Origin of the sequence: Arsukibacterium sp. UBA5043 (genome assembly GCA_002415085.1) — a bacterium.
In the GTDB taxonomy this organism is placed as follows: Bacteria; Pseudomonadota; Gammaproteobacteria; order Enterobacterales; family Alteromonadaceae; genus Alishewanella.
Genome location: DIBV01000017.1, coordinates 526175 through 583845 on the forward strand (window position 1 = coordinate 526175; position 57671 = coordinate 583845).

At 48.3% G+C, this 57671-nt stretch carries 57 protein-coding genes and 1 riboswitch (2 of these 58 running past the window's edge); of the genes, 23 read left to right on the top strand and 34 right to left on the bottom strand.

The window, feature by feature from the left end; translation table 11 throughout:
- The 3 genes from B2Q61_RS16375 to B2Q61_RS16385 all read left to right on the top strand — a co-directional run.
- Positions 1 to 458, top strand: the 3' portion of a protein-coding gene (locus B2Q61_RS16375) for a glutathione synthetase (RefSeq protein WP_290617724.1). 592 nt of this gene lie to the left of the window's left edge; only the last 458 of its 1050 coding nucleotides appear in the window; its start codon lies off the left edge, out of view; its stop codon occupies positions 456 to 458.
- 87 nt (positions 459 to 545) lie between these two features.
- Positions 546 to 728 carry a PA3496 family putative envelope integrity protein gene (locus B2Q61_RS16380; RefSeq protein WP_290617726.1) on the top strand — a complete coding sequence of 61 codons (183 nt, stop codon included), beginning with the start codon at positions 546 to 548 and terminating at the stop codon, positions 726 to 728.
- A gap of 287 nt (positions 729 to 1015) precedes the next feature.
- Positions 1016 to 3985, top strand: a complete 2970-nt coding sequence (locus B2Q61_RS16385; protein ID WP_290617728.1) for a bifunctional diguanylate cyclase/phosphodiesterase — start codon at positions 1016 to 1018, stop codon at positions 3983 to 3985.
- Positions 3986 to 4071: 86 nt separating this feature from the next.
- Here the strand turns inward: B2Q61_RS16385 and folE are convergent, their stop codons facing one another.
- Both folE and B2Q61_RS16395 read right to left on the bottom strand, forming a co-directional pair.
- A complete protein-coding gene (gene folE / locus B2Q61_RS16390) occupies positions 4072 to 4716 on the bottom strand; it encodes a GTP cyclohydrolase I FolE (protein WP_290617729.1) in 645 nt (214 codons plus the stop codon).
- A gap of 126 nt (positions 4717 to 4842) precedes the next feature.
- A complete protein-coding gene (locus B2Q61_RS16395) occupies positions 4843 to 5196 on the bottom strand; it encodes a DUF2750 domain-containing protein (protein WP_290611084.1) in 354 nt (117 codons plus the stop codon).
- Between the two features lie 157 nt (positions 5197 to 5353).
- On the opposite strand from B2Q61_RS16395, the gene ettA reads away from it, so the two are divergent.
- The 4 genes from ettA (at position 5354) to B2Q61_RS16415 (ending at position 9025) form a co-directional block, all read left to right on the top strand.
- Positions 5354 to 7015, top strand: coding sequence for an energy-dependent translational throttle protein EttA (ettA, locus tag B2Q61_RS16400; protein ID WP_290617731.1), 1662 nt, complete (start codon positions 5354 to 5356; stop codon positions 7013 to 7015).
- A gap of 110 nt (positions 7016 to 7125) precedes the next feature.
- Positions 7126 to 7809 carry a DsbA family protein gene (locus tag B2Q61_RS16405; RefSeq protein ID WP_290617733.1) on the top strand — a complete coding sequence of 228 codons (684 nt, stop codon included), beginning with the start codon at positions 7126 to 7128 and terminating at the stop codon, positions 7807 to 7809.
- Between the two features lie 127 nt (positions 7810 to 7936).
- Positions 7937 to 8311, top strand: coding sequence for a DUF6746 family protein (locus B2Q61_RS16410; RefSeq protein WP_290617735.1), 375 nt, complete (start codon positions 7937 to 7939; stop codon positions 8309 to 8311).
- A 66-nt stretch (positions 8312 to 8377) separates the two neighbouring features.
- Entirely contained in the window at positions 8378 to 9025 is a 648-nt protein-coding gene (locus B2Q61_RS16415) for an energy-coupling factor ABC transporter permease (protein ID WP_290617737.1), read from the top strand.
- 46 nt (positions 9026 to 9071) lie between these two features.
- On the opposite strand, the gene gdhA is transcribed toward B2Q61_RS16415, so the two are convergent.
- Entirely contained in the window at positions 9072 to 10424 is a 1353-nt protein-coding gene (gene gdhA / locus B2Q61_RS16420; RefSeq protein ID WP_290617739.1) for an NADP-specific glutamate dehydrogenase, read from the bottom strand.
- Between the two features lie 158 nt (positions 10425 to 10582).
- Here gdhA and B2Q61_RS16425 point away from each other — a divergent pair, with 158 nt between their 5' ends.
- Positions 10583 to 11446, top strand: a complete 864-nt coding sequence (locus B2Q61_RS16425; RefSeq protein ID WP_290617740.1) for an alpha/beta fold hydrolase — start codon at positions 10583 to 10585, stop codon at positions 11444 to 11446.
- Between the two features lie 28 nt (positions 11447 to 11474).
- Here B2Q61_RS16425 and B2Q61_RS16430 read toward each other — a convergent pair whose 3' ends face one another.
- Together B2Q61_RS16430 and B2Q61_RS16435 are read right to left on the bottom strand one after the other, a co-directional pair.
- Complete coding sequence (locus tag B2Q61_RS16430; protein WP_290617742.1) at positions 11475 to 13325, bottom strand: TonB-dependent receptor domain-containing protein; 1851 nt, start codon at positions 13323 to 13325, stop codon at positions 11475 to 11477.
- A 37-nt stretch (positions 13326 to 13362) separates the two neighbouring features.
- Positions 13363 to 13549, bottom strand: a riboswitch (cobalamin riboswitch).
- 79 nt (positions 13550 to 13628) lie between these two features.
- Positions 13629 to 14111, bottom strand: coding sequence for a YajQ family cyclic di-GMP-binding protein (locus B2Q61_RS16435; RefSeq protein WP_290617744.1), 483 nt, complete (start codon positions 14109 to 14111; stop codon positions 13629 to 13631).
- A 94-nt stretch (positions 14112 to 14205) separates the two neighbouring features.
- Between B2Q61_RS16435 and B2Q61_RS16440 the strand changes: the two genes are divergently transcribed.
- Together B2Q61_RS16440 and B2Q61_RS16445 are read left to right on the top strand one after the other, a co-directional pair.
- A complete protein-coding gene (locus B2Q61_RS16440) occupies positions 14206 to 14562 on the top strand; it encodes a VanZ family protein (protein WP_290617746.1) in 357 nt (118 codons plus the stop codon).
- A complete protein-coding gene (locus B2Q61_RS16445; protein ID WP_290617747.1) occupies positions 14529 to 15446 on the top strand; it encodes a ketopantoate reductase family protein in 918 nt (305 codons plus the stop codon). Before B2Q61_RS16440 ends, B2Q61_RS16445 begins: the two co-directional genes overlap by 34 nt.
- Here the strand turns inward: B2Q61_RS16445 and thiI are convergent.
- From thiI to pomA, 3 genes are all read right to left on the bottom strand, one after another.
- Positions 15439 to 16902, bottom strand: a complete 1464-nt coding sequence (gene thiI / locus B2Q61_RS16450) for a tRNA uracil 4-sulfurtransferase ThiI (protein WP_290617748.1) — start codon at positions 16900 to 16902, stop codon at positions 15439 to 15441. The two genes, B2Q61_RS16445 and thiI, sit on opposite strands and share 8 nt — an antisense overlap.
- Positions 16903 to 17030: 128 nt before the next feature.
- Positions 17031 to 17978: a flagellar motor protein MotB gene (locus tag B2Q61_RS16455; RefSeq protein ID WP_290617749.1), complete on the bottom strand. Its 948-nt coding sequence runs from the start codon at positions 17976 to 17978 to the stop codon at positions 17031 to 17033.
- A complete protein-coding gene (gene pomA, locus B2Q61_RS16460; protein ID WP_290617750.1) occupies positions 17975 to 18748 on the bottom strand; it encodes a flagellar motor protein PomA in 774 nt (257 codons plus the stop codon). Before pomA ends, B2Q61_RS16455 begins: the two co-directional genes overlap by 4 nt.
- Before the next feature lie 195 nt (positions 18749 to 18943).
- On the opposite strand from pomA, the gene B2Q61_RS16465 reads away from it, so the two are divergent.
- Genes B2Q61_RS16465 through dxs form a run of 3 tightly spaced genes read left to right on the top strand, consistent with a single transcriptional unit; the run spans position 18944 to position 21955 of the window.
- Positions 18944 to 19189, top strand: coding sequence for an exodeoxyribonuclease VII small subunit (locus tag B2Q61_RS16465; RefSeq protein WP_290617752.1), 246 nt, complete (start codon positions 18944 to 18946; stop codon positions 19187 to 19189).
- A gap of 1 nt (position 19190) precedes the next feature.
- A complete protein-coding gene (gene ispA, locus B2Q61_RS16470) occupies positions 19191 to 20075 on the top strand; it encodes a (2E,6E)-farnesyl diphosphate synthase (RefSeq protein WP_290617754.1) in 885 nt (294 codons plus the stop codon).
- Positions 20076 to 20089: 14 nt separating this feature from the next.
- Positions 20090 to 21955, top strand: a complete 1866-nt coding sequence (dxs, locus tag B2Q61_RS16475; RefSeq protein ID WP_290617756.1) for a 1-deoxy-D-xylulose-5-phosphate synthase — start codon at positions 20090 to 20092, stop codon at positions 21953 to 21955.
- Positions 21956 to 21978: 23 nt separating this feature from the next.
- Here the strand turns inward: dxs and B2Q61_RS16480 are convergent, their stop codons facing one another.
- The 9 genes from B2Q61_RS16480 to glyA all read right to left on the bottom strand — a co-directional run bounded on the left by B2Q61_RS16480 (position 21979) and on the right by glyA (position 31659).
- Entirely contained in the window at positions 21979 to 25104 is a 3126-nt protein-coding gene (locus B2Q61_RS16480; RefSeq protein WP_290617758.1) for a ligand-binding sensor domain-containing protein, read from the bottom strand.
- A gap of 30 nt (positions 25105 to 25134) precedes the next feature.
- Entirely contained in the window at positions 25135 to 25614 is a 480-nt protein-coding gene (locus B2Q61_RS16485; protein ID WP_290617760.1) for a phosphatidylglycerophosphatase A family protein, read from the bottom strand.
- The gene (gene thiL / locus B2Q61_RS16490; RefSeq protein ID WP_290617762.1) at positions 25611 to 26594 is read right to left on the bottom strand and encodes a thiamine-phosphate kinase; all 984 of its coding nucleotides are present in this window, start codon (positions 26592 to 26594) and stop codon (positions 25611 to 25613) included. The genes B2Q61_RS16485 and thiL overlap by 4 nt, the downstream gene beginning before the upstream one ends.
- Positions 26595 to 26608: 14 nt before the next feature.
- Positions 26609 to 27022, bottom strand: a complete 414-nt coding sequence (nusB, locus tag B2Q61_RS16495) for a transcription antitermination factor NusB (protein ID WP_019674766.1) — start codon at positions 27020 to 27022, stop codon at positions 26609 to 26611.
- Positions 27023 to 27033: 11 nt separating this feature from the next.
- Positions 27034 to 27498, bottom strand: a complete 465-nt coding sequence (gene ribE, locus B2Q61_RS16500) for a 6,7-dimethyl-8-ribityllumazine synthase (protein WP_290617764.1) — start codon at positions 27496 to 27498, stop codon at positions 27034 to 27036.
- A 77-nt stretch (positions 27499 to 27575) separates the two neighbouring features.
- Positions 27576 to 28685 (bottom strand): bifunctional 3,4-dihydroxy-2-butanone-4-phosphate synthase/GTP cyclohydrolase II, encoded by a 1110-nt coding sequence (ribBA, locus tag B2Q61_RS16505; RefSeq protein WP_290617766.1) that lies wholly within the window; start codon positions 28683 to 28685, stop codon positions 27576 to 27578.
- Between the two features lie 80 nt (positions 28686 to 28765).
- Positions 28766 to 29893, bottom strand: coding sequence for a bifunctional diaminohydroxyphosphoribosylaminopyrimidine deaminase/5-amino-6-(5-phosphoribosylamino)uracil reductase RibD (gene ribD / locus B2Q61_RS16510; RefSeq protein WP_290617768.1), 1128 nt, complete (start codon positions 29891 to 29893; stop codon positions 28766 to 28768).
- Positions 29893 to 30345: a transcriptional regulator NrdR gene (gene nrdR / locus B2Q61_RS16515; protein ID WP_290611110.1), complete on the bottom strand. Its 453-nt coding sequence runs from the start codon at positions 30343 to 30345 to the stop codon at positions 29893 to 29895. Before nrdR ends, ribD begins: the two co-directional genes overlap by 1 nt.
- Positions 30346 to 30405: 60 nt before the next feature.
- On the bottom strand, positions 30406 to 31659 hold the full coding sequence (gene glyA / locus B2Q61_RS16520; RefSeq protein WP_290617770.1) for a serine hydroxymethyltransferase: 1254 nt from the start codon (positions 31657 to 31659) through the stop codon (positions 30406 to 30408).
- A gap of 239 nt (positions 31660 to 31898) precedes the next feature.
- Between glyA and dinB the strand changes: the two genes are divergently transcribed.
- Positions 31899 to 32954: a DNA polymerase IV gene (gene dinB / locus B2Q61_RS16525; RefSeq protein ID WP_290617772.1), complete on the top strand. Its 1056-nt coding sequence runs from the start codon at positions 31899 to 31901 to the stop codon at positions 32952 to 32954.
- A gap of 85 nt (positions 32955 to 33039) precedes the next feature.
- Here dinB and B2Q61_RS16530 read toward each other — a convergent pair whose 3' ends face one another.
- A complete protein-coding gene (locus B2Q61_RS16530; RefSeq protein WP_019674773.1) occupies positions 33040 to 33252 on the bottom strand; it encodes a cold-shock protein in 213 nt (70 codons plus the stop codon).
- A 264-nt stretch (positions 33253 to 33516) separates the two neighbouring features.
- Positions 33517 to 34833, bottom strand: coding sequence for a DEAD/DEAH box helicase (locus B2Q61_RS16535; protein WP_278369294.1), 1317 nt, complete (start codon positions 34831 to 34833; stop codon positions 33517 to 33519).
- A gap of 121 nt (positions 34834 to 34954) precedes the next feature.
- On the opposite strand from B2Q61_RS16535, the gene B2Q61_RS16540 reads away from it, so the two are divergent.
- Together B2Q61_RS16540 and B2Q61_RS16545 are read left to right on the top strand one after the other, a co-directional pair.
- Positions 34955 to 35488 carry a DUF2058 domain-containing protein gene (locus B2Q61_RS16540; protein WP_290617777.1) on the top strand — a complete coding sequence of 178 codons (534 nt, stop codon included), beginning with the start codon at positions 34955 to 34957 and terminating at the stop codon, positions 35486 to 35488.
- Between the two features lie 37 nt (positions 35489 to 35525).
- Positions 35526 to 36389: a TraB/GumN family protein gene (locus B2Q61_RS16545; protein WP_290617778.1), complete on the top strand. Its 864-nt coding sequence runs from the start codon at positions 35526 to 35528 to the stop codon at positions 36387 to 36389.
- Between the two features lie 32 nt (positions 36390 to 36421).
- Here B2Q61_RS16545 and B2Q61_RS16550 read toward each other — a convergent pair whose 3' ends face one another.
- A complete protein-coding gene (locus B2Q61_RS16550) occupies positions 36422 to 37159 on the bottom strand; it encodes a methyltransferase domain-containing protein (protein WP_290617780.1) in 738 nt (245 codons plus the stop codon).
- Between the two features lie 37 nt (positions 37160 to 37196).
- Here B2Q61_RS16550 and gloB point away from each other — a divergent pair, with 37 nt between their 5' ends.
- The 3 genes from gloB to B2Q61_RS16565 are packed head-to-tail and all read left to right on the top strand — an operon-like array spanning position 37197 to position 40177.
- Positions 37197 to 37982 (top strand): hydroxyacylglutathione hydrolase, encoded by a 786-nt coding sequence (gloB, locus tag B2Q61_RS16555; RefSeq protein ID WP_290617782.1) that lies wholly within the window; start codon positions 37197 to 37199, stop codon positions 37980 to 37982.
- A 54-nt stretch (positions 37983 to 38036) separates the two neighbouring features.
- Positions 38037 to 39632 carry a lytic transglycosylase gene (locus B2Q61_RS16560; RefSeq protein WP_290617784.1) on the top strand — a complete coding sequence of 532 codons (1596 nt, stop codon included), beginning with the start codon at positions 38037 to 38039 and terminating at the stop codon, positions 39630 to 39632.
- A 53-nt stretch (positions 39633 to 39685) separates the two neighbouring features.
- Positions 39686 to 40177, top strand: a complete 492-nt coding sequence (locus B2Q61_RS16565) for a hypothetical protein (RefSeq protein ID WP_290617786.1) — start codon at positions 39686 to 39688, stop codon at positions 40175 to 40177.
- 9 nt (positions 40178 to 40186) lie between these two features.
- Here the strand turns inward: B2Q61_RS16565 and B2Q61_RS16570 are convergent, their stop codons facing one another.
- The 14 genes from B2Q61_RS16570 to pspA form a co-directional block, all read right to left on the bottom strand.
- Positions 40187 to 40435 (bottom strand): hypothetical protein, encoded by a 249-nt coding sequence (locus B2Q61_RS16570; RefSeq protein WP_290617788.1) that lies wholly within the window; start codon positions 40433 to 40435, stop codon positions 40187 to 40189.
- Positions 40436 to 40438: 3 nt separating this feature from the next.
- Complete coding sequence (gene maiA, locus B2Q61_RS16575) at positions 40439 to 41080, bottom strand: maleylacetoacetate isomerase (protein ID WP_290617789.1); 642 nt, start codon at positions 41078 to 41080, stop codon at positions 40439 to 40441.
- A gap of 147 nt (positions 41081 to 41227) precedes the next feature.
- On the bottom strand, positions 41228 to 42244 hold the full coding sequence (locus B2Q61_RS16580) for a fumarylacetoacetate hydrolase family protein (RefSeq protein ID WP_290617791.1): 1017 nt from the start codon (positions 42242 to 42244) through the stop codon (positions 41228 to 41230).
- A gap of 24 nt (positions 42245 to 42268) precedes the next feature.
- Entirely contained in the window at positions 42269 to 43402 is a 1134-nt protein-coding gene (locus B2Q61_RS16585; protein ID WP_290617793.1) for a homogentisate 1,2-dioxygenase, read from the bottom strand.
- A complete protein-coding gene (gene hppD / locus B2Q61_RS16590; protein ID WP_290617795.1) occupies positions 43395 to 44477 on the bottom strand; it encodes a 4-hydroxyphenylpyruvate dioxygenase in 1083 nt (360 codons plus the stop codon). The genes B2Q61_RS16585 and hppD overlap by 8 nt, the downstream gene beginning before the upstream one ends.
- A gap of 212 nt (positions 44478 to 44689) precedes the next feature.
- The gene (gene tyrR / locus B2Q61_RS16595) at positions 44690 to 46252 is read right to left on the bottom strand and encodes a transcriptional regulator TyrR (protein ID WP_290617797.1); all 1563 of its coding nucleotides are present in this window, start codon (positions 46250 to 46252) and stop codon (positions 44690 to 44692) included.
- A gap of 228 nt (positions 46253 to 46480) precedes the next feature.
- Complete coding sequence (locus B2Q61_RS16600; RefSeq protein ID WP_290617799.1) at positions 46481 to 46822, bottom strand: 4a-hydroxytetrahydrobiopterin dehydratase; 342 nt, start codon at positions 46820 to 46822, stop codon at positions 46481 to 46483.
- Positions 46823 to 46830: 8 nt separating this feature from the next.
- Positions 46831 to 47631: a phenylalanine 4-monooxygenase gene (phhA, locus tag B2Q61_RS16605; protein ID WP_290617801.1), complete on the bottom strand. Its 801-nt coding sequence runs from the start codon at positions 47629 to 47631 to the stop codon at positions 46831 to 46833.
- A gap of 173 nt (positions 47632 to 47804) precedes the next feature.
- Positions 47805 to 48998, bottom strand: a complete 1194-nt coding sequence (locus tag B2Q61_RS16610) for a trans-sulfuration enzyme family protein (RefSeq protein WP_290617803.1) — start codon at positions 48996 to 48998, stop codon at positions 47805 to 47807.
- A 116-nt stretch (positions 48999 to 49114) separates the two neighbouring features.
- Positions 49115 to 50125 carry a TIGR01620 family protein gene (locus B2Q61_RS16615; protein ID WP_290617805.1) on the bottom strand — a complete coding sequence of 337 codons (1011 nt, stop codon included), beginning with the start codon at positions 50123 to 50125 and terminating at the stop codon, positions 49115 to 49117.
- Positions 50122 to 51507, bottom strand: coding sequence for a YcjX family protein (locus B2Q61_RS16620; RefSeq protein WP_290617807.1), 1386 nt, complete (start codon positions 51505 to 51507; stop codon positions 50122 to 50124). The genes B2Q61_RS16615 and B2Q61_RS16620 overlap by 4 nt, the downstream gene beginning before the upstream one ends.
- A 10-nt stretch (positions 51508 to 51517) precedes the next feature.
- Positions 51518 to 51931, bottom strand: coding sequence for an envelope stress response membrane protein PspC (gene pspC, locus B2Q61_RS16625; RefSeq protein ID WP_290617809.1), 414 nt, complete (start codon positions 51929 to 51931; stop codon positions 51518 to 51520).
- A complete protein-coding gene (gene pspB / locus B2Q61_RS16630) occupies positions 51924 to 52160 on the bottom strand; it encodes an envelope stress response membrane protein PspB (protein ID WP_290611136.1) in 237 nt (78 codons plus the stop codon). Before pspB ends, pspC begins: the two co-directional genes overlap by 8 nt.
- Before the next feature lie 25 nt (positions 52161 to 52185).
- Positions 52186 to 52863, bottom strand: a complete 678-nt coding sequence (gene pspA / locus B2Q61_RS16635; protein WP_290617811.1) for a phage shock protein PspA — start codon at positions 52861 to 52863, stop codon at positions 52186 to 52188.
- A 182-nt stretch (positions 52864 to 53045) separates the two neighbouring features.
- On the opposite strand from pspA, the gene pspF reads away from it, so the two are divergent.
- The 4 genes in view from pspF to B2Q61_RS16655 are tightly spaced (at most 1 nt apart) and all read left to right on the top strand, a layout consistent with a single transcriptional unit that may run on beyond the window.
- Entirely contained in the window at positions 53046 to 54140 is a 1095-nt protein-coding gene (pspF, locus tag B2Q61_RS16640; RefSeq protein ID WP_290617813.1) for a phage shock protein operon transcriptional activator, read from the top strand.
- On the top strand, positions 54137 to 55774 hold the full coding sequence (locus B2Q61_RS16645) for an ABC transporter substrate-binding protein (protein ID WP_290617815.1): 1638 nt from the start codon (positions 54137 to 54139) through the stop codon (positions 55772 to 55774). Before pspF ends, B2Q61_RS16645 begins: the two co-directional genes overlap by 4 nt.
- The gene (locus B2Q61_RS16650) at positions 55771 to 56787 is read left to right on the top strand and encodes an ABC transporter permease (protein WP_290617817.1); all 1017 of its coding nucleotides are present in this window, start codon (positions 55771 to 55773) and stop codon (positions 56785 to 56787) included. Before B2Q61_RS16645 ends, B2Q61_RS16650 begins: the two co-directional genes overlap by 4 nt.
- Before the next feature lies 1 nt (position 56788).
- A protein-coding gene (locus tag B2Q61_RS16655; protein ID WP_290617819.1) for an ABC transporter permease subunit crosses the window boundary here: on the top strand, positions 56789 to 57671 show its 5' portion. 11 nt of this gene lie beyond the right edge of the window; the window shows 883 of its 894 coding nt (coding positions 1-883); its start codon is at positions 56789 to 56791; the stop codon falls past the right edge of the window.

Sequence of the window (57671 nt, forward strand, 5' to 3'; positions counted from 1 at the left end):
ATGGTGAGAGAGGCAACTATGTCATTTTGCAAGAATACGTAGAAGGCGCAGAGCAAGGTGATATTCGGATATTAATGCTCAATGGTAAACCCATTGGCGCCATGCGCCGCATTCCGCCGCCTGATGATGTGCGCTCGAATGTGCATGCCGGTGGCACAGTGCTAAAACATCAACTTACTGAACAAGAGAAAAAACTTTGTGCACATATCGGCCCCCGCTTAGCAAGAGACGGTTTATTTTTTGCCGGTATCGACGTTATTAACGGCAAGCTAATTGAAGTTAATGTGATGAGCCCCGGTGGGATTGCCCGGATTAACCGGCTTAATAAAGTAAGGCTTCAAGAAAAGGTTATTGATTTTATTGAGAATATCATCGAAAACAAACAAGGGGTCTCGCCACGTAAACAGGTATTTCAGCCTTTGTTGGCAGCCGCTGAATTACAGATTGATCTTGAGTAAAAAAAATTTATCGTTAGTTGCAAAATAATTCACTGTTGTATCAGCCAGAATAACGGTAAATAGGCAAAAAAAACGGAGGTGTTGTCTATGTTGTTAGCGGTTGAACCACAAGTAGAAGAAGACGATATTGCCACTGACATTGAGCTACGCAAAGAAGTCAGCAAAGACAGTAAAGCAAAGCAAAAATATGAAGCGCGCCGGCGTATCGATGATTTGATGGAGCAAAAGCGGCTACGCCAGCTGCTAGATGACTGGGAGCTGGATGACTAACGAATTCCGCTGCCAATAGTGTTAACAAACCCGGGGTAAGACAAGTTCAACCCTCCGGGTTTGCGTCCCTGATTTTAAAATTGGTAATTGAATCCGCTACGTCGACACGTTATGCCAAACCGTATTGGTTTCCTTGATAATAATACAGTGGTGCAACGAAGCTGCTCATCAATGTTCCGGCCAATAATTTACTGTGGTTATTTTATGTTTTGTCACTACTGACGATCGTCAACTGCTACAATAACACCCTTAGCGTATTTAATATTTCGGTTTCCGTCTGAACCTCTATGCCGCAACTTATTCGCAAACAACGTCGTCTTCTCATTATTGTTACGATACTGGTATTCCTGCTGAGCCTGCTGGTCAGCATCAGTCTGGTCAATTATCTTGCTGAACAACGGCAACTGCAGCAACACCGCCAGGTCAGCGCCAGCGCCAACGCGTTCGCCTATTCACTACAGCAAGAGCTTAACCGACAACTTAGTGCCGCCAGCGCAATGGCTGCATTTGTCAGGCAACAAGAAGGTGACGTCAGTCAGTTTAACCAGTTTGCTAAAATGCTGTTCCGTTACTATCCAAATGTAACTGCCTTGGCGTTAGCGCCAGCTGGTATCGTTGAAGCGGTTTATCCACTAACCGGTAACCGCGAGTTACTGGGTTATCAGATCACGACTGATCCAAAACAGGCCAGTGCAGCAAACGCCAGCCTGAACAGCGATATAATTCATGTGACCGGCCCTTATCAGCTGAGGCAAGGTGGTGAGGGTATTATTGGCCGACTGGCGGTATATCTTGATCCGCCAGAGCAAGCTTGGTGGGGACTGGTCAATGTCACGCTGCGCCTGGCCGATCTGAAAAGCCTTGAGCGGTTGGATAACTTACAGCAACAAGGAATACATTATCAGCTGGCTCGATTAGAACAAGACAGTGATATCGTTTACCCCATCCGTCAGTCGAGCTCAGATAAATTAACTGATCCCGTGGTGCAAATTATTAAGTTAGGCGATACAAGCTGGCAGTTGCAGCTGGCGCCAGAAAAAGGCTGGGGAGACAAGTATACCGACTATCGGCAGCGACTTCTGGCATTGCTGTTTAGCGCTATGCTGGCCGTTTTAATCGCCCAGCTCATTCAGACCAGAATGCACAAGTTCCAACTGGAAAGACTTGTCCGCACGCGCACTGCGGCCCTGCATACTGAGCTGCAGCGCCAAAAATCATTTATTGCTGCGTCCAACAGCGGAAGCTGGGAGTTTTATCAACCGCAAAATCAGTTAACGGGTAGCAGCGAATATTACGCCATGCTTGGCTATAACAAAGCCAACTTTGCCGATAATCTACCTCACAATCTCAGCAGTTGCTGGACTAGCCTGTTGCATCCGGCCGATGCAGCAAAAGCCAGCGCAGCGTTTCATCATTATCTGCAGCATAGTGCTCCAGACAGTACATACGACAATAGCTTTCGAATGCGCCATGCTGATGGTAGCTGGCGCTGGATCTTATCTCGCGGTAAAACTCTGCTCGATGAGCAAGGCCAGAAAACATCACTAAGTGTTGGCATTCACCTGGATATTACTGCTCGCAAAGAAGCAGAATTAAAACTGCAGCTAATGGCAAGATTGTTTGAACAAAGTTCTGAAGGCGTACTGATTACTGATGCGGACCAGAAAATTGTTATGGTAAATCAGGCTTTCAGCAAGATAAGTGGCTATACTGCGGCGGAAGTATTGGGCAAAAACCCGAAAATACTGGCATCCGGACGACAAGATAAAAATTTTTACGAACAGATGTGGCAGGCTATCGCCCAGCAAGGCAGCTGGCAGGGTGAGATCTGGAACCGTCGCAAAAACGGCAGTTCCTATCCGCAATGGCTGTCCATCAGCAGAATTACCGATGATCAGCAAAAGATTAGCCATTATGTGGCACTGTTTAGTGATATAAGTCAGTACAAGAAAGACGAAGCACAGATCAAATTTCTGGCAAACTACGACCCCCTTACTCAGTTACCTAACCGCAGTTTATTGATAGATCGTACCGAACAGGCGTTATTACATGCGCAGCGAAATAACCAGCCACTGGCCATGCTGTTGATGGACTTAGATCGTTTTAAGCAAGTAAACGAGAGCCTGGGCCATGAATCAGGTGATGAGTTACTGGTTCAGGTTGCCCAGCGTTTGCGTAAATTGAGCAGAGCCCAAGATACCCTTAGCCGGCTGGGTGGCGACGAATTTGTATTGGTATTGCCAGACACTGACGCCAACGGCGCAGCCCATTTAGCAGAGCGAATGCTGCCTCTTATTTTACAGCCTTACTACCTGGCGGCGCAGGAGTTGAACCTGTCAATGTCGGTGGGTATTGCCATGTACCCGGAGGATGGAGCGCAATTTCATCAGTTGTATAAACATGCCGATATTGCAATGTACAAATCAAAAGAAAGTGGTCGCAACCGATATTCTTTTTTTACCGCCGATATGCAACAGTTTCACACCCGGAATCTGTTACTGGAAAACGCCCTGCGACGGGCAATTGACCGTAATGAACTCAGCCTTGTTTATCAACCACAATATTCATTACATACCGAGCAACTAATCGGTTTTGAAGCCTTGTTGCGCTGGCATCATGAAGACTTTGGTCAGGTATCTCCTGCCGAGTTTATTCCACTGGCAGAAAGAAATGGTTTAATTATCGCTATCGGTGAGTGGGTTATTATTACCGCCTTACAACAACTGGCTTATTGGCACAGTATGGGGTCTCATCAATTAAATATGGCAATAAACTTATCCAGTATTCAATTTCGTCAGGAAACCTTGCAACAGTTCGTTAATAACGCGATTGAGTTCAGTGGGGTACCGGCGACTAATGTTGAACTGGAAATTACCGAAAGTGCTATGGCCGAGCAACCAGAAAAAGCCATCGCGCTTATCGCAGAGCTTAAAGCCAGCGGTCTGCATATCGCTATCGACGATTTTGGTACCGGATACTCTTCGCTGAGTTATCTTAAACGCTTTGCATTGAACAAACTTAAAATAGATCAGTCATTTGTCCGCGACTTGCTCAGTGACAAACAAGATAAAGCTATCGTCAGCGCCATTATCAATATGGCTGATAATCTGGGGTTAAAAACCATTGCAGAGGGCGTGGAAACTGAAGCTCAGCGCGACTTATTAAAACAACTGGGTTGTGATGAAATACAAGGCTACTACTATAGCAAACCCTTGTCTGCCGAAGATGCGACCATGTTTATTAAGCAGCAGAAATAAAAAACGTTGTTAGGGTCATTATTGCCAAACCCTGCAAAAACAAAAAAGGTGCTTAAGCACCTTTTTTACCAGTATATATTTAGCGCTTAGTAGCGCGCTAAAAACTCGGCACGGGTTCGGCCGTCGTCTTTAAAAATGCCACCGAGCGCCGTGGTCTGGGTTTTTGAGTTCATATCCATTACTCCCCGTGATTTGACACAATAATGTACGGCATCCATGGTTACCGCCACATCCTTAGTTTGCAACAGGGTTTGTAATGCCAGCAAAATTTGCTGGGTAAGCCGCTCCTGCACCTGTGGGCGCTGAGCAAAAAACCTGACAATCCGGTTTATCTTAGACAAACCAATGATTCTACCCTGCGGAATATAAGCCACAGTAGCACTGCCATCGATAGTCACAAAGTGATGCTCGCAGGTGCTGGTAAAACTAATGTCTTTTACCTTAACCATTTCCCGCACCTGCATTTTGTTTTCAATCAGGGCTATTTTCGGGAAGTTTTTATAATTAAGGCCGCCAAACACTTCATCAACATACATTTTGGCTATGCGATGCGGCGTTTCACTTAAGCTGTCATCCGTTAAATCAAGGCCAAGTGTACTGACAACTTCAGTCATTAACTGGGAGATCTTCCGATACTTCTCATCCCTGGACAGGCCATTGTCCAGCATTGGGGTTTCTAGCCCATGAGCTTCAAGCGCACTGCGCACTAAAACGGCTTCTTCTGACAACATACTTTAAATCCAACTAAGCGTTATGTGATGCTTTTACGGCAAAACAAAAACATTAGTTTAGTAATTAACTCAACTTTCTACTAAATAGCCACAAAATACCGACTGCCACAATGTAGTAGCTAAAAATTACTGTACCCGGGCCAGTGATTCCAGCAGCTCACGTGGCTCTACTTCCGGACCGTTCAACGACTCGTCCCAGTTTGTGCCAATTAATACGCCATCGTCGTACATTTCTTTTAACCAGCCATCGCAAAATACATCCAGCGGAATTGCTTCTGGTTTATAGCCTGCCCACTCATCTGAACAATGCGCCTGGGCGTCCGCTTTGTTAGACCAAAAGGGCATTACGTCGGTTTCTTCAAACTCGACAGACTCTACTACCAGCAAATCTTCGCCATCTGCCAGGGTCCAGACGATGCCATTAGTTTTAGCTTCTTCAACAAATTTTTGGTAACTCGGATCGTGTTCAAACTCGGCCATAACATACCTGCATTTCGGTGGCTAATAATGACTGCTATTAGAACAGATTTAGCGGGTAAAAAGCCATCATTATCGTTCTGTCAGTCAGTGGCTTTCCCTGATGGCTTAAAATAACGTACAATTTGCGCCATCATCAATAACTGGTTGTAATAGCACTATGGCGCAATATATTTACTCAATGCATCGGGTGTCAAAAGTTGTCCCGCCGAAAAAGACCATTTTAAAAGATATCTCGTTGTCGTTTTTCCCCGGCGCTAAAATTGGCGTATTGGGTTTAAACGGCGCTGGTAAATCAACCCTGCTGCGGATTATGGCTGGGGTTGATACCGAATTTGAAGGCGAAGCCCGGCCGCTGGCTGGCACCAAAATTGGATATTTACCGCAAGAGCCGGTGCTGGATACCAGTAAAACCGTGCGGCAGATTGTCGAAGAAGCGGTCGCCGATGTAAAAGAAGCATTTAGCCGGCTCGATCAGGTTTATGCCGCATATGCTGAGGAAAACGCTGACTTTGATGCCCTTGCCCGCGAGCAAGGCGAACTGGAAGCGCTCATTCAGGCCAAAGATGGTCATAATCTGGAAAATACGCTGGAGCGTGCTGCTGATGCACTTCGCTTGCCGCCATGGGAAGCAAATATAGGCCATTTATCAGGCGGTGAACGGCGCCGGGTTGCTATTTGCCGGCTGCTGCTGGAACGGCCCGATATGTTGCTGCTGGATGAGCCGACCAACCACCTGGATGCTGAGTCCGTCGCCTGGTTAGAGCGCTTCCTGCACGACTACCCTGGCACCGTGGTCGCGATTACCCACGACCGTTACTTCCTTGATAATGTCGCCGGCTGGATTTTAGAGCTGGACCGTGGCTATGGTATTCCTTGGGAAGGCAACTATTCGTCCTGGCTGGAACAAAAGGATGCTCGCTTACAACAGGAAGAAAAAACTGAAAATGCCCGCCAGCGCTCCATTAAACAGGAACTGGAGTGGGTACGCACTAACCCTAAGGGTCGCCACGCTAAAAGCAAGGCGCGGATGGCACGCTTTGAAGCGCTGCAAAGCCAGGACTTCCAAAAGCGTAACGAAACTAACGAGCTGTTTATTCCGCCAGGGCCGCGTCTGGGTGACAAGGTACTGGAGGTTAACCACCTGCGTAAATCTTTTGCCGACCGTTTGCTGATAAATGACCTGAGTTTCAGTGTGCCAAAAGGCGCAATTGTTGGCATTATTGGCCCGAACGGTGCCGGTAAATCAACGCTGTTTAAAATGATCACCGGCAGCGAACAGCCCGATAGCGGCACTATTGAGATTGGCGATACTGTGCAGGTGGCCAGCGTTGATCAGTTCCGCGATAGCATGAACCCGAAAAATACGGTATGGCAGGAAATTTCAAATGGCCAGGATATGCTGCAGATTGGTAGTTTCCAAATCCCCAGCCGGGCTTATGTGGGTCGTTTTAACTTTAAAGGCAACGACCAGCAGAAATTTATTGGCGAGCTTTCAGGTGGTGAGCGCAACCGGGTGCATTTAGCTGCACTGTTAAAAGCAGGTGGTAACATGTTGCTGCTGGATGAACCGACCAATGACCTGGACGTGGAAACACTGCGGGCGCTGGAAAATGCCCTACTCGACTTCCCGGGTTGTGCTATGGTGATTTCGCACGACCGTTGGTTTCTGGACCGGATAGCTACCCATATTCTGGATTACCGTGACGAAGGCCAGGTAAATTTCTTCGAGGGTAACTACTCTGATTACGAAGGTTGGCTAAAAGCCACTTATGGCGCCGCAGCACTGGAACCTCACCGGATAAAATACAAAAAAATATAGTGGATACATCAGCAAACAGGACAGCAGCGTTGTCGTTTAATCCGCATTTAATAAAGCGCGGTTGTCCTGATGCTATAACTCTCTTTAAATTACTAATTACGGGCTACATTATGAAAGCGGGAACTCTTTGGCTGAAACCAGTTAAATTACTGGCCGTTGCCAGTATCAGTTGGTTAATGGTGGCGTGCTCTGAGCCTGCCACACCTGAAATCGACGGCGAGCAGGCTACAAACTCACCAACGACTGTTGCTACACTGCAGTTTGAGCAGGATAAACACTACCGACTGGTAGAAAATATCGACGCTGAGGATGCCAGGCCACCCTATCTGATAGAGTACTTCTGGTTTGGCTGCCAGCATTGCCAGCGCTTTGAACCGGTACTGGAAAGCATATTATTGCGCCGACCGGAATTAACCCTGGTGCGTAAACATGCCGCGGTCGCCAGGCACTGGCAAACCGATGCCCGGATATTTTATACCTTGCAGCAAATGAACCTGGAGCATTTAACCAAACCCCTGCTTGAGCTATACAGCGAAAAACAGCAACTGACACCAGTAGATTTACAGCAGTTTTTAACCAGCCACCAGGTTGACCAGGCACAATTTTTCGATATTGCAGAAAACAGCGAGCAGGTAGTTGTTAAGCTGCAGCAAAGTGCCAGCGAAATGCAGAATAATGAGATTGGTGGCGTTCCGGCGCTGGTGGTCAACGGTCGTTATTTAATTCTGCCGCATGCTGATATTAACAGCCTGGAAGCCTATCTGGCATTAATCGATCATCTGCTGGCTAAATAACCGCAATCGTGTGGCAGGTCATAAATAGCCGCTGGCAAATGCAGCCATTGCGCTAAATTATGATTGCAACTCTGGCCGGCTGTGATATTGTAACTGATAACTATTATCATCTACATTGAGAGGTTTTATGAAAACGGCTATTAGTTTCAGCACAGCGTTTTTCCTGGCTGCGGTTACCTTTAACAGCATGGCAGACGAGCAACGGCCCGATCATTTTAAAGGACAAAAAGCGGCAAACTTAACCGAAGCAATTGAATTATTCCGCAGCAATAACCAAAAACTGCAGCAACTGATGCAGGGCGAACTGAATGCGGAAGCTATGGTGGAAATTCATCAGCTGACCTACACCCTGGAAAATGCGCTTGAGAAAATTCATAGTGAAACAACGGAATTAAAAGCAGTATTGGAAGACGTCCATCTGGGTTCAGAGAATATGGATTTTGCCAAAGTTAAACAGCAGGCTAAACGCTATCTGGATACCGCGACTACTCTGGTTAAATAACGAACGACTGATCCAAAGTTTCAGGCCCGGTATACTGTTATAAGTTTGTTTTAACCGGAGACGCCAATGACATTCTGGCAGGGTGCAGCATGGTTGATGTGGCTGGTATTATTGTTACGCTTTTTTCCGCGTGACGTCGTTACCAAACTGAAATCGGAAGCAGGCTATCAGCATTTGTGGTTCAGCTCTATCCTGGTCACTACGCTGCTTTGGTCAGTCCAGGCAGGCATTGAGCCGGGGCTTGAGTTGCATTTGCTTGGGGTCACTACGCTGGTGCTATGCCATGGCTGGCGGATAGCCTGGCTAATTGGCAGCGTTGCTGTGGTTTTTCTGGTGGGTGCAGGCAAAATAAATCTGGCTGATGCTGGCGTTATGGCGCTGTTGACCACACTATTGCCGGCGTTATTCAGCTATCTGATCTTTGCCTTGTCTTATCAGTATTTGCCGCGACATTTATTTATCTACATTTTCATTGCCGGTTTTGCCAATGCGGCGCTGACTATCAGCTTTAAAATGCTGCTAACCGCACTGTGGTTTTACTGGCAGGATCTGTACAGCTGGAGCAGTATTTATCAGAATTACCTGCAACTCGTGTTGCTTATCTGGTTCGCAGAAGCGCTGCTCAACGGCATGGCCATTACCCTGATGAGTGTGTATCGCCCGCACTGGCTCAGGACCTTTTATGACAATGAATATTTGTCACCCGACCGCTAAGCCAGTCCATAATATAAAAGGCTGACAGCTGCAAAACGACAAGTCGTTATACTACTCCCTGCTGAATCATGGCATCAGCAACCCGCCTGAAACCTGCTACATTGGCTCCAAGAATTAAGTTCGTGGGCCGGTCAAGCTCAGCAGCCGTATCACGGGTGCGCTGATATATATCCAGCATGATGTCTTTAAGTCTCTCGTCCACCTGTTTAAATGTCCAGCGTTGCATACTGGCGTTTTGAGCCATTTCCAGCTGACTGGTCGCAACGCCGCCCGCATTAGCCGCCTTGCCAGGAGCATAAGCAATTTTTGCTTTAAGAAACAAATCTGCCGCCTCAGCGGTGCAAGGCATATTGGCGCCCTCACACACTGCAATACAACCGTTGTCGAGCAGCGATCTGGCATCGGCCGCATTTAATTCATTTTGGGTGGCGCAGGGAAAGGCCACCTGACCAGCAACCCGCCATACCGCGTTGCCATCATCAGGATAGTTTTCACGGCTGATATATTCAGCATCTGGATTGCGCTTGGCATAATCACTGAGCCTGCCATATTCGATTTCTTTAATTTGTTTTAAGCATTTAATATCGATGCCCTTTTTCTGATAAATAGTGCCATCCGAGTCAGAGCAGGTAATAGGTCTGGCACCTAAATCGATCAGTTTTTCAATGGTATGAATAGCAACATTACCGGAGCCTGACACCAGGCATTCCTTACCCTCCAGACTATCACCATTACCTTCCAGCATATGCTCAGCAAAGTAAACACAGCCATAACCGGTTGCCTCCTTACGCCCCAGTGAGCCGCCCCACAGAATATCTTTGCCTGTTAACACCCCTTCAAATTGATTGGTCAGTTTTTTATATTGACCAAACATATAGCCAAGCTCGCGGGTACCCACCCCAATATCGCCAGCAGGCACATCAGTCCTGGGCCCGATATGCCGATATAGCTCATTCATAAATGCCTGACAAAACCGCATAATTTCACCATCTGACCGCCCTTTCGGGTCAAAGTCCGCACCACCTTTGGCGCCACCCAACGGCAAGCCGGTCAGGGCATTTTTTAATACCTGTTCAAAACCAAGGAACTTTACAATGCTGCTGGTGACACTGGGATGGAACCGCAGACCGCCCTTATAGGGCCCTAAGGCAGAATTAAACTCAATCCGGTATCCCTTATTAACCTGCACCTTACCTTCGTCATCAACCCAGGCCACCCGAAACATGATTTGCCGTTCGGGTTCAACCATCCGCTCAATAATGGAATGCTGGCAAAAGCGGCTGTCTTCATCCAGCACCATCGCCAATGAGTCTAATACTTCTTCCACTGCCTGATAGAATTCGGTTTGAGCCGGACTGCTTTTCTGCAGTTTAACAATCGTATTGTGGGTATAAGACATAACATAAACCTGTTTAGTAAAAACCTGTAGCCTGCTTCAGCCGGACGGCAATCCCGCACTTGTGGGTAGGACTGTCAATTGCCGGAACACACTGGCACAATGGCCGATAATGAAAATTATTTGTGTATTTTAGTTGGTAAACGTTGAAAGTACCTTTTATGGATCACTTAGTTAACTATAGATTGGCTGGTTATAAAAATAGCATGCAACTGGCCGCTCTGGCTAACCGCTCTGCTTTTAGCACGGCTGAACCACCAATACTGTGCCTGCATGGCTGGCAGGATAATGCGGCCAGCTTTATCCCCCTGGCAGCGAGTTTACCGGCGCTGCCACTGCTGGCACTGGATTTCCCCGGCCATGGACATTCTGCTGCGCGCAGCAGCGATGCGCATTATTACTTTTTTGACTGGGTTGAAGATCTGGTGGCACTTTGTCAGCAGCAAGGCTGGCAACAGCTGACCGTAATAGGTCACTCGATGGGAGGGATGGTGGCTACCGCCCTGGCGGCGGCATTTCCTGAGCTGGTGGCACGACTGGTGTTGCTTGATAGCCTGGGCTTTGTTACCCAAGAGAACAGCAGCGGTGATCAGCTTCGCCAGGGAATTGTTTCCCGCCTCAAAACTCCACCCAGACGCAAGCCAGAATATCCGGATCTTAATGCAGCCGCTACAGCACGACTGAGCCAAAGCGACTTTACTTTGCAACAAGCGCTGTTACTGGCAGAGCGAGGCACTGTGGCAAGTCAGAATGGTATCAGCTGGCGTAATGACTATCGCCTGCGCTATAAATCAGTGCACCGGCTGACTGACAGCCAGGCCAGGGAGCTTTGTCAGGCAGTACAGGCACCGGTACTGGCAATCTTAGCTGCTGACGGGCCTTTTGTCGGTAAACTGGCAACAATGCAAAGTTGGTATCAACAGTTAAGCGTTAAGCAACTTAACGGCGGGCATCATTGTCATATGACCGCTGCCGAAGAGGTTGCCAGGCTGCTTGGTGCCTGGCTTGATTACTCAGACTGTTAATACTGTCCTTGTTTATAAGGCCTGTTGGTTATTGCAAGATATAACTGACCGACACGCCGAAATTAGCCCCGGCAGTGGCATAGCCCCGGCTGGTGTAATACTGCTTATCGGTCAGATTGGCCAGGCGGGCTCTTAACGTCAGCTGCGGCGAAATAGAGTAGCTTAGCCCTGCGCCCCACACTGTATGGGCTGGCGCAGCAGGAAAAGCATCGCCGCTAAACCAGTCAGCCCCCTGATAAGTGGCACTCTGATAATCTGCCGTGATAAACGCCGACCAGTGAACAGCGGTATAACTGCCACGCCAGTTGACAGTGTTTTCGGGGCGGCGCTCCAGTTTCTGGCCAGTGCCGAGGTTCTCTGTATCAAGCCAGCTATAGCTGAAATTACTGCGCCATTGCTGCCACTGCTGGCTGAGACTCAACTCAATTCCCTGCACTGTCGCCAGCAGCACATTTTCTGCCTGCTCCACGCCCTGAATAAGATTCGTAACCTCGCGGTCAAACCAGGCAAGTTGCAACTGAATGCCGCTGCTGAGGTAACTTAGCGCAATTTCATCTGATACCGATTGCTCTGGCTTAAGATCCGGGTTAGCGAAACCGGGAAAGTATAACTGGTTAAATGACGGTACTTTAAAAGCAGTACCGCGGCTGACCCGCAATTGCCAGTGGTTGGCAAACTGATAACCAGCAGCAAGCTGCCAGGTGGTTTCAGCGCCATAGTAATTTATCGCATCGTGTCGGGCCGCTGCTTCGAGCTGCAGCGCGTCATAATCATAATTGATGCCGGCGAAGACAGCGCGATTAATTCTGCTGGTTTGCTCATAAGCTGTCGCTGATTTTGCCACCTGCTCCTGATACCAGTTAGCACCGCCGACAAAGCCAAGGCCAGAGGCAAAGTCTGTTGTCAGCTGATAATTAAATTCATCCCGCTCAGTAACAAAGGGGCTGCGCGAATCAGGACCAAAGGTACTGTCACTGTCCAGTGTCCGGCTAAGCTTGGTCTGATGCTGCCAGCCGCTTAATTGTTGCTGCCAGCCAAGCAGATAAGTGCGGCTGAGGGTATCCGTTTCATCTTCAGTGCCAAAACTGGTGTCAAACTGATTAAAGCCGGAATTAACGTCAGCCTGGGCTGACCACAGGCCAAAGTCGGTACGGTAATCAGCGGCAGCTTTTAGATATTGCTGCTGATAGCCATCGCTATCAGGGTCCTGTGCTGGCTGGGCATTGAAGCCATCTGCCTGGCTCACCCCGGCGCTGGCCCACAGCGTGAGCTGTTCCCGTTGCTTACTGGCGCTGATATCGGCGCTGGCCTGACCGAAGCTGCCGACATCAGCATGTAATTCCAGGGCACTGCTGCGCCGGGTAGTAATAGCAATAACCCCTGCCAGTGCATCAGAGCCATACCAGGCAGCGCGCGGCCCGCGAATTACCTCAATCCGTTCAATCAGCGCCAGCGGCACCATCGACAATGGCTTATACCCCAGGGTGGCAGAACCGGTTCGTACACCATCAACCAACACCAGTGTATGGCCCGTATTACCGCCGCGGACATAGACACTGCTATTCTGGCCACGACCACCATCTCGGGACATATTAATACCGGGCAGCTGCGCCAGCAGCTCGGGTAAATCATTGGCCTGACGCGCCAGAATATCAGAGCGGTTCAGTATGGTTATACTGGCCAACACGTCTTGCGCTACTCTTGCAGTGCGGTTGGCGTAGATACTGATATGCTCAATTGCTGGCGTATCAGAGCCATTATTGGTAACGGAGGTGTCATTGCGGATAAAAGTATCATTCTGACTGCCGGCGGCGAATGTATCAGCCACAACCGGACAGCACGCTGCAACCAGCAAGGTTGCAAAAGCAGGTTTAAACATCAAAACTCCTACAATGTGCCCACCGCACATCTTAGTTAGTTAATGGACTTTTCAGGCCGGTCTCCGGGCTGACAACCTGCTTGCGCCAAAACTTTACCTTCCCATCAGCTGACAGTGGTTATTAAAGTTTTGATAGTTGTTTACCGTTGCGGGGGCAGCTCTGGCTTAAACCAGATTCCCGTTTAACTGCAGCATGCTGCAGCACCTGAAAAAAAACGGCCTTGGTTAAGGCCGTGTGCAGTTTAACCCTGAAGCAGAAAATGTCAATAGATATCCAGATGGCTAAACCATTAGCAAGAAAGACTAATCACGAAAATTAGTAAACTGAAACGCCTGCTCCAACTCACTACCACGAACCAGCGCTATTGCTTCTTGCAAATCATCGCGCTTTTTACCGGTAATTCGTACTTGATCGCCCTGAATGGCCGCCTGCACTTTCAGCTTGTTATCTTTAATCAGCTTAACCAGTTTTTTCGCCATATCCTGCTCTATCCCCTGCAGCAGACTGACACTAAGGCTGTATGTTTTACCGGAATGGACCACATCGCCCTCTTTAAATGAGCGCACATCCAGACCGCGTTTTACCGCTTTTGCCAGAAATATTTCCAGCATTTGCTGCAGCTGAAACTCTGCTTCAGCCTTCATTGTGATCACTTTTTCTTTCAGGGTAAATTCTGCCTGCACACCGCGAAAATCAAAGCGGGTAGCAAGTTCACGATTAGCATTTTCTACTGCATTGAGTACTTCTTGCTGATCGACTTCTGAGACGATATCAAATGAGGGCATTAAAATTCTCCTTAGCATAAGCCATTCTGTCTGCTGGTGATTATAACCAGAAAACTGCTACAATCCGAGCGCAGTTTCTGACAGAGGGCTCGCTGTGCCGCAGATTTTTTATCGTTGGATATGTATATTGTGTTTTGTGCTGGCAACCGCCGGTTTTCTGGCTGAGCTAAGTGGTCACCGGATAGCGGGAGGTTTCGCACATGTAGACAAGATGGCGCATTTCGGTATTTTTATCGTTTTAACTGCGCTACTTTGGAAAGGCTTTAAACTTGCGCCAGTAGGAGCATTCCTGCTGCTGGGCGTTTACGGGGGCGCTGTAGAGTTAGCGCAGCACTACCTGACCCGCCGCACAGGTGACTGGCTGGACTGGCTGGCTGATGTTGCAGGTATCGTTACTTTTTATCTGGCCCGTACGCTATGGCATTATCTTCGTCCACGCAGTCAGCGTTAAGCTGGGTTATTGTTGGCCGCGGTGCCATTGGCTTACTTGCAGCCGCGCGGCTACAACAGGCGGGATATACCGCAACCCTGTGGTTGAAACAGCCTGATGCCGTCCAACTCAAATTTACTGATCTTAAGCAGCAAAGCCAGCACCGGATACTGCGACCTCAGCCAACTGATACGGCTATACAACGCGTCCTGGTACCTGTTAAAGCGTATGATGTCCTCAACGCGGTAGCACAATTAGTGCCCTTTCTCGCCAATGACGCCCAGTTGGTTATTAGTCACAATGGTATCATACCTATCGAGCCGTTACTGGCTTTGCTGCGCCCCGCACAAGGGCTCTGGTTTTTGTCAACAAGTCAGGCCGCGTACAAGCCAGCAGCCCATCACGTAGTTCACACTGGTGAGGGCAAGAGTTATATAACAAAACTGACTGCGTCTGACAGTGATGATAACCAGACCATTGCGGCAATGAGCGCGGCTTTAGGGCCTGTTAATGTCGTATCTGACATTTACCCCATGCGCTGGCTAAAACTCGCGGTAAACGCGGCAATTAACCCATTGACAGCAATAGAAAACTGCCAGAACGGCCAATTAGCGCAACCTCAATATCGGGCGCAGATCAGCGCTTTAACAACAGAGGTGTGCCAGGTAGCTGCAGCACTGGGTTATCCGATGGATCCTGCTAACACGCTACAAACGGTATATCAGGTCATCAGCGCAACATCTGATAATTTTTCATCTATGCAGCAAGACATTCAAGCCGGCCGGCAGACGGAGATTGTGGCAATTTGCGGTTATATTTGCCAGCAAGCGGCACAGCTGCAACTGGCAGTGCCGGCAAATCAGCAGATGCTAAACCAGATCCTGGCAAAAACAACAACTAGCTGACAGGCCGGTACACTGACACGTTACGATGCCCCTGCTCGTGCAATAATACCGCTTGTAACCTGCTCATCACGCCTTTAGCGCAATAACAATAGTAGTGGCGACTGTTATCGAGATTAACAAACTGACTGGCCAGGCGGAAAAAAGGCATCTCTACCACAGGTATCCCCACATCTTTAAATGGCGCCTGCTCTGTTTCTTCGGGGCTGCGTATATCAAGAATAACCGCATTATCGGCCAGCTCACTAAGCTCACTTACCACATGCGCTTCTTGCTCTGCCTGATAATCAATGGTGCGGATATCCAGAATTTTCGCCGCGTTAACCATTTTTTCCAGCAGCGCCATATCTAAGCGGGCTTCGTTCTGTTCAATATCTGACTGCACCGCATTGACGGTGGGCTTGTTTGAAATCACACCGCAATACTCAGGCATGCTCTTGGCAAGCTCTTCTACCCCTATTTGACGGGCAATATCAATAATATCTTGTTTATCGTGGTAAATAAGTGGCCGTAACACTAAATCCGGAACCACTTTATCGATGACAGCCAGATTGGCAATGGTCTGACTGGACACCTGACCGATACTTTCTCCGGTGACCAGGGCGTTAATACCTAGATCACGCGCTACCGCGCTGGCAGCCCGTAGCATCATCCGTTTTAAAATAACACCCATAACGCCGTTATCAACGTGTTCCAGAATGTTATCAACCACAGGCGCAAAATCGACACTGACAAACTTAACCCGGTGCGACAGGCTAAACTTTTGCCATAAAAAATTTGCAACCTCCCGTACACCGGCTTCGTGGGCTGCCCCGCCCAGATTAAAAAATAAGTAATGAGTACGCAGGCCTTTACGGATCATCAGGTAACTGGCCACCGCAGAATCGTAGCCACCGGAAATAAGCGATAGAACATCTGATTGTGAGGGTAGCGGAAATCCGCCCATACCGCGAAAACTTTCACTAAGCAGCAGTAGTTTGTCCTGCTTAATCTCCAGTTTAATCGTAATATCAGGCTGCTTTAACTGGACTTTTGCCGATGCTACCTGCTGATTGAGTCCACCGCCAATGTAGCGCTCTGCTTCAATAGAACTGAAACCATGTTTACCCTGGCGCCGCACACGGACACAAAAGGTTTTACCTGGTAGCTGAGCCTGATATACCGCCAACACCTTAAGAAAAATATCATGTAAATCAGCAAAGGTTGACGTGCGCATCTCAGAAAAGCTGACGATACCCGGTATACATTCTAAACGCTCAATAAGCTTGGCGCGAATATGTGGCGAAGCGTTACTGCAACTGACAATAAGATGATCAAACAGGTTAGTCACGACAACGCCCGGATCCACCTGAGTCAGAATAGTTTTCAGGTTGCGTTCAAGTAACTTAGTCTGGCGCTTTCGCACCGACCTGCTTTTAATGGCAATTTCAGGGTGTAATTTGATTATAAATTCAAGCATAACATTCAAAAATGGCAGTTGCAGTGTTCAAAAGTGGCGCGGATTATAGCTTAAAGCCAGAAGAACACCTAGCCTGGTGCTTACCTCTGGCTTTAATCACTTCTCTTTACTGACTAACCGTGTCTCAGCTAGTTGGCCTGTGGTTCAAAACTAATCGGTTCAGACTCTTTTGCCTTGCCCTGCATGATAGATATTTCTACCCGGCGGTTGCGTCTGCGGTTTAGCTCAGAGTCGTTTTCAACCAGAGGACGGGTGTCAGCATGGCCCATGACCACCACACGTTGCCGGTCAAACTCCGGAGCGCGAATTAACTCGGTAGCGACCGAGACTGCCCGCTTAGCAGACAACTCCCAGTTATTGCTATGCAGCTCATCAGAAACCTGAATATCATCAGTATGTCCGCTAACAGTAATCTCGCCGGGCACATCATTTAATAAGGTACCAATTTGCTGGATAATCGGCCGGAATCGCGGCTGTAAAAATGATGAACCTGACGGAAAGGAGCCATTTTCCCGGATCCGGATAATAATTTGCTGGCCGAGAGATTCGAGTTCAATGGCACCATCTACAATTTGCTGCTCTAATTGCTCTGCCATTTTTTTAACCATTTCATTGGTTTGTTCCTGCATTGCCTCAGCAGCCGCTGCGGCTTCAGCATCGGCAGTTTCTTCTGCGTTTGCTGCCGACTGGCCACCCGTCATATCATCACGTTGTTCCTGTCGCCCACCGGCAGAATCTTCCTCACCTGCCTGAAACTCAATAACTTGCTGAGTAATTTCCATTGTTTGCTGCTGCAATGTTTCAATGGGCGTCGGATCAGGCCGGCCTGGTCTGAATTCCATAGCAATGACACTGGTTCCTTTGGGAATATCTTCGACTTCAATCTTATTTTGCACCCCAAATGCAAACTTCATGGAGCCGGCAATTTGCTTAAATTTCAATACATCCATTTCAGAAAACGCTAATAACAGGACGAAAAAACACATTAACAAGGCCATTAAATCGGCAAAGGTTCCCATATATTGAGGCAGCCCAGGGGGTGGGCATTTGCACTCCTGTTCTTCCTCGTTGTTCATGCCGGCTCTCCGCCAGCAACCTCGCGCTTACCCTGTGCCAGGTAATTTCGCAATATGCCTTCAATCACTTTCGGGTTCTGGCCGTCCTGAATACCCAGAATCGCATCCAGTATTAGCTGATTATTCTGTTTCTCCTGCTGGTTTCGAATGGCCAGCTTATCGGCAAGCGGTATTGCAATAACGTTAGCAATAAAAGCACCATACAATGTGGTCAACAATGCCACCGCCATCGCCGGACCAATTGCCTTGGGATCATCCATATTTGACAACATCGCCACCAAACCTATCAGGGTACCAATCATACCCATTGCCGGCGCAACGTCACCTAAACTACGGAATATGGCGATTGCCGTCTCATGTCGCTTCTCGGTTAGACTGATATCTTTCATTAGGGTTGCCCTGACGACATCAGCATCGTGACCATCCACCAGCATGTTCACGCCTTTTTGCATAAAGGCGTTGGGTATTTCAGCTTCTTCCAACGCTAAAAACCCTCCCTTGCGGGCCGAGTCACCTAACTGCACAGCTTTTTCGATCAGTTCTTCCGGTGCTTCAATTTTAAACATAAAGGCTTTGACCGCTGCTTTGCCGGCGCCAAGAAACTGGCCCATCGTAAACTTGGCAACAACCACAAATATCGAGCCGCCGACAACTATCAATACCGACACCAAATCAGCAAACATAGCCACATCGCCGCTACTGCTTATCACCATGGCCATGACGACAAAACCGATCGCGCCAATCAAGCCAACCAGGGTTGCTATATCCACTGCTTACTCCTTAACACACCCCAAATGGGAATTATAATTATTTTATAATAGCTTATAGTCGGTTATCGACAAAGCTTCGTATAAATTAAGCATTCAATAACAAAAAAGAAGCAATTTAGGCTTTCACTTATCCATTATGATTGACCATAATAGCCTGCTAAGGTAACGTTGCGCACAGTTTTTTTGGGGATCGTCATGAGTAAAAAGAAAGCCGACCTGAGCCAGTTTGAACCGGCGATGGCAGAGCTCGAGAGTATAGTGCAACAATTGGAACAAGGCGATTTGTCACTAGATGCCTCTCTGGCGCAGTTTGAACGCGGGATTGCTCTGGTAAAACAAAGCCAGCAGCAGTTGCAAAGTGCTGAACAGAAGGTTCAGTTACTGTTACAGCAACAGCAGCAGGAAAACCTGCAAACCTTTACCCCACCGCCAGGAGAATAGCTTGGCACCAGATAGCCTGACGTTGTATCAATATCGGATTGAGCAACAATTACAACTTAATATGGCTGCCCAGCCACTGACAGCGGCCCGTTTACACGAAGCAATGCGATACAGTCTGACCAATGGCGGCAAGCGGATCAGGCCTTATTTAGTATATAGCTGTGGCACTATGTTAGGTGTGTCACTTGACACTCTGGACAGCGCAGCCTGTGCCATTGAATGCCTGCACAGTTACTCGCTTATTCACGACGACCTACCTGCGATGGATAACGATGATCTGCGTCGTGGCAAGCCAACGTGTCACAAAGCGTACGACGAGGCTACCGCTATTCTGGCGGGAGATGCTCTGCAGGCCTTGGCTTTTGATATTCTCGCCAGTGCAGAGGGTGAGTTAAGTGTACAGCGCAGATTAAAGCGGGTCGCACTGCTGGCCAAAGCCAGTGGCATTGCAGGAATGTGCGCAGGACAGGCGATTGATTTGGCACAAACTAATCAGCGAACAGATTTAGCCACCCTGGAGCAGATGCACCGCTTAAAAACCGGCGCTCTAATAGAGTGTGCCGTACAACTGGCCTATTACAGTAGTGAACTTGATTGTCCTGCTACACTTCAGGCGTTAACAGATTTTGCCAGTGCTTTGGGTCTGGCATTTCAGGTGCAGGACGATATCCTTGATATTGAAAGCGATACTACTGTACTGGGCAAGCCTCAAGGCTCTGATTCTAAGGCAAATAAATTGACTTACCCAGCGCTGTTGGGGCTGCAGGAAGCCAAGGCGAAAGCGCATCAGTTGTATCAGGAGGCTTTGGCAGCTTTGGTCAGCCTTCCCTACAACACCGATGAGTTACAAGCCTTCGCACATTACATTATTGCCCGCAAGTTTTGATAAAGGCATTGAAAATGGCATTAGATATGACCGATTTCCCGCTGTTAGCTAAAGCCGATGTGCCAGAGCAACTGCGTAAATTACCACAGGATAAACTACCGGCCCTAAGCGCTGAATTGCGACGTTTTTTGTTAAAAACAGTCAGCCAGAGTAGTGGCCACTTTGCATCGGGCCTGGGTACCGTTGAACTGACCGTTGCACTGCATTACGTATACAACACCCCTTTTGACCGCTTGATCTGGGATGTTGGTCATCAGGCTTATCCCCACAAAATTTTAACCGGTCGGCGGGATAAAATGCACAGCATCCGACAAAAAGACGGCTTGCATCCGTTTCCCTGCCGGCAAGAAAGTGAATACGATACGCTAACCGTAGGCCATTCCAGCACCTCGATTAGCGCAGCACTGGGGATGGCTATTGCTGCCAGCCAGGCAAAATCCAAACGTAAAGTCGTGGCAGTCATTGGTGATGGAGCCATTACCGCAGGTATGGCGTTTGAAGCGCTGAACCACGCCGGTGAGGTTAGGCCTGATATGCTGGTTATTCTGAATGACAATGAAATGTCGATCTCAGAAAATGTCGGTGCCTTAAACCAATATTTTGCCCGCATATTATCAGGCAGTTTTTATACCAGCCTGCGCGAGGGCGGCAAAAAGATTTTACAAGGTGTGCCACCGTTACATGAGCTGGCCAGCCGGGCTGAAGAGCACTTTAAAGGAATGGTAACCCCTGGCACCTTTTTTGAGGAGCTGGGCTTTAATTATATCGGCCCTATCGATGGCCACGATGTTATTACCCTGGCCGATACTATTCGTAATATGCGAAACCTCAAAGGCCCACAGTTACTGCACATCGTAACAAAAAAAGGCAAAGGCTATGCGCCGGCCGAAGCGGATCCTATTGGCTACCATGCGGTCGCAAAATTTGATCCTGACGCCAGTACACAACCGGTTAAAAAGCCTGGAAAACCCACCTTTTCTAATATTTTCGGTAGCTGGTTATGTGATATGGCAGCTCAGGACGAGCGCTTGCAAGGTATTACTCCTGCCATGCGTGAAGGTTCTGATATGGTTCAGTTTTCTAAACGCTTTGCCAGGCGTTATTTTGATGTTGCCATCGCCGAACAACATGCAGTCACGCTGGCTGCTGGCATGGCCATTGAAGGATTGAAGCCTGTTGTGGCAATTTACTCCAGTTTTCTGCAACGCGGTTATGATCAGCTGATCCATGATGTGGCACTGCAAAATCTTGATGTGCTATTCGCGATTGACCGGGCAGGTATTGTCGGCGCAGACGGCCCCACTCATCAGGGGGCTTTTGATATCAGTTTTATGCGCTGTATTCCTAATATGCTGTTAATGGTACCTTCGGATGAAAATGAGTGCCGGCAAATGCTCTATACCGGCTATCAGCACCCTGGCCCGGCTGCAGTGCGCTATCCGCGCGGAATTGGTTCAGGCGTTGAAGCTGAGCAAACTATGCAGCTACTGGCGCAGGGCAAAGCCCGGATTGTCAGAAACGGCGAAAAATTGGCAATTCTGGCGTTTGGACCATTACTGCATCAATGTCAAGCCGTCGCAGCAGAGCGCAATGCCACTCTGGTAGACATGCGTTTTATCAAACCATTAGATGAAGCTATGTTGCTGCAACTGATTGCAGATCACAGCCATTTTGTCACGATTGAGGATAATGCGCTGATTGGCGGCGCCGGTTCAGCCGTTAACGATGTACTGCTGCGCCAGGGTTGCAACGTTAAGGTACTTAATCTTGGACTGCCTGATCAATTTGTAAAACATGGCAGTCAGCAGGAAATATATGCCGAACTGGGATTAGACAGCGAGGGCATTAGCAAGCAAATCAGCGCTTTTCTAAAACGTTAAAATTCAAAATAGCCGGGCACCCGTCAAAGTGCCTGGCTATCTCCTTGCTCAAACCACACCAGCCCCTCTGCCAGCAGCTTTTCAATTTGCGCTTCAATATGGGCAGAGTCTTCAAATTCAAACGCATCCAGTTGCGTATCAAATGCCAGTGTTGCTACGGCATTCTTCCCATGATGTTTTACATGGTAAAGCGCCAGTTCAGCAAGCTGCAGTGAGACCTCCCAGTTAATTAACTGACCGCCCAGCAAAGGCAACGGGTAATGGGCATAACCGATAGAACAGGTCAGTCTGACAATCTGGCCGTCCGGTAAATTAAACGCCGCTTTTGCAACTTGCTCATTGAGCCGATAACTAAACTGGCGAACCAAATCTGCCTGAATATCACGTAACACCAACACAAATGCAGCGCCGCTAAAGCGTACCACGTAATCAGAGCCGCGCGTTTCCCGGATCAAAAGGCCACTGACCTGTTGAATAAGGCTATCACCTGCACTGTTACCATACTGATCATTAATTTGCTTAAAGTTATCTAAATCAACATGTAACAACGCCAGGCACTTTCCCTGATCCTGCATCAATTCCCGATTACGCTGAAAGTGCTCGATATCTTTTGGTAGTTGTTCGAACATGAAGCGTCGGTTACGTAAGCCCGTCAGGTTATCTTTATGCGTCAGTTGTCCGAGTTGTTCATTCAACTCGTTTAAGCGGACATTACTATTTTCTAACTCCTGGGTACGCTGTCTGACCAGCCGCTCAAGCTCCTGCTGTTTGTGCAGGGTATTTCGCCTGACCAGCCACAACACACCATATAAGCAGCACAGCAGCAGCAACAACCACAACGAGCGATACAGCAACGTTTCATCAAAGCGTTCTGGCACAATTAATACCAAACTACTCTCAGAGGCAGATTGCCAGAGGTGACCGCTATGACGTACCTGAAGTCGAAAAACAAAATCACCTGGCGGTAAGTTGGTATATACCGCTTCGCGCCGCTGGCCTACGTCATGCCAATGGCTATCAAAGCCATCCAGCCGATAGCGAAACTGCAGCGCGTCCGGTTTAATATACTCTAATGCAGAGTAATGCAGCGTTACATTCCGCTCATCCATTTCCAGCACGAGTCTTTGCTGGCCCTGGTTAAGTTGATATTGCTGATTGGTTGTAACCTGTTTAATTTGTGGCTTTAACGGCTGTGCTGACGTTTCCTTTAAATTTGCCTGTACAACTATCAACCCTTTCAACGTCGGAAACCAATACTCATCCTGCCAGCGCACTATTTTAGCGTGTCCCGCACCGTTACAGCAGCGATTAGGCCCACTTCCTAACTGCCGGTCAAAGGGTGTCAGCACCTCATCAATAATAAAAGGCTGGTTATTATTTTCAGGCAACGCCGCCAGTGCCAACCGGTATATGCCTTTGTGGCTGCTTACCCATACCTGCTGATCAGCCTCGTCATAACTGAAACTCACAGCCGGGCCATGTGGCATGCCATTGCCAGTGTGAAGCTGCAACCATTGCTGATCCGGTCGGCGGATAAAAATTCCATCATCAATGGTGCTGATCAGTAAACTGCCATCAGGTAAATGCAGCAGTGCCAGAATATAGCTGTTGTAAAGTGCCCTGCCCACCCCCAGACGTTGCAGCTTATCTTGCTGAAACTGATACAGACCTCTTGTGGTGCCAACAAATAATTGAGATTCTGTCTGCTGTACTGCGGTGATATTGCGCGATTCAAACTGTTCATTTAATGGTGATAGGGTTAATTGGTTATCTGATGCGTAATAAAGTCCCCGAACGCCGCCGAGCCAGACTCCCCCATCAAAAGCGGGCTGAACAACTTTAATGGTATTGCCCTGCAAACTAGGAAAAGGGGCACTTAATTCCCGGGTTTTCAGATTATATTGCAGCAAACCGCTATCCGCACCAAACCACAGCAGCTCTGATTCTGGCCAGAAAAAATCGTGAATAGTCTGACTGCCAATAATGTGTTCATCGAGTAATGTGGTAAATTCGCCAGACATACTGAGGATTTGCAACGCTGACTGACTGGCAATAATAAGCTCATCGTCGGGAGTTATACCGATACTGCGTACTACCGGGTCAACCAGACCATCAACTAATCGCCTCACATGCCCGGAGGCTGCGCGGTAAATTCCATCACTGTAACTGGCTAACCAGATATTCTGCTGTTTGTCTTCGAATAAGTCACTGAACCATGGTGTAGTACCCAGCTCAGCCGTGGTAACCGTTTGCCAATCTTGCTGATGTTGGCGGTAAAACAGCTTGCGATAAGTTGAAATCCAACTGCCTTGCTGACTGTCTTTGAACAGTCTGTAAACCGGGCTGTGCTCACCATCAGGCAGCTGGCACTTGAGGATCTCACCATCCGGTGATAAATGGTAGTAACCACTTTCACTGGCCAGATGTAAACCCTGCTCAGTAACCGTCAAGTCATAAACCGGTGTCTGAGCAAGCTCTAATGGTAACGGGTACATTTGCCGTTGCTGGCTGCCATCCGGGCTTAGCTGGTAAATATGCTCCGCACTACTAACCCAGACGCCATCCTTCGCGGTTTCAAGTTGATGAACCTGGCTGCGTACGGCCTCTATTCTGCTGATTTTACCCGCTTTAATTCTAAATAGATTATCTGCTGCAACCCACACTTCATCGTCCGCCACCGCAATAATTGCTGTTACTTCTGCCACAATCGGATAGCGTTCAAACTTCAGCGTTGCGGGATCAAACCCTGACAGTCCCGCTTTGGTGCCGACCCAGATATAACCTGTGTTGTCTCTGAGCAAGCGGGTAATGGTGTTACTAGCCAGATGCCGGGTGTTATCCGTGGTGAAATGCTCAAACTGCAAACCGTCAAAGCGGTTAAGGCCATATAAGGTACCAAGCCACAGGTATCCCAGATCATCCTGAGTAACAGCACGCACAGAATTACTGGAGAGACCGTCGTTACTGGTCCAGTGCCGGATATCGAAATCGTAAACTGAGGGTATGTTTTGGTCAAACTGCTCAGGTTGAGCCGCGGACATCGGCTCGGTGTGTGTTGTGGTTTTCCCGGCAGCTTCAATTTCACCGGCACCAGCGAGGTTAGCCACAGCGAACAGCAGCATCAATCCAGGTATTATCAGTTTTCTCATTCCCTAGCTCCGCACTGTGATCCTTTATCGCTAATTCAGCAGCTGATAATAAAAAAGCAATTGCAATATCAACCAGGCGGGCGCGGCCGCCAATATATCGTCCAGCATAATCCCCAGGCCGCCATGCACTCGACGATCAAACCAACGAATTGGCCAGGGTTTTACAATATCAAATAAACGAAATAACAAAAAACCAATCAGCAAACTTTGCACACTTATCGGTACCAGTAACATGGTTAGCGCAAACCCGATAACTTCATCCCAGACAATGGCGCCATGATCATGTTCACCCACATCCTTTGCCGTTTTGCCACAAATGTAGATACCGAGTAGTGTACCAAGCACCAGAAATGCCAGATACCAAGCCGTACCCATGGCTGCGAAGGCAATAATAAATGGAATAGCTACTAAAGTACCAAAGGTTCCTGGCGCGCGGGGCGCAAGACCTGCACCAAACCCCAATGCCAGCAAATGCTGCCAGCGGCGTAATTGAAATTTATTATTATTCATGGGAAATGGACAAACCCCTGATGTTGATAATCAAATGGCTGCTCACCGGCCTTTAATTCCAGTTTACCGGCAACACCCGTAATCCGGCCAATACAACTAACAGGCACACCATAAGGTGAAAGTAACACATCCAGACTGCCGCGTTTGCTTTCCGGCACGGTAAACAACAATTCGTAATCTTCGCCACCAGAAAGTGCCATATTAAGTGCAGTAGCATGATCGCAACTGTCCTTCAGCGCCTGAGAAAGCGGAAGTTTATTGACGTCGATATAAGCCCCGACGCCGGAGCGGCGTAAAATATGCGGCAAATCACCACACAAACCGTCAGAGAGATCCATCGCACTACTGGCAACATTTCTAAGCGCCTGTCCCAGAGCAACCCGGGCAGAAGGGAAATGAAAACGTTGTAACAAATGTGCCTGATGTTTCTTACTCGCTTGAGCGTGCCCCTGACATACTTTTAATCCCAGTGCAGCATCACCGAGGGTGCCCGTAACATAAATATAATCGCCTACTTTCGCGCCGCCGCGGGTAATCGCCCGGCCCCGTGGCACCTGGCCCTTCGCGATCATAGTAAGGCTTAACGGACCGCGCGTCGTATCGCCGCCTATCAGACGACAATTATAATAATCAGCCGTTTCTGCCAGACCTGCCGCAAACTGGCGCAACCAGGTTTCATCCACCTTCGGTAGCGTCAAAGCCAGAGATAGCCAGGCGGGCTCCGCCCCCATTGCTGCTAAATCACTAACGTTTACGGTAACCAGCTTATGGCCAAGCGCTCTGGGGTCAACATCGGGGAAAAAATGAGTGCCACTAACCATCGTATCTGTTGTGACAACCAGATCATAGCCGTCGCGAATTTGCAGCACGGCACCATCATCACCCACGCCCACCACCACGTCCTGACGCGCAATACCGGCGTCAGCAAAGAAGCTGGCAATAAGTTCAAATTCACCCATAGCATGTAAAAAAGCCGACAAATGCCGGCTCTCCTTTAGTTGGTTCGCAGCACCCGAACCGCTTTATCGAGAATACCGTTAACAAATTTATGGCTGTCATCTGCAGCAAAGGCTTTTGCCAGCTCTATTGCTTCATTAATAATCACTTTGTAAGGCACATCAAGCCGATATTTCAGCTCGTACGCGGAGACCCGAAGCACCGCTTTCTCAACCAGGTCAATATCTTCAAACGGTCGTTCCAGGTAAGGTTTTAATGCCTCATCCAACTTACTATGATGCAATACCACACCGCGTAAAATATCTTGAAAATAAGCAACGTCCAGTTGTTTTACATTATTTTCCAACAAAAGCTGCTGTTCAATATCGGCTATCGGGTTATGGCTGACCTGCCAGCTGTATATCCCTTGTACCGCCAGTGAACGCGATTGACGACGCACATTTGGTTTCATAAAATTTCCTGTTACAGCTGGTCCAGCACGTTAACCATTTCCAGTGCTGACATTGCAGCCTCGGCACCCTTGTTGCCAGCCTTGGTGCCGGCACGCTCTATTGCTTGCTCTATGCTGTCAACGGTAAGTACGCCAAAAGCCACCGGTAGATCGTGTTGCATGGCAACCTGACCTATACCTTTAGTGCACTCGCCAGACACATATTCAAAATGCGGCGTACCGCCACGGATCACCGCGCCCAGCGCGATAATCGCATCATATTTTTTACTCGCTGCAACCCGTTGTACCGCCAGCGGCATTTCAAAGGCGCCAGGGATCCGTACGACAGTAATATCCTGTTCGTTGACGTTCCCCACTCGTTTTAAGGTATCAACGGCGCCATCTAACAAGCTTTCAACGATAAAACCGTTAAACCGAGCCACGACTAACGCGAACTTCTTGCCTTTGGCTACATAGCCGGCTTCAATCACTTGCATGGTAAATCCTCTCGAATCTGGGGCTGCAAAAATCAGCCGCGTATAATATCACAAAAACCGCAATTGCGGCATCGCTGTTATTCGGATACGTAATCGACGACTTCCAGACCAAAGCCAGATAAGGCGTGGTATTTTTTCGGCTGGCTAAGCAAACGCATTTTTTTAACGCCCAAACTGGCCAGGATCTGTGAACCGACCCCAACATTACGTGATGTGCCCTTCCAGGGTACCGTTTTGGGTTGCTCGCCTTTATCTTCAGCTTCAAATGCCTGTACCATCCGCACCAACTCTGCCGTTGACTCATGCTTGCCTAGCAACACCAGTACCCCGCCCTCATCCGCAATTCGCTTCATCGCAGTATGTAGTGGAAAACTTCGATTCGCTGCGCGATCAGCCAACAGTAAGTCTGAAAACGTATTGTGCAAATGCACCCGAACCAACGTTGCCTCATCGGGTTTAATTTCCCCCTTGACCAGGGCAAAATGCAGCTGATTGTCGATGGTGTCCTTGAACGTAACCAGCTGAAAGTCACCCACTTCAGTTGGTAATTGACAGGTAGCGACTTTCTCGATAGTTGTTTCATTCAGGTTACGGTATTCAATTAAATCAGCGATAGTACCGATCTTAATATTATGCTCACGGGCAAATATTTCTAAATCCGGTCGTCTGGCCATAGTGCCGTCATCATTGAGAATTTCCACAATGACCGCAGCAGGCTCCAGACCTGCCAACCTCGCTAAATCACAGCCGGCTTCGGTATGCCCGGCGCGAACCAGCACCCCACCATCCTGGGCCATCAGCGGGAAAATATGTCCCGGTTGGACGATATCTGCAGGACCCGCATCGCGGGCCACTGCAGCTTTGACCGTGCGAGCCCGATCAGCAGCGGAAATGCCGGTGGTAACACCTTCAGCCGCTTCTATCGAAACGGTAAAGTTAGTCGCAAAAGGAGATTTATTCGCATCGACCATAAGTGGAAGATTAAGCTGTTTACAACGTTTTTTATTCAGGGTAAGACAAATAAGACCGCGGCCATGCTTGGCCATAAAGTTAATGGCTTCAGGCGTCACATAGTCTGCCGCCATAACAAGATCACCCTCATTCTCACGATCTTCATCATCCATCAGGATGACCATCTTGCCCTGACGAATATCTTCAATAATTTCAGCAGGTGTATTCAGTTGCATAAAAACCCTTGTTATATGTTGGCACAATAATACCGGTAAAGATCATGCTACGTTCAGCCGGTTGTTAAATGGTATCAGAGCTAATTCGCCTGGTTCAGCAGCGCCGTCAGCCGAATATCAGTCCCGACCTGGTAAATATCATTAAATTCAAACCGGTGAGCCTGGCTCAACGTCGTTAATTCTGGTAGCGCCGCCATAGGCCGGGCTTGCGGTCCCAATAATACCGGCGCCTGATATAGAATAAATTCATCCACCAGCTGTTGTTGTAATAATGCACCGGCTAATGTAGCGCCAGCTTCTACCCAGACACTGCGTACCTGACGCTCAGCAAGCAGGTATAGCAATGCTTTCAAATCAAAATAACCTTTAGCACAAAGCGGGACCGCTAATTGCTGAACCTCTGATGGCATTGTTCGCTGTGGCTCAATGGCCGTGACACAGAGCAAAATGGCACCGGGCAAACTAAATAACGGCTCGTTGCCCGTTAATTGCCGGCGTCGGTCCAGAATCACCCGCAAAGGTTGTCGCAATTGCCCGTCGGATAATGGCGTTAATGCCAGCCCCCCTTCGGGCTGTCTTACGGTCAGACGAGCGTTATCGGCCAGCACGGTACTGGCGGTAGATAACACAGCGCTACTTTGTGCCCGGTGTACCTGAACATCGGCTCTTGCCTGTACACTGCTGATCCATTTACTCTGACCGTTAGCCAATGCGGTACGACCATCAATACTGGCTGCCAGTTTTAAGCTCAGCCAGGGTCTTTGCCGCTCCATAGCGCTGAGAAAGCCCCGGTTTAATGCCCGGGCTTCTGCTTGCATTAAACCACTCTCTACATAAATCCCAGCCTGCTCCAGCAAAGCAACCCCCTTGCCGGCCACCAGGGGGTTAGGGTCAAGCATTGCAATCACTACCCGCGATACACCCGCGGCAATTAACGCCTCAGCACAGGGAGGCGTGCGACCAAAATGACTGCAGGGCTCCAGTGTCACATAACAAGTGGCGCCGCACGCTTTATCGCCCGCCTCAGCCAGAGCATAAACTTCGGCATGGCCCTGGCCGGCCTGATGATGATAGCCACGGCCAACCACCTGATCGTTCTGGACTATTACCGCCCCGACATTCGGGTTAGGGTCCGTAGTAAACCGGCCTTTTGCTGCCAGCTGCAGCGCCAGAGTCATAAACTGGTTGTCGGCTGGGGTGAATGCCACTACTGCTCTCCTAAGCGGGCGATTTCCTCGCCAAATTCACGAATATCTTTAAACGAGCGGTACACGGAGGCAAACCTGACGTAAGCCACTTTATCGACCTTAACCAGTTCATCCATGATTAAATTGCCCAGCATTTTACTGCCAAGCTCGCGCTCGCCTGTAGCGCGTAACTGTGATTTAATTTTCTGAATAAGCTGTTCTATCTGCTCGGTTGATACCGGCCGTTTTTCCAGCGACCTTAGTAAACCATTTCGCAGCTTGTCTTCGTTAAAAGGCTCGCGCGAACCATCCCGCTTAATGATCCGCGGCATCACTAGCTCAGCAACCTCGAACGTTGTATAACGTTCATGACACGCCAGGCACTCGCGGCGGCGGCGAACCTGATGACCGTCCGCCACTAAGCGGGAATCAATAACCTTGGTGTCATCAGCATTACAAAAGGGACAATACATGGACAGTTCTCAGAGATAAAAATGGCCGCAAATGCGGCCATAATAGCACTAAATTAATGCTTAAGCATAAACCGGAAAACGACTGCATAACTGAGCAACATCCGCTTTAACCCGCTCGATTACGCTGTCATCATCAATGTTGTCCAATACATCACAAATAAAGCAAGCCACCTGACGCGCCTGTTCTTCTTTAAAACCACGACGGGTAATCGCCGGCGTGCCGATTCGCAGGCCGCTGGTGACAAAGGGTGAGCGCGGATCATTTGGAACCGAGTTTTTATTAACAGTAATATGCGCCCGGCCTAACGCGGCATCCGCTGCTTTGCCAGTAATGTCTTTATCGATTAAATCCATTAAAAACAAATGGTTTTCGGTACCGCCTGAGACGATTTTGTAACCACGTTTAATCATTTCATCGCACATGGCTTTGGCATTGTTTAACACCTGCTGCTGATACACCTTAAATTCAGGCTCTAACGCTTCCTTAAACGCAACCGCTTTAGCAGCGATGACATGCATTAACGGACCACCCTGACTCCCCGGAAATACAGCAGAGTTTAGTTTCTTCTCAATAGCTTCATTTTTACGCGCCAGAATTAAACCGCCACGTGGCCCGGCCAGTGTTTTATGCGTCGTTGTCGTCACGACATCAGCAAGCGGCACCGGGTTTGGATAAAGACCAGCCGCTACCAGGCCAGCAACATGCGCCATATCTACCAGCAGATACGCCCCTACTTTATCCGCAATATCGCGAAACCGCTGCCAGTCAACAATGCCAGAGTACGCAGAGAAACCGGCAATAATTAATTTTGGTTTGTGTTCAACAGCCAGTGCTTCAGCCTGATCATAATCTATGACACCCGTCTCTGGGTGCAGGCCATACTGGACAGCCTTATAGAGCTTGCCAGACGAACTGACATGTGAACCATGAGTCAAATGGCCACCATGTGCCAGACTCATTCCCAAAATAGTGTCACCCGCTTCCAATAGGGCTAAAAATACCGCCGCGTTGGCTTGTGAACCCGCATGAGGCTGCACATTAGCGTAATCAGCACTAAACAATTGCTTAGCACGGTCAATCGCTAAATCTTCAGCGATATCAACAAATTCACAACCGCCGTAATAACGTTTGTGTGGATAACCTTCAGCATATTTATTGGTAAGTTGTGAACCTTGTGCCTGTAAAACCCGTGGACTGGCATAGTTCTCAGAAGCAATTAACTCAATGTGCGCTTCCTGACGGTCGGTTTCATCTGTTATCGCCTGCCATAATTCCGGGTCAAAATCGGCAATATTCATCTCACGCTTTAACATGCTTTCTCCTGGGCGCGGGTCACGCTTACTGGTTAAATAAATGGGGACTGTTAATTGGCGCTTATTCTACCCTGATTTTATTCAGGATGCACCGAAAATATAGCCATCCAGCCATCCACGATATCGAGTGCATGACTTGTATTAATATCTGGATGGTCTGCTTTACACGTATCAGAGCTTTACAAGGCAAAACCCTAACACTACTATACTGTACATCAATACAGTTTCTTTTTGATACCATGGTCAGTCAGCGTAAAATTATTCATATCGACATGGATTGCTTTTTCGCCGCAGTAGAAATGCGCGATAACCCGATGCTGGCCACCATTCCACTGGCGATTGGCGGCAGCCGCAGTAGCCGGGGCGTTATCGCCACCTGTAATTACCCTGCCCGGGTTTTTGGTGTTCGCTCTGCCATGCCGACAGGTCAAGCTTTGAAACTATGCCCACAATTGCATCTCATGGCCGGCAATATGGAGAAGTATAAAACGGTCAGCAGGCAAATCCGGGCGATCTTTCAGCGCTATAGTGATTTGGTAGAACCGCTGTCGCTGGATGAAGCCTTTCTGGATGTCAGCAATAGCCGACATTTTGGCGGCAGTGCGACCCGCATCGCTGAAGATATTCGCCGGGTTATTCTGGCCGAAACCGGACTGACCGCTTCAGCCGGGGTAGCGCCAAATAAATTCCTGGCAAAAATTGCCAGCGATGAAAACAAACCTGATGGCTTATTTGTAATAACGCCACAACAAGTCACTGCTTTTGTCGACAACTTACCTTTGGCTAAACTTCCCGGAGTAGGTGATAAAACCGCCGAACGCCTTAACCGGCTAGGTTTAACAAAGTGTAAAGATATTGCCAGCTGCGATTTGGCAGTACTGGTCAAACATTTTGGCGCAATGGCCGATAGTTTATTAAAGCGCAGCCAGGGTATCGACGAGCGGCCGGTCCGAATTGAACGTCATGCCAAATCCGTCGGCGTGGAACATACCCTGGCAACAGATATCGACGTTTATCAGGACTGTGTAGAGGCCTTGAGTGCTTTATGGCCAAAATTACAATCACGACTGGCAAATCAGGGCGATAAAGGGCTGCAGAAGATTGGGGTTAAACTTAAATTCAGTGACTTTCGACAAACAACGGTGGAATGTCAGGCGCAAACCGCCAAACTCGAGCAGTTTTTACCCTTATTACAGCAAGCATGGCAACGCCGGCAACAGCAAGGGGTGCGGCTGGTCGGCTTACAGCTGGGTTTTACTGCTCCTAATCCAGGCCAGCTTACATTGCCTTTTTAAGGCGTCAGCGATTAATTGCTCTGGCTGAGCTGCAGATATAAAAAAGCCAGCTCTGTGGCTGGCTCTTTACAAGAAAACTATCAGATTAACCGGTTACAGTGACGTTTTCAGCCTGTGGACCTTTCTGACCTTCGGTAACTTCGAAAGTTACACGCTGACCTTCAACTAAAGTTTTACGGCCTGTGCCATTGATAGCGCGGAAATGAACGAATACGTCTTTGCCGCCTTCGCGCTCAATAAAACCGAAACCTTTATCTTCGTTGAACCACTTAACTGTACCAGAAATTAACTGTGACATAACACTCTCTTACTTTAACTAAATTTGCCGAAATCTCGGCGACTTAAATATTCTCGGCCAGCTTATCGAGCGGCTAAATATTCAAACGCATTATCAGTTAAGCTGATCATGCGGTCAATATAAATACCGGACGAGCAGAAAATATATTTTCCAGCCAGCCGTACCAGCTAAATCGTATTCGCCAGAAAGGGTTAACACCAGCTGGCACGACTTAAGCTTTTTTAGTGTAGCAGTAAAACTGCTGAACATTTAACCAGCAACCAATTATTTTTTACGGCGCACCGGGCCGCTGCCATCATCCCCACCCTCAAAAAAAGATGGCGCTTTATTTTTTGCCGTATCAGGCTTACTTTGAGACGTCCTGGCGACCTTTTTCGGGGCAGCACCTTTAGCTTTAGTCCTGCTGTCTGACTTAGCGATCAGCGGAGTAATACCGCTAAACTTAGCTGGCAAACTGTCAACAACCGAAAATGAAATGGCGTGGCGCAAAAATGCTTCAATATTTTGCAGACTTGGCCAGTCTTTCGGGCCGACCAGAGAAACAGCCTGTCCCTTTGCCCCGGCCCGGCCCGTGCGACCAATACGGTGGACATATTCTTCGGGATGCTTAGGCAAATCAAAATTAATCACATGTGACACTTGCAGCAAATCCAGGCCACGTGATGCCAAATCGGTGGTAACCAACACCTGAAATTTGCCGGTAGCGAATTGCTGCATCACGCTGTTTCGTTGTTGCTGGCTTAATTTGCCACTTAAGCCCACGGCAGTATAGCCGGCAGACTCGCAAACGCTGGTCAAGCGCTCGGCATCGGCCCGGGTAGCGGTAAACATTATCAGCTGATTAATATTCTGCTGCTTTAAAAAATAACTTAACAGCGCTTCCTTATGGCTGAGATTATCGGCCAGGAAAAACCGCTGTTCAATATCCTGATGGGGTTGATAGCCAGCCCCCACGGCAACCCGATGCGGATTCTTTAATAACGCCAGTGCCAGATTATCAACTTCTGCATGATCAAGAGTGGCAGAGAACAACAGAGTTTGACGCAAGCGGTGATCTGCAGCTTTGTTAATGGTGGTAAGTTGTGGCAGAAAACCCAGGTCGAGCATTCGGTCTGCTTCGTCCAGAATCAGCATCTCCAAACCTTGTAAAAACAGGGTTTTGTGCTCCAGATGATCCACAAATCTTCCTGGCGTCGCAACGACTATTGCCGGTTGCCGCTTCAGAATTTTTTCCTGATCGTTAAAGTTTTCGCCACCAACAATCAATGCGGCACTAATCGGGGTATTTGCCACCAGCAAGCGAAGCTGGGCGTAAACCTGTTTGGCCAGCTCACGGGTCGGCGCTAAAATCAGGGCCCTGGCATCTTGCTTCGATAAGGCCCGGCTTTTCAGCAAACGTTGCATCATCGGCAGCAGATAAGCCAGGGTTTTACCCGACCCCGTTTGTGAAGACACAATTAAATCACGGCCAACCATTACTGCCGGAATCGCCTCTTGCTGAATTTCAGTTGGCTTATCAAAGCCCAAATGTTGAATTGACCTGAGTAAGCGCGGGTCTAATGCTAAATCTTTAAATGGCAAAATGAACCTCATGACCTTAAAGTACTGCTATATGATAACCGAACTGGCTCATTTGAGTTAATAAGATTGCTTAGGGTACACTAAGCCGAGTAATTTCCCTTGTAAATTGAGTAACCCAATCATGAGTAATGCGTTTCGTGACCAGCTGCTAAAAGCTGGTTTGGCCGATGCCAAAAAAGTGAAAAAAGTGAAAAAAGAAAAACACCAGCAAAAGACTCAGGCTGGAAAAAGTGCAGTGCTAAACAACGATGCCTCTTCGCTGGCACAACAAGCTAAAGCGGAACAGGTAGCTCGGGATAAAGAGCTTAACAAGCAAAAACAGGCCGAGTTAGCGCAAAAAGCCATCGCAGCCCAGGTAAAACAAATGATTGAAACCAATGCGATTAGCAGCAAAGGCGAGCTGGGTTTTAATTTTGTCGACGGTAAATTGGTTAAAAAGTTATACGTCAGTAAGAAATTGCATGACGAGCTCAGCCGCGGGTTAGTCGCCATAGCCCGTCAGGCCGACCAATACCAGGTAATACCGGCCCCGGTGGCAGAAAAAATTATGCAACGTGATGCCAATAGCATCGTATTGCTCAATACCAAACAACAGCAACCTGATGAAGATGATCCCTATGCCGACTATCAGATCCCTGATGATTTGATGTGGTAATTTGCAACTGGTAATCATGCACTTAAAAGGAAACATCATGCGCTTATTTACTTATTTATTGTGCTATACCCTATTGCTTGTAAGCAGCTCGGTGTGGGCAGCCAGCGTCTGGAAAGTCAGTAAAGATGGCCAGCATTTTTATCTGGCAGGTACCGTTCATTTACTCAGTAAAAATGACTACCCGCTGCCTGCGGCATACGACACCGCGTTTAATCAGAGCAGCGAGTTGCTGTTTGAAACGGATTTGAACGCGTTAACCAGCCCGGCTGGCTTAAGCAAAATGATGCACCAAAATACCTACAGCGATGGAAAAACCCTGGAGCAGGTGTTATCAGCTGAGGTCTATCAGCAACTGAAAAACTACACCACAGAGCGTAACATGCCCATTGCAGCAGTCAGCCGGTTCAAACCAGGCTTCGCTGCCATGATGCTTGCCAGTGTCGAAATGCAACGTTTAGGAGCAGCAGAAACGGGGGTCGACATGCATTATCTGCAGTTGGGCCAGCAGCAGGATAAGAAAATTAGCGGGCTTGAGACCACAGATCAGCATCTGGCAGTGCTAGATGGTATGAACCTATTAGATCCGGATGTCATCATTCGCTCCACGTTGCAGGATATGCCCAAAGTGGAGGGGCAGTTAGTCGACATGAAACAAGCCTGGCGCAGTGGTAATACTGAAAAACTAGAGCAATTATTTGTTGAAGATCTGCAGCAGGTACCACAAATGTATGAGATTTTACTGGTTAACCGCAATCATGCCTGGATGCCCATGCTGCAATCTTTAACCGGCAATGAGCATACCACGATGGTACTTGTAGGTGCGTTGCATCTGGCGGGCGAAGACGGTCTGCTGAAGTTGTTGCAACAACAAGGCTATACTTTAGTTCAGCTTAATGAATAAAAACATGGGGTAATTGAACAGGCCTGTGCTCATTAGCGACAGCCCTGACGGGCGCTAACGCCTTTGACCCCGTCAGCAAAGGCCGGCGCCAGTTGCCATCGCTGGCGGATAGGGGTCAGAGGCAATTCGCGTTTCCGGGCCACCAACAGATAACAACCGGCAAAATAATTAAGATATTGTTCTGCAAAACGTTGCACAGAGCTATCAGCATATTCATTTACCAGCATGCTGCCATAAAAAAATCGTTGTTCAGCAAGCACTTCGAAACCAATCAAATGTAACCAGTCTTTTATCCGACCAGGCGAAAAAAAACGGCCTTGCCATGGGTAACGCTGCTTTAACCAAGGCGCAATGCCCACCAACGCCAATAAACTTACTGGATTAAATCCCGTTAACAACAGGTAGCCATCGGAAATCAGTACCCGATGCGCTTCCCGCACGATATGGTGAGGATCGGCCTGATATTCCAGACACTGGCTCAGCAACACGGCATCAATGCTGTGACTGTCTATCGGCAACGTATCAGGTAACCCTATCAGATGGCTTTTACCGTTGTCACTGCTGCCTAAACGCACCTGATTTTTTATGTTGCAGCCCGGCAAGTCTAAATCACTGCTCAAATCGCCAACTTTAAGCAGGTAATACCCAAATATCTGTTGCCACCAGGGTTGCAGCTGTCTGCTAATCGCCTGCGCTAAAGCCGGGCCTTGCAAAAATGCCTGCCAGCTTGCTGGTACCTGCGGTTCATTTTCGTTCAATGCTGGTTTCATGATAATCTGGTGCCTGCTTTTAGATGGGGGCGCTTTAATGTTAAAAGAAAATCTGATGTTGAGTATTAGTCCGCTGGCTGCCTTTGAGGATAACTACATTTGGTGTCTGTGTCAGCCAGCAAGCTCACATTGTGTTGTGGTTGATCCCGGCGATGCCAAGCCCGTGTTAGAATTTTTGCAGCAACAGCAAAAAAAACTGTATGCCATACTCATTACCCATCATCACCCTGACCATACCGGCGGCCTTGCACAATTGCAACGTGCCTACCCTGATGTAAGAATAATTGGTCCTGCCGCCGAGCAAAGCAAAATACCGTTATTGACCGAACGTGTGCAACAGGATGATATCGTTGAACTGACACCTTTGTCCTGTCAGTTTCAGGTAATCGATTTACCCGGCCACACTTCAGGCCATATTGGTTTTTATAGCAAACCGTATTTATTTTGTGGCGATACTTTGTTCAGTGCCGGCTGTGGCCGGTTATTTGAAGGCACCCCGGCACAACTTCATCACTCATTGCAGAAACTCGCTGCGCTTCCCGAGGATACCGCAGTGTATTGTACTCATGAGTATACTTTGGCTAACCTGCGCTTCGCCCTAACCGTCGAACCCGATAATCAGGCACTGCAGGATTATCAGCAACATTGTCTGAATTTACGTGCGAAAAACCGGCCCACATTGCCAGCAAGTTTAGCCACGGAGAAACGGGTCAACCCGTTTTTGCGATGCGAAAACAGTGCTTTGCAACGCAAGTTCCAGCAAGATGATGCGCTTAGCCTGTTTACCCGGCTCAGAGCAATGAAAGATCAGTTTAAATCCTGACTTGCAATCGGGCTTTGAACAGGTAACATGAATTTTTTTTCGCGGAATGACCTTATGCATTTGAAAATTTCTGCCGTCATGTTAGTTGCACTGCTTAGCGGCTGTGTCAGCACGACAGAAACGCCTGCCCCAGTCAGCGGCAAGCCAAAATCCAACACCCCACCTCTCGTCCAGGTCAAAGGTGCCAGTGCAGAGCAAATTGCCAGCCGCTTGTGGTATGGCGGTGCGCCGCCTGAACAACTTGCGCCGCTTGACGCTACCGAGCTGGAAGACTTGTGGCAACGCATTCAATTACAATTAACGTTTGACGTGCCGCAAACCAGACCCATCGTCGAACAACGCAATTTTTACAGCCAGCACCAAAGTTATCTTGATCGGGTAGCCAATCGGGCACAACCGTTTTTGCATTACATTGTACAAGAGCTTGAAAAGCGCAATATGCCGTTAGAGCTGGCACTATTACCGATTGTCGAGAGTGCTTTTGACCCTTTCGCCTATTCGCACGCCAGAGCCTCAGGAATGTGGCAATTTATGCCAGCCACCGGCACCCGTTTTGGTCTGAAACAAAACTTCTGGTATGACGGTCGGCGTGACGTTATCGAATCAACCCGGGCGGCACTGGATTATCTGCAGTATCTGTACAATACCCTGGAACATGACTGGCTCAATGCTATCGCTGCTTATAACGCAGGTGAAGGCCGGATTGGTCGTGCCATTCGCGCCAATCAGAAACGACGCTTGCCAACAGATTTCTGGTCACTGGATTTACCTGCAGAGACCACGGTTTATGTACCGAAACTACTTGCGCTGGTTGATATTTTAAAACGCCCGGACGATTTTGATATCGTCTGGAAATTTATTAGCAATGAACCAAAAATTACGGTGGTCGCTACCGAAGGCCAGATAGACTTAGCGATTGCGGCCGAACTGGCTGATTTAAGTGTTGCAGAACTGCAGGCGCTGAATCCGGGATTTAATCAATGGGCTACCGATCCTGACGGCCCACACCAACTGGTTTTACCGATAGCTAAAGCAGAAAGTTTCAGCCGATTGCTGGCACAAACTGCCAGCGAAGACCGCTTGCAATGGCAGCGTTACACCGTCGTCAGCGGCGATACGTTGGGCAAAATCGCCCACCAACACAAAACCACGGTTGATGCTATCAGCCGTTTAAACGAACTTAATACCAATACCATCCGTATTGGTCAGCATCTGCTTATCCCTACGTCAGCCAAAGCCGCCGGCAGCTATCAGCTTAGCCAGCAAAACCGCATTGCTAAAGCACAGAATCGCACTGGCGGTGACATAAAAATCGAATATATTGTCCAAAATGGTGATACGTTGTGGGATATTAGCCGGATGCACAAAGTTACGGTTGCTGAGCTGGCAAAATGGAATGGTATGGTAGAACGTGATCCGTTAAAACCTGGTCAGAAACTGGTCATGTGGCAAGACAGTAAAACCAGCCCGGTCTCCGCCATAACCAGAACAGTAAACTATAAAGTCCGCAAAGGTGATTCACTGGCCAGGATAGCCCAACGTTTTAGTGTGTCAGTTGCTGAAATAATTAAATGGAACAATATTAATACCGAACGTTATCTGCAACCAGGTCAGCAGCTGAAGCTGATTGTTGATGTGACTCAGGTGTGATAACGAACTGTGGCTAAAGTAAGGCTATTCATCACCGTTTAAGGAACAGCACTATGAAAGTATTAACGATCATTATCAGCTTACTGTTTAGCCTATCTGCGTTTGCCCAGTTTCAGTTAATGGGCAATGGCAGCTATACCCTGCAAAGCGGAGAAACAGTACCCTTGCAATACGGCTTTGGCTATACCCGAAAAGACGGTGAGTTTCATTTCAGCGCCGGTCAACAAAGCTTGACCGTAAGCAGCCTGCCACAGAAATACGCTTTGTCGCTCATTCTGCAAAATGAAGACGAAGTCTGGGTACCAGATTTCGTCAATTCGCCCATAGTGGCATTCGACTACGAAATAAGCGGCTTTAAGATTACGCTGACTCAGGAACCTGAATTAAAAGACGGTCGGGGTAATTTTATTTTACATTATGACGGCGGCCGCTACCGTTTCGACCGCGGCCCGGGACAAGTTAATTTCATTTTTAATGATGAAGGCATTGCCAGGGTAGAAATTAAAGGTATGTTTAAGCTTCCGAACACCAAACCGCAGGAGTAAACGACGGCTTTAATCCGGTTCGCGCTGCAATTGTAACGCGGGCAACATACCTGAAGCAACGCACAGCAGGGGCGCCAGCAACGTTACAAACCATAATGGTTGCAGTTGCACACCGTGCCATAAAGCATATAGTGCAGCCGTTAACTGAAATACAATACCAAACACACCGATATACACCAGCGCACGGTTAAGAAATCGTTTTGGCATCGTGGGCATTTTTTTCGGCTGCACGTTTATCCGTTGCTTTAAACCAGTCATGGCTTAAACCTGAGCATCGCTTTGTTGCTCTGGCGCTGCCAGGGCAAACCCGGCCAGCTGCTGGCAATGATGGTATAGCCTGCTGATAGTAGGATACTCCAGCGTGTCGAGTTTAAAGCGTAGCGCATTGTAAACTTGTGGTACCAAACATACATCGGCCAGGGTAATGCTGTCGCCATAGCAGAACTCGCCAGAGGTCCGCAGCAAACGCTGCTCCAACGCGGTAAAGCCAGTATGTAACCAATGGTGGATCCACTCGGTTTTCTGATCGTCAGTCAGTGTTAGCGGCCCGGTTAAATACTGCAGCACCCGCAAATTATTCAACGGGTGAATATCGCAGGCGATATCCAGCGCCAGTGAGCGTACCTGAGCTTTTGCTGCAGCGTCTTCAGGCAGCAATGCTGGCTCAGGATACATCTCTTCAAGATACTCAATAATCGCCAATGACTGATTCAGCGTCAGCTCACCATCCACGTAGGTGGGAACCAACTGATTGGGGTTTAGCTGCTGATACTGAGCACTGTGCTGCTGGCCACCGTCTTTTAACAGATGTACAGGAATGGTCTCGAAGCTGAGCTGCTTTAAATTCAGTGCGATACGCACCCGGTAGGCAGCGGAAGACCGCCAATAGCTGTAGAGTTTCATCGTGTTACCTTTAGCGCTTAGAACCCGCTGCTGCTACGTACATTTTCCTGCGACACGCCGTGAACCCATCCTTGGGGGCTCGTTTCCACCCGTCCAGGGCTTCAACGGTCACAGAAAAAAGTACATCCGCATCCGCTGGGCCTGTGGTTAACCCTTATATTGAACCACTTGCTGGTCGATAGCACCAAAAATGCTCTGGCCATCGCTATCCAGCATTTCCATTTTAATGGTATCACCAAACTGCATAAAAGCGGTACTGGGTTTGCCATCGCGAATGGTTTCAATCATCCGGATCTCCGCAATACAGCTATACCCTACACCACCTTCGGTAATGGCAGTACCATACTCAGTGCCTTGTTTATTCGACACGGTACCTGAACCAATCACTGCGCCAGCACCCAGATTGCGGGTTTTCGCCGCGTGGGCAATCAGCTGGCCAAAGTGAAAAGTCATATCAACACCGGCATTCGGCTTACCAAATGGCTGGCCATTGTACGTGGATAACAACGGTAAATGCACCCGGCCATCCTGCCATTTATCGCCCAGTTCATCCGGGGTAACGGCAACCGGGCTGAAGCTTGACGCCGGCTTCGAGTTGAAAAAGCCAAAGCCTTTGGCCAACTCGTTGGGAATTAAACCGCGAAGAGACACATCATTAACCAGCATCAGTAGTCGTATTTTTTCCAGCGCCTGTTCCGGGCTAATTGCCATCGGTACATCATCAGTAACAATCGCCACTTCGCCTTCAAAGTCGATGCCATGCTCGGTGCTAATCGCCTCAATCGGGTCGCGCGGACCAATAAAATCATCTGAGCCGCCCTGATACATCAGCGGATCGGTCCAGAAACTTGGCGGCATCTCAGAATTACGTGCCTTTCGTACCAGTTCCACATGATTTACATACGCGCTGCCATCCGCCCACTGATAAGCGCGTGGCAACGGCGACTCACAATGCTGGACATTGAATGCCATTTCGCCATCCAGTTTGCCGGCATTCAGCGCTTTTGACACGTGCTCAGCTTCTGGCGCCAGGCTCGCCCAGTTATCCAGTAACTGCTGCATGGTTTTTGCGATATCACTGATAGCGATACACCGGCTTAAATCACGGCTCACCACGACCAACTGGCCATCGCGGGTATTATTTTTTAAACTTGCTAGCTTCATATCAATCCTTAACTGAGTTCATACCTATGGCTTGGTTTTCCAGCTGTTTACGTAATCCGGGTTTTCGGTCGCCAACGCGGCGTCACCAAACGCTAACGCATCACGGGTATCCAGCATTACCGCCACTTCATCGGTAAACTTCTTCTTATACTCGCGCCCGGCAGCAAACGCTTTGGGATGAGGGCCATGCGTAAAACCAGCAGGATGAAAGGTTACCATGCCCTTTTCAATATTATCGCGACTGAAAAAATCGCCAGCGTGGTAAAACAGTACCTCATCGTAATCATCATTATTATGATAAAACGGCACTTTTAATGCGCCCGGATCACTTTCAATTGGCCTGGGGACAAAGGTACACACTACAAAGCGCTGCGCCACAAATGTGGTATGGGCAGAAGGTGGCAAATGATAACGGTGGCTCATTAATGGCCTTATATCACGCCAGTTAATCCGCATTACCGTCAAATCGCCATGCCAGCCAATCGCATCCAGCGGATTATAGGGGTAAGTAATCACTGACACCTGGCCGTGGCGTTTTACCTCAACCTGCCAGCTGTCTTCACTGTATTGCGATTTGAACTTATCATTAATTTTTGGCGTGTCGAGCATTGCCGGGTCAAAGATTGCGTGGTTGCCCACCAGGCCTTTTTCCGGCAGCTGGTAGCTGTCGTTCGTTGCTTCAATCAGCAGAATAAACATCGGCTCATTGGGTACCAGACGCCACATTGTTGAGCGCGGGATCACAACATAATCGCCATCACGTACACTCAGGTGACCATAATCACAATAAAGTTCTGCACTGCCTTCATGAATAAATAACAGCTCGTCACCATCAGCATTGCGCGCCAGACGGCTCATGCTATCGCTGAGGCGCCAGGTCCGCATCTTACAATGACTGTTAAACAGTAAGTCCGGCACTGTCCACGGCGATTGCGCTTTATCCTGTTCAATTTCGTTAAAGTTAAACAGATGAGGTCGCAATGGCCCCTGCCAGTCACTCCAACCGGTTGGCGCGTGAGTATGGTGAAAATGCGTTGCCGGGCCGAAAAAGCCACTGCGACCGGTTTCCCGCTCGTATATTGCCTGCTCCGGGAAATCAGCATGCGCCTGCCGTGATACATCGCCTTCCTTTAACGGAAAAGATGCCCATTTACGCATTGCTTAACACTCCACGCTGAATTTGGTCTTCTTCGATAGATTCAAATAGTGCTTTGAAGTTGCCCTCGCCGAAACCTTCATTGCCTTTGCGTTGAATGATTTCGAAAAAGACCGGCCCAATAACCGTTTTTGTGAAGATCTGCAACAAAATACCATCTTTCATCGGGGCACCGTCGATCAGAATGCGTAGCTCACGCATTTGGTCGAGATCTTCCTCATGGCCTTCTACCCGATCGTTAACTTTGTTGTAATACGTTTCAGGAGTGGGCATAAACTCCATACCCCGGCTACGCAAAGTGCGTACAGTTTCATAAATATCGTCTGAGGTCAGCGCGATATGCTGGATCCCTTCACCTTTATATTCACGAATAAACTCTTCAATCTGTGATTTATCATCAGATGACTCGTTGATTGGAATACGAATTTTACCACAAGGTGCAGTCATCGCTTTAGAGACCAGACCGGTTAGCTTTCCTTCGATATCAAAATAACGAATTTCGCGGAAATTACCGATATTCTCGTAAAAGCCGGCCCACAGGTTCATATTGCCGCGCATCACATTGTGGGTTAAATGGTCCAGCACTTCCAGGCCCACACTATGTTCTGCCATGTCAGCTTGCCAGTTGTCATAGTATTTAAAGTCAATGTCATAAACTGAGCTGGCACCATAGCGGTCCACAAAATACAGCAAGCTGCTGCCAATACCGTAGACAGCTGGAATATTCAGCTCCATCGGCCCTACCTGGTTTTTGTATTCTTTCGCGCCATTGGCCAGTGCATGTTTTAATGCAGCGGCCGCATCGGTTACCCGAAAAGCCATGGCACATACTGAAGGTCCATGTAATCTTGCAAACTCTTCTGCCTGTGAATTGGGCTCGGCGTTAATAATAAAATTAATGTCGCCCTGCTTATATAACCAGGCTTGCTTAGAGCGATGCTTAGCGACTTCTGTAAAGCCCAGCGAGAAAAACAACGCTTTTAACTTCTTAATGCCTTCGGCATCTGCTGCGGTATATTCAACAAACTCAAAACCGTCTGTACCCAACGGATTAATAGTATTTTTGGTAGTTGTCATTTATAAATTCTCCAAACAACGAATGTGGGCGCTATCATGCGCTTACCAATAAAAAAAGAAAGAGGTGAGGTTGCAGTAGTCCGTAACGGCTCTATCGCAAAATTTGTACAGAAAAAAATACAAAATGCCCTTTTGCTGGCTGCCCGAACGCAAGGGCCGACAGATAGGCCTGCCAGCCCGCCATTAGTAAACTATTAAGGACGAAGACGTAATTATATTTTTACAGTCTTGCGGTTTATACCGTAATCACGCAGCTTGTTAGCGACTGCGGTATGACTTAAACCAAGCTTTTTCGCCAATTGGCGTGAGCTGGGGTAAGCGGGATAAAGCTTGCGAAGCAGGTTAGCTTCAAAGCGTTTTACGGCTTCATCCAGCGTGCCATCGAAGTCCTGCTCCAGATAGCCGAAATCACTGGTGTAACTTGGCAATTGCAGATGGTCCTTTTCCAGTTCATAGCCATCTAATAACGTAACCGCACGATACAACGCGTTTTCCAGTTGCCGCACGTTACCCGGCCATGGATATTGCTGTAAAAACTGACTGCAGCTCTCGGTTAAGCGTGGCACTTTGCGACCTAGTCGTGCTGCAAACCGGGCGATAAAAAACTCGGCCAGCGGCACGACGTCTTGCTTGCGCTCGCGCAAGGGCGGCAACGTCAGCGTTAATACATTCAGACGATAAAACAGGTCTTCACGAAAACGCCCTTCCTGAACCATTCCAGGCAGATCTTTCTGGGTAGTACAAATTACTCTGACGTCTACTTTAACTTCATTTTCATCTGCAACCCGGCGAAAACTGCCGTCTTGTAAAAAGCGAATAAGTTTAGTTTGCAACTGGGTCGACATTTCCCCCACTTCGTCCAGAAAAACGCTACCACCATTTGCCTGCTCAAATATCCCTTTTTTGCCTTCAGTACTACCGGCAAAAGCATTTGAGCCGTAACCAAATAATTCTGACTCGGCGACATTATCAGGCAATGAAGCACAATTAACGGCAAGAAAGGGCTTGGCTGCACGGCTGCCTGCGGCATGACAGGCGCGAGCCAGTAGTTCTTTGCCGGTACCGGTTTCACCCATAATTAAAATTGGCGCATCAAGCTGAGCCATTTTTTTCGCTTCTCGTACCACTTTTCTCATCAGGTTGCTGTTAGCCTGCAAGGTATTAAAACTTTCCTGGTCGCCTTTTTTAAAGGCCACCATATGCTGGCCGAGCCGGCTCTCTGATTTTAAATTAATTACCGCACCGGCCAGGATCTCGAGCCCGGTTTCGTCCGGCACCATCACCGGCAGGATATCAGCGATAAAACGCTTGCCATGAATTTCAAAACGGCGGGTTTGCGCCAACACTTCATCACTCTCAAGCCAGCGCTGAAAGTTAAATCCCTTTACCATGCCCTGCAAAGACTGCCCCTGGATATCCAACTGCGCTACGGACAATGCTTCCAGCGCGGCATCATTAATTACAGTTACATTGGCTTTAATATCAATAGCTATCAAACCATCAGGCAACGTTTTTAACAACGTTGTCAACTCGTTATGTTCGCGCTCGGATGGCAGAAACGCAGTGGTTTTGACATCCTCTACGCCGGCAATCCGTCGTATCTTGGCCATCAGCTCCTGAAATTTTTCAAAGTTTACCGTAGGAAAAGAGACATACATCCGGTTGAGTGACGGGTCTACCTCAATTCCACGCAAATCCAGCTGATAACCCACCAGTATATTTAACACCTCCTGCGCGAGCCCCAGGCGGTTTTGACATTGAATTTCTAAACGCATAGCAGCGATGTACCCCGATACCAGTTAATAACGCTATAATACGGTATCTGGCTATTGTCAGACCAGCAAATTTGTAAAGATATATGAACAAATGCGCCAGAGGCGGCCATTGATACGATAAGCAGCAACCATAACGGAATGATTAACAGAGGAAATTAACGCCAGCGAGCTGCTGCTCACTGGCACTATTATCGAATTTAGTTGCACGAAGCGCGGGGCGTATTAAGCTTAATCGCCGAGTAAGCTATCCGTTTTGGCGGCGCAGATAAAATCGTTTTTATGCAACCCTTTAATAGAATGAGACCACCAGGTTACCGTCAACTTGCCCCACTCCAGTAATAATGCCGGATGATGGCCTTCATCTTCTGCCAGCTGTGCTACTTTATTGTGAAATGCCCAGGCCTGCTTAAAATTTTTAAACTTGTATAACCGTTCAAGTTGCAAAATACCGTCGCGTGAAACAGGAGTCCAGTCAGGAATTTGCCGCATTAACTCTGGTAGCTCAGCATCAGAGACTTTTGGCGCATCTGCCTTACAGGCTTCACATTTCATTGCTGTTAATTCTGTCATTACAACTCCTAACTTGCTTGTTTTTGTTTGGGTTCGAAACGTGGCGCATGTAAACCCAGGGCTTTAGCCTGCTCTACCAGGGCCATCATATCCAGATGAGCGACATCGAATAAATCGTCAATATTATTCAATAGAAAATAAATCGGCTGCATAATATCAATTCGATAAGGGGTTCTCAGCATATCAACAGCATCAAAAGGTTTGCGCTCGGGAATATCAGATTCCAGTGCATAAACGGTTTCACCCGGGGATGACAAAATACCGCCACCATAAATTCGCAGACCATCGGGCGTTTTTAATAAGCCAAACTCAATGGTAAACCAATAAAGACGTGCCAGAAATACCCGATCTTGCTTGTTTGCTGCCAAACCAAGTTTACCATAGGTATGGGTAAACTCGGCAAAAGCCGGATTGGTCAACATGGCGCAGTGGCCAAAAATCTCATGAAAAATATCAGGCTCCTGCAGATAATCAAACTCTTCGCGGGAGCGAATGAAGGTGGCAACCGGAAAACGTTTATTAGCCAGCAACTCGAAGAATTTATCAAAACTGATTAACGCCGGTACCTCAGCACATTCCCAGCCTGTGGTCGACCGCAGAACTTTGTTTACCTCTTCCAGTTGCGGGATCCGGTCAGTGGGCAGTTGTAATTTTTCAAGCCCAGCCAGAAACTCATCACATGCCTTGCCTTCAATCACACCAAGCTGACGGGTAATAAGTTCGTGCCAAATCTGATTTTCTTCATCCGACCAGGCAATAATGCCGTTTTCGTCTGATTGTCTGGATACATACTGACTTGTCTTGCTCATAAACAACCTGTTGCAAATAAATGGGCAGCTCGCACTGCCGTAAAGGTACTGCGGATACTAGTGGATATGACAACTCCTGTGTATCATGCGCTCGCCAAAAGCCCTGTAAAGCTGGCGCCACTGTTGTAAAGTTAACAATACAACGACTGGCCAGAGTGCAGCAAAGCAGGGTTTCAGCTCTGCTGCTGCATTTTTGCAAGGGCCTGCTCTAAATCGGCGATAATATCCGCGACATGCTCCAACCCCACCGATACCCGGATCAGCCCATCACTGATCCCGGCCATTTTCCGCTCTTCAGGCGTGTAAGGGCTATGAGTCATGGAGGCAGGGTGTTGGATCAGTGATTCGGCATCACCTAAGCTCACTGCCAGGCTTAGCAACCGGCACTGATTGATAAAATAACGACTGTGCTCCAGGCTGGCATTAAGTTCAAAAGCCAGTACACCGCCGGCGCCCTGCATTTGCTCCCCCAGAAAACGGTAACCTGGGTGACTGGGCAAGCCGGGGTAGAACACTTCTTTTACCGCTGGATGGCGCTCAAGAAACTCAGCAACCTGCTGGGCATTCTGACAATGACGCTCCATCCTTATCGCCAGCGTTTTTAAACCACGTATAATCAACCAGGCATCGTGCGGACTAATCGTCGCCCCCATATCCTTTAACGTTGTCATTTTAATGGTAGCAATTTTTTCGCTATTGGCCACGATAATGCCAGCCACCACATCGCCATGACCATTGAGGTACTTGGTAGCGCTGTGGATAATAATATCAATGCCATATTTGGCAGGTTGCTGTAGTAGCGGGGTCAAAAACGTATTGTCCACAACCGAAATCAGCTGATGCTGCTGGCAAAACTGCCCCAGAAACGCCAAATCAAGCACCACCAGATTGGGATTGATGGGTGTTTCAGCAAATAACATTTTGGTATTGGGTTTAAGTGCCGCAGCTACCGCAGCATGATCAGTCATATCAACAAAACTGACTTCAATGCCATAGCGGGCAAACATATGATTAAATAAAGCAAAGCTGCAGCCATAAATGGCTTTGCTGGCGATCAGATGATCGCCATGTTGTAAAAAGGCCATGGTGCTGGCTGCCACTGCACCCATACCAGTGGCCGTTGCGGCGGCATCGTCCATGCCTTCCAGCGCCGCAATCTTTTGCTCCAGTTCACGGGTAGTAGGATTACCCAGCCGGGTATAGATGTAACCTTCCTGCTCGCCGGCAAACCGGGCAGCCCCCTGCTCGGCATTTTCAAACACAAAAGTTGACGTCTGGTAAAGTGGCGTTGCTAAAGTACCATGCTGATTTTTTTCTTTGCCTGCGTGGATACACAGGGTATGCGGATGAACATTTTTAGTATGCATTGGATAACTGCGTCAGGTAATGGAAGTCCTGCACAGATTTAGCAGAAATTTAAATTTTTGGAAGCATGCCAGACATCTTGCAGTCTGGCAGCAACCATATAATTAAAGATTAACTGTCAACTTTCGCTGGCAGGGTTGTGCCCCCGCAACCGTTTGATCAGGCTTTGGCTTAGTCTGGCAACGTTAATCCGTTGCTTTTCGGCCAGCGGTAACGGCCTTAATTGTTGCATCGCCATGTTGCCAAGCCGGGCTACCAGTAAACCCGCGATCACCCCCTGACCGGCCCTGGCCGATAATTTTGCCGTCAGTTCACTGCTCATGACATCAGACGCCATATCCAGCGCCAGCTCACTGCCACCGGCCCATAAAATAGCCGCCAAAGCGCGTTTTAACATGACCAGACTTCGCAGTTGGCCAACCGGTGCGCCATATAATGATGCCAGCTGGCGTATCATTGTGCTGCTGCGCCAGATCACCATTAACATATCAGCTAACGCAAAGGGAATTACCGCTACGGCCAGACTGGTATCAGTTCCGGCCCGCCAGATTATGGTTTTTGCTTGTGCATCAAGCGGTTCAAGTACCAGTTTATCTAACAATTGCAGTTTTTCCAGATCACTATGTTGCGGCTGTGCAGCAGTTTGCCATTGCTGCGCTGTAATCTGTCTGGCAGGAGTATCAGGCAAGTGGCCAATAATGGCCCTGCAAAGTGCGTCGGCTTCACCGTACTGCACACTCTGCGCAATACGCTTTGCGCTGCGTTGCCAGTTGCTGTTTTGCTGCAGCCGGCGCCATAGTCGCCACTCTCGCCATAACAACCAGCTAAGCACGCCAAGCACTGCAGCACTTAACACGCTAAAAATCAGCCCCTTCACCACATTTTGCTGCCAGCTAACCGTTAACGCATCGACCCACTGCCAACAAGCCAATACCAACAGGCTGGCCACGGCCAGCCAAACCAATCGGGTGAAGACCGCAGGCTTGTCCGGCACCACTGCAGCGGGTATTTCAGGATCCGTCTGCCAGTCCGCAGTCGCAAACTCGGCCCGGGTCTTCAGTTGTGGTTTCACGGGCTCATCGCTGTCGTCCGGCATAGTAAACAACTGAGCGGGTTTTAGCGGTATCATCGTAACTTATCTCCCAATAAAAACTGTAACGCATGATCCATCCGGATATGGGGCAGGTTGGCGTTCGCGGCCAAGGGCAATGGCATTAATGATGGAAAACTAAACTTATGACGGGAAAATACCAGATCATCCGGCACCTCGGACGGTACGTCACCAGGAAATAAACTGATTTTTTTACCACTGCTGCTGTCGGTTCCTGTCAAACATGGTTGACGCTGGCCCTGTTGTTCAACATACCCCGATTTACTGGCACTAAGAGCGGCTATCGCCATTGCTTCTGTTTTTGCCAGTTGGTAGGTTGATTGCTTTAACGGCTGTCTTAATAAATTTTGTAACAGCAACGTCAGCGCTTGATGTTGCTCCGGGGTGACATGGTCTGCCTTACTTGCCGCAAACAACACTTTGCTGATTTGCGGCTTAAACAAGCGCCGCAGCAGACTGGACGGTCCGTAGTGAAAACTCTGCATAATTAATTGCAGGGCCTGACTGAGTTCCGCGGTTGCCGCGGCTCCGGCATTTAGTGCACTTAAACAGTCGACCAACACGACCTGGCGGTCGAGTTGAGAGAAATGCTGTTTATAAAATGGTTTGACTACATAGTCGCGATAGCTTTGATAATGATCTGTCAGTTTTTTTAATAACGCGCTGTTGTCATTAAGTTGTTCTGGTAGCAGCGGAATTAGCTGTAACATTGGCGCACCAGCGAGTTCACCGGGCACTAACAACCGTCCAGGCTGATTTAAATAGGTACCGGCGGTGCTACTGAACTGCTGCAATAATTCTTTGTAAGCGTCAGTTAAACGGTGCAACTGTTGTTCACTGGCGTCACTCAGGTCTGTTGCGGCCGTCAGTGCTTTGAAATCTGCCGCCAGTGCCTGACGATGCGGTTTTGCAAATAATTGCCAGCTGAACTCACACCACTGCTGATAATTAAGCTGTAACAAGGGCAAATCCAGCAGCCACTCTCCGGGGTAATCAACGATGTCCAGTTCCAGCTCGCTGTATGATTGCACATGCGCACGAAGCCCCTGACCCGCTTTATACCGTAATGCCAGACTAAGCTGGCTCCAACCCGTGGTTGAGGGTGGCCATTGTGGGGTGGCTTGTTGTAAATAACTCATATTATGTTCAAAGGGAAAACGAGGAATAGTTAATGCCTGTTCGGCGGCCAACCGGCCTCCCAGATAACGACCTTGTTGCACGACAGTAAAAAAAGGCAGGTTTTGTGGACTGTCGCCCTGCGTCAATTGATGTACCAGTGAGGTAATAAAGGCTGTTTTACCTGCGCCACTTAACCCTGTCACGCCCAGCCGGACATGCCGGTCAAGGGCGCGATGACGTAACTGACGACTTTGATGTTGCAGCTTATCAAGCCAGGTCATAGTATTCCGTTTATAAGTTATTAAATTCCCGATTTAATTGAAAGCGGCTTGATGTTACGTGACGCTCCATATCCTGCAGCCGCAGCTCCAGACTATTATAGCGATTTGCCAGATGTTGCAAGGCCTGCTTTGGCGGCTCGCCGCGCTGCCATACTCGTGTTTTTACCTCAACACCGGGCTCGTCAGCGTCTGCCCTGCTGCCCAGCGGCCGCTTCGCAGCGACCACTGACTTTTTTTCCAGAACGACCCAGGCGGCAATATACAGTACAACAACAAAACCACCGGCCCCGAGAAAAAAGGCAGATACGGTAATAATGCGTACCAACCACAACTCCCAGCCAAAATAGTCGGCAATCCCGGCGCACACGCCTGCCAGTTTGCCGTTGCTATCGTCGCGCAATAACTCTCTTTTTCGCTTAGTCATGCTGGTTTCTCCATTTCGGGCTTTCCGCATCTAAAATCGCTTCGAGGGTATGGATGCGCTCAGCCATTTTCTCTGCCCGGGCCGCCAGGTTGTTTAACTGTTGTAGTTCAACATCAGTTAAACCCTGTTGCATTTTACCTTTGCTGCGATAATGCATAATGACCCACAGTGGTGCCACAAAGATCATAAATAAAATCAGGGGCACAAAAATTAACTCATGAATATCCATTTAGCTGCTCCTGCAACGCCTGATATCAGGCGTCTCCTTTGCTGTTTTTCTTGGTTACTTTGGCTTTCAGTTCAGCCAACTCATTATCAATTTTATCTTGCGCTGCCAGCTGTGCAAATTCGTCTTTCAAGGTTTTCTTACCTAGATCATACGACTCTACCTGTGCTTCCAGCGAATCAATTTTTTGCTCATAGCGCTCAAACTTGTACATGGCATCGTTGATTCGGTTGCTATCAAGTGATTTTTTCACTTCCAGCCGATTTTCAACCGTGGTACGGCGCATCAGCATCGATTTCTGCCGAGCTTTGGCATCAGCCAGTTTTTCCTGCAGTTGCGACACTTCATCCTGCAACTTACTGATATGTTCATCCAACACTGAAATATCGTGAAGTAAAGCATCTGCCTGCTCGGCAGCTTTTTGCTTCTCAATTAATGCAGCCCGGGCCAGGTCATCGCGATCTTTGCTCAATGCCAGTTCGGTTTTGGCCTGCCAGTCATCTGCTTCACCTTGCAGCCTGCTGACCACCCGTTGTAAATCTTTTTTCTCAGCAATGGTTTTGGCAGAAGACGAACGCACTTCAACCAACGTATCTTCCATTTCCTGAATAATTAACCGGACCATCTTTTCCGGATCTTCGGCTTTATCCAGCAGCGAGTTGATGTTTGAGTTCACAATATCTGAAAAGCGTGAAAAAATACCCATCTTAGTTACCTCTGTATGTTGATGTTAGTACGCTAATGCTTATTCAGGTTTCTTGCCAACTTTGCAAATTACCATAACATACTAATATTTAATAACTTTATTTATTTAAAACAAAAGCTTTAGCTCCTGCCCTTTATGAAATACACTATTTATTAGCGAAATTAACTACTTTGTAGCTGTCAATGAATAAAAAATATCAACAAGATAACCTGATTGGTCAGGCCAACAGTTTTTTAAATGTACTGGATCAGGTGTCACAGTTGGCGCCACTCGATAAGCCAGTGCTGATAATTGGCGAAAGGGGCACTGGTAAAGAGCTGATCGCTGCCCGATTACACTTTTTATCACAGCGCTGGGATCAGCAGTATCTGACCCTTAACTGTGCAGCATTAAATGAAAACCTGCTGGAGAGCGAGTTATTTGGGCATGAGGCAGGCGCATTTACCGGCGCAGGCAAAAGGCATGAAGGCCGATTTGAGCGAGCCAACGGCGGAACATTATTTTTAGATGAACTGGCCAATACGCCGGCGCTGGTGCAGGAAAAGTTATTACGGGTAATCGAGTATGGTGAATTTGAGCGCGTTGGCGGTAGCCGGCCAGTGCGGGTTGATGTAAGACTGGTATGCGCTACCAACGAAGATTTACCTTCGATGGCCGACAATGGAGAATTCAGGGCTGACTTGCTTGACCGGCTGGCCTTTGATGTTATTACCTTGCCACCAATGCGCGAGCGCCGTGAAGATATATTATTACTGGCAGAGCATTTTGCGATGAATATGGCCAGAGAGCTCGGCTTTGAGCTGTTTAGTGGCTTTAGTGAAAAAGCCAAAAACACTCTGCTTGACTATCATTGGCCGGGCAATGTCCGGGAATTGAAAAACGTGGTCGAACGCAGCGTTTATCGCACTAATAATCCCTACGTACCGGTGCACCATATCCAGCTGAATCCTTTTGAATCGGCTTACCGGCCAACCCAACGCATTAAAACCCGGGCAAATGGTCCACAAAAACCCACAGAACCGCTGGTAACCCCGCCTGATACTGCCGATAATAAGGAGACGGGCAACACAAGTAGCCCTGCTAATCCCAGTATTGATTTTAGCAACGGCGTAGATTTTAAAACCCTGGCACAGGATTTTGAAGTAAAACTGATTAAAGAGGCGCTCAGCGCCAGTCAGTACAATCAGAAAAAAACGGCAGATTTATTAAATCTTACCTATCATCAGTTGCGTGGTTATATGAAAAAGTATCAATTGCTGGAAAGTCAGCAGGGATGAAGCTACCTGACAATGGTACTCGTGCTCTGGTTTTTAGCAGCGCTATGCTCAGCATCTTGCTGCTGCTTGCGAGCTGCAAGCCATACCTGCCTGAAACAGCCCGCAGTGGCCTGGTTTATTGTTCTGAAGGCTCACCAGAGAGCTTTAACCCACAACGGGTCACTTCCGGCACCACTATTGATATTATCAGCCAGCAGTTATACGACAGGCTGGTCGATATAAATCCGGCCAATGGTAACATTATTCCCGGTCTGGCTACTGACTGGCAAGTTAGTGCAGATGGAACCCGTTACCAATTCACCCTGCGTCAGGACGTAGAATTCCATACTACCCGCTACTTTTCTCCAGGCCGTAACTTCAATGCTGAAGATGTGGTATTTACGTTTAATCGGATTACCAGTACTGAGCATCCGTTTCATTTTCAGGGCGGCGGGGTTTATCCTTATTTTCAAAGTGTTGACTGGGCCGGGTTAGTAAAACAGGTACAAGCAACTGATCAACATACTGTTGTGTTTGAATTACAACGCCCTGACAGTTCTTTTTTATCTAATCTGACAACCGATTTTGCGGCCATCCTTTCTGCTGAGTATGGTCAGAAACTTCTTGCTGCAGGTGAACCCGGCCAGATGGATCGTTTACCAATTGGTACCGGGCCATTTCGTTTTCGCGAATATCAGAAGGATATCCTGGTCAGAATGTATCGCAACAACGACTATTGGCGCGGTGATACCCAACCCGAGCAATTGGTATTTGACATTGTGCCTAATAATGCCAGGCGCATGGCCAAACTCTTTACTCACGAGTGCGATATCGTGTCTTATCCAAGGGTCGCAGAGTTAGAGCTGATCGCGGCCAGGCCTGATGTTACGGTGCAGGAAAGTACCAGTATGAACGTGGGTTTCTGGGCATTTAACACGCAAAAACCGCCTTTTGATCAATTAGCTGTTCGCCAGGCGTTAGCAATGGCCATTAACAGAGCGGCCATTTTGCAAGCAGTGTATTACGGCCAGGCAACGCCTGCATATGGCATTTTGCCACCCACGTCATGGGCTTACAATGATGGTTTACCTGCGCCACTATATTCTCCGGCCAAAGCGCGGGCGTTGTTGGCCGAGGCGGGCTATCCCAATGGCTTTACCATGGATATCTGGGCCATGCCGGTGCAACGCTTGTATAATCCCAATGCGTTAAAAATGGCAGAACTGATGCAAGCCGATTTAGCCCAGATTGGTGTCAAAGCTAATATCGTATCTTATGAATGGAATAGTTTCCGTCAGAAGCTGGGCAACTTTGAGCATGATTCGGTACTTATTGGCTGGGCTGCCGACAACCCGGATCCTGATAATTTTTTCCGCCCGCTGCTGAGCTGCGCGGCCAGAGATAGCGGCAGCAACCGGGCAAATTGGTGTGATCCCGCGTTTGATGACATTATCAGTCAAGCCCTGTTAACAGCAAACCAACAGCAGCGACGGGCACTATATTTAGCAGCACAACAATATCTGCATCAAAAACAGCCTCTCGTTGCCATTGCCCATTCACAGCGCTTTCAGGCAATCAGTAGTTCGGTAACCGGAGTCAGTATTAACCCCTATGGTGGTATAGCCCTGCAACATGCTAAAAGGGTTGAGCCATGACCCGCTATTTATTCCGACGTCTGTTTCTGATGATGTTTGTGTTTTTGGCACTGAGCCTGCTGGCGTTTAGTCTCGGCTATTTGTTTCCCGGTGACATCGTACAGAACCTTAGCGGTCTGCGTCAGATTGACGAAAGCCAGCGTCAGCAACTTGTTGCTTATTATCAACTTGATAAAAATTACCTGCAGCAGTACCTGGCGTTTTTAAACAGAATTGTCCACGGTGATTGGGGGCTGTCTTTTGCCAGTCAGCAACCGCTGCTCCAAGAAGTAAAGTTGCTGTTACCCGCCACCCTGGAGCTGGCAGCCTATGCGTTGTTATTGTCATTTATTATTGGCATACCGCTGGGAATCGTGGCCGCGTTTAAACCCGACAGCATCATTGGCAAATCTATTTCTGCTCTGGCAATGATTGGCTATTCCCTGCCGATATTCTGGTGGGGATTGTTACTGATCATGTTTTTTTCGCTGGCACTGGGCGTACTCCCTTCAGCCGGCCGCATCGGCGTGTTGTATGAAATTCCACACCACAGTGGCTTTATGCTGTACGACATTTTGCAAGCAGACATCAGCTACCGCCAGGAAGCGCTGCACAATGCACTCCAGCATTTACTTCTGCCAACCGTGGTACTGGCAACGTTTCCAACAACAGTAATGGTTCGCTTTGTTCGCGATGCCATGTTAAACGTATGGGAACAAAACTATATTAAAACAGCGAGGGCCAAGGGGTTAAACCGGGGACAAGTCTTGTACCGGCATGGACTGCGTAACGCGCTACTCCCTGTTATCCGTCAGATTGGTTTACAGTTCAGTACCCTGATCACCCTGGCCATGCTAACCGAGGTAATCTTCTCCTGGCCTGGAATTGGCCGCTGGCTAATCGACAGTATTTATCAGCGCAACTATCCGGCAATCCAGGCGGGATTGCTAGTGATCTCCACGATGGTAATCGCCATAAATATGCTGACTGAAATCTTACATGCATTTTTTAACCCGTTAGCCAGGCGAGGTTGATTTGAGTAAATTCCGGTTATACCTCGAAGAAAACAATCGTTCACCGCTAAAACAGCTCTGGCGGGAATTCAGGCGACAACACTCGGCGATGGCCGGCTTATTCTTATTTATCGGATTCTTTGTTATCAGTTTGCTGGCGCCTTTAGTTACACCGCATGATCCCTACTTACAGGTTGATGAACTGCTGTTATTGCCCCCATCCTGGAATGCGGCTGGCCTGGTACAGTATCCATTTGGTACCGATGATCTTGGTCGGGATCTGCTGTCCCGAATGATAAAAGGTACCAGCTATACCTTTGGTTTTGCCCTTATAACGGTAGCCGGCGCCTTGCTGATGGGCTTGTTGCTTGGTGCACTGGCGGGCATGAGTAAGGGTGTTAAATCCAGCGTGTTCAATCATATTCTCGATTTAGCACTGACGATTCCGTCCTTGCTGTTAGCGATAATTATCGTCGCTATTATTGGCCCGGGGCTGATCAATACTACCTGGGCTATTATGCTGGCATTACTGCCCCAATTTGTGCACGGCATCCGCAATGCGATTGATGAAGAGCTAAAACAGGATTATGTAATAGCGTACCGCTTAGACGGTGCAAACGACTGGCATGTTTTAAGCAGATTAATCTTACCCAATATTTGGGAAAAACTAACGATAATGGCCACTATGGCCCTTTCTACTGCCATTTTAGATATTGCCGCCCTGGGCTTTCTCGGTTTCGGCGCGCAAGCGCCATTGTCGGAATGGGGTGCGATGATCAGTGATTCACTTGATCTGATCTATCTGGCACCAAGCAGTGTGGCTATTCCCGGTTTACTTATTTTCACTGCAGTGTTATCTGTTAATCTGGTTGGTGATGGTTTAAAAACCGCAATTTTAAAAAGGC

Coding starts and splice junctions, on each gene's coding strand:
- B2Q61_RS16395 (WP_290611084.1), bottom strand. CDS start 5,196: ATGGCCGAGTTTGAACACGATCCGAGTTACCAAAAATTTGTTGAAGAA.
- B2Q61_RS16485 (WP_290617760.1), bottom strand. CDS start 25,614: ATGAATAATAATAAATTTCAATTACGCCGCTGGCAGCATTTGCTGGCA.
- B2Q61_RS16385 (WP_290617728.1), top strand. CDS start 1,016: ATGCCGCAACTTATTCGCAAACAACGTCGTCTTCTCATTATTGTTACG.
- B2Q61_RS16565 (WP_290617786.1), top strand. CDS start 39,686: ATGAAAGTATTAACGATCATTATCAGCTTACTGTTTAGCCTATCTGCG.
- pspA (WP_290617811.1), bottom strand. CDS start 52,863: ATGGGTATTTTTTCACGCTTTTCAGATATTGTGAACTCAAACATCAAC.
- B2Q61_RS16415 (WP_290617737.1), top strand. CDS start 8,378: ATGACATTCTGGCAGGGTGCAGCATGGTTGATGTGGCTGGTATTATTG.
- B2Q61_RS16645 (WP_290617815.1), top strand. CDS start 54,137: ATGAAGCTACCTGACAATGGTACTCGTGCTCTGGTTTTTAGCAGCGCT.
- B2Q61_RS16380 (WP_290617726.1), top strand. CDS start 546: ATGTTGTTAGCGGTTGAACCACAAGTAGAAGAAGACGATATTGCCACT.
- ribE (WP_290617764.1), bottom strand. CDS start 27,498: ATGCAAGTGATTGAAGCCGGCTATGTAGCCAAAGGCAAGAAGTTCGCG.
- tyrR (WP_290617797.1), bottom strand. CDS start 46,252: ATGCGTTTAGAAATTCAATGTCAAAACCGCCTGGGGCTCGCGCAGGAG.
- B2Q61_RS16530 (WP_019674773.1), bottom strand. CDS start 33,252: ATGTCACAGTTAATTTCTGGTACAGTTAAGTGGTTCAACGAAGATAAA.
- pspB (WP_290611136.1), bottom strand. CDS start 52,160: ATGGATATTCATGAGTTAATTTTTGTGCCCCTGATTTTATTTATGATC.
- ettA (WP_290617731.1), top strand. CDS start 5,354: ATGGCGCAATATATTTACTCAATGCATCGGGTGTCAAAAGTTGTCCCG.
- phhA (WP_290617801.1), bottom strand. CDS start 47,631: ATGAGCAAGACAAGTCAGTATGTATCCAGACAATCAGACGAAAACGGC.
- dinB (WP_290617772.1), top strand. CDS start 31,899: ATGGTCAGTCAGCGTAAAATTATTCATATCGACATGGATTGCTTTTTC.
- B2Q61_RS16650 (WP_290617817.1), top strand. CDS start 55,771: ATGACCCGCTATTTATTCCGACGTCTGTTTCTGATGATGTTTGTGTTT.
- hppD (WP_290617795.1), bottom strand. CDS start 44,477: ATGACAACTACCAAAAATACTATTAATCCGTTGGGTACAGACGGTTTT.
- glyA (WP_290617770.1), bottom strand. CDS start 31,659: ATGTTAAAGCGTGAGATGAATATTGCCGATTTTGACCCGGAATTATGG.
- B2Q61_RS16560 (WP_290617784.1), top strand. CDS start 38,037: ATGCATTTGAAAATTTCTGCCGTCATGTTAGTTGCACTGCTTAGCGGC.
- B2Q61_RS16465 (WP_290617752.1), top strand. CDS start 18,944: ATGAGTAAAAAGAAAGCCGACCTGAGCCAGTTTGAACCGGCGATGGCA.
- B2Q61_RS16615 (WP_290617805.1), bottom strand. CDS start 50,125: ATGATACCGCTAAAACCCGCTCAGTTGTTTACTATGCCGGACGACAGC.
- B2Q61_RS16445 (WP_290617747.1), top strand. CDS start 14,529: ATGGCATTATCTTCGTCCACGCAGTCAGCGTTAAGCTGGGTTATTGTT.
- B2Q61_RS16405 (WP_290617733.1), top strand. CDS start 7,126: ATGAAAGCGGGAACTCTTTGGCTGAAACCAGTTAAATTACTGGCCGTT.
- B2Q61_RS16600 (WP_290617799.1), bottom strand. CDS start 46,822: ATGACAGAATTAACAGCAATGAAATGTGAAGCCTGTAAGGCAGATGCG.
- pspC (WP_290617809.1), bottom strand. CDS start 51,931: ATGACTAAGCGAAAAAGAGAGTTATTGCGCGACGATAGCAACGGCAAA.
- nusB (WP_019674766.1), bottom strand. CDS start 27,022: ATGAAACCAAATGTGCGTCGTCAATCGCGTTCACTGGCGGTACAAGGG.
- B2Q61_RS16425 (WP_290617740.1), top strand. CDS start 10,583: ATGGATCACTTAGTTAACTATAGATTGGCTGGTTATAAAAATAGCATG.
- gloB (WP_290617782.1), top strand. CDS start 37,197: ATGTTAAAAGAAAATCTGATGTTGAGTATTAGTCCGCTGGCTGCCTTT.
- B2Q61_RS16620 (WP_290617807.1), bottom strand. CDS start 51,507: ATGACCTGGCTTGATAAGCTGCAACATCAAAGTCGTCAGTTACGTCAT.
- B2Q61_RS16550 (WP_290617780.1), bottom strand. CDS start 37,159: ATGAAACCAGCATTGAACGAAAATGAACCGCAGGTACCAGCAAGCTGG.
- B2Q61_RS16480 (WP_290617758.1), bottom strand. CDS start 25,104: ATGAGAAAACTGATAATACCTGGATTGATGCTGCTGTTCGCTGTGGCT.
- nrdR (WP_290611110.1), bottom strand. CDS start 30,345: ATGTATTGTCCCTTTTGTAATGCTGATGACACCAAGGTTATTGATTCC.
- maiA (WP_290617789.1), bottom strand. CDS start 41,080: ATGAAACTCTACAGCTATTGGCGGTCTTCCGCTGCCTACCGGGTGCGT.
- B2Q61_RS16585 (WP_290617793.1), bottom strand. CDS start 43,402: ATGCGTAAATGGGCATCTTTTCCGTTAAAGGAAGGCGATGTATCACGG.
- folE (WP_290617729.1), bottom strand. CDS start 4,716: ATGTTGTCAGAAGAAGCCGTTTTAGTGCGCAGTGCGCTTGAAGCTCAT.
- gdhA (WP_290617739.1), bottom strand. CDS start 10,424: ATGTCTTATACCCACAATACGATTGTTAAACTGCAGAAAAGCAGTCCG.
- B2Q61_RS16455 (WP_290617749.1), bottom strand. CDS start 17,978: ATGAACAACGAGGAAGAACAGGAGTGCAAATGCCCACCCCCTGGGCTG.
- B2Q61_RS16430 (WP_290617742.1), bottom strand. CDS start 13,325: ATGTTTAAACCTGCTTTTGCAACCTTGCTGGTTGCAGCGTGCTGTCCG.
- ribBA (WP_290617766.1), bottom strand. CDS start 28,685: ATGCAACTGAATACACCTGCTGAAATTATTGAAGATATTCGTCAGGGC.
- thiI (WP_290617748.1), bottom strand. CDS start 16,902: ATGCTTGAATTTATAATCAAATTACACCCTGAAATTGCCATTAAAAGC.
- B2Q61_RS16570 (WP_290617788.1), bottom strand. CDS start 40,435: ATGACTGGTTTAAAGCAACGGATAAACGTGCAGCCGAAAAAAATGCCC.
- B2Q61_RS16435 (WP_290617744.1), bottom strand. CDS start 14,111: ATGCCCTCATTTGATATCGTCTCAGAAGTCGATCAGCAAGAAGTACTC.
- B2Q61_RS16410 (WP_290617735.1), top strand. CDS start 7,937: ATGAAAACGGCTATTAGTTTCAGCACAGCGTTTTTCCTGGCTGCGGTT.
- B2Q61_RS16545 (WP_290617778.1), top strand. CDS start 35,526: ATGCGCTTATTTACTTATTTATTGTGCTATACCCTATTGCTTGTAAGC.
- B2Q61_RS16540 (WP_290617777.1), top strand. CDS start 34,955: ATGAGTAATGCGTTTCGTGACCAGCTGCTAAAAGCTGGTTTGGCCGAT.
- B2Q61_RS16580 (WP_290617791.1), bottom strand. CDS start 42,244: ATGAAGCTAGCAAGTTTAAAAAATAATACCCGCGATGGCCAGTTGGTC.
- pspF (WP_290617813.1), top strand. CDS start 53,046: ATGAATAAAAAATATCAACAAGATAACCTGATTGGTCAGGCCAACAGT.
- dxs (WP_290617756.1), top strand. CDS start 20,090: ATGGCATTAGATATGACCGATTTCCCGCTGTTAGCTAAAGCCGATGTG.
- B2Q61_RS16610 (WP_290617803.1), bottom strand. CDS start 48,998: ATGCATACTAAAAATGTTCATCCGCATACCCTGTGTATCCACGCAGGC.